Here is a 55,955-nt window from a genome sequence, read left to right on the forward strand (position 1 = left end):
GTGAGGTTCTCACGATTACCGCCGAGAACCTGCGGGAAGTGCTTGCTGTGGTCGAGGCCGCAGCGCCTTCACGGCCCAGCCTTAGGGGGAGAATCCCATGCAGAGTGTCAAGCGCCCCGTTCGCGTTGCCGCCAAGCGGCAGCAGCTCGTCGTCGAGCCCGAGCCGGAGGGTGTCGAACCGGACTCCGGCGACGCCTACGGCCCCGACTCCGACTACGACACCTTCGAGATGTACCGGGTGATCTGCCCGGACTGCGCGCAGCCCATCGCGCTCCTGGCGGACGAGGAGTTCCTGCCGGAGCACGCGCTGTGCGCCTCGCCGTGGAACCCGTTCGGCCTGACGGCCTGTGCCGGTACCGGCCGCGCGGCGGCGGACGCCCGCCCCGCCGACGAGTCCTTCACGCCGCAGGAGCAGGACACCGCCCTGCTGCTGACGCTCCCCCAGGGCCTGGACTGGCGGACCCAGCCGTTCTCGCACGTGGGCGGTCCGGGCTCGCGCCCCATGCAGGTGCCGTTCACGCGCGGCAGGGCCGCCGCCTGAGCGGTGTGGACGACGCTGAACTGACGCTCGATTCCGCCCGCCGGTGACCTGCCCGGCCACGCTCGCGTTGGCCAGGCATGACTCCCACCCAGACGGCCACCGGGCGTCAGCGCCGCGTCTACGTGCCCCGGCCGGCGGACTCGCCTCCGCCCCCGGACCCGCCCATCTACACCGAGCTGATGCGGGTCTGGGCCGACCGGGGCCGCACGCTGCCGGGGCGCCACGACCCGGAATGGGCCGAGCTGGCGGCCCCGACGGTGCGCCGGGGACAGTTCAGCGACTCTCCGGCCCCGCCAGATGGCGAGCGATGACCATCCGCTGGATCTGGTTCGTGCCCTCGACGATCTGGAGCACCTTGGCCTCGCGCATGTAGCGCTCGGCCGGGAAGTCGGCGGTGTAGCCGTACCCGCCGAGGACCTGCACGGCGTCGACGGTGACCCGCATCGCGGTGTCGGTGCAGTGCAGCTTGGCCATGGCCGCCTGCTTGGCGAACGGCCTGCCCGCGTCCTTCAGCCGGGCCGCCGCCAGGTACAGCGCCCGGCCCGCCTCGATCTGGGTGGCCATGTCGGCCAGCAGGAAGCGCAGTCCCTGGAAGTCCGCGATGGGGTGCCCGAACTGCCGGCGCTCGGTCGCGTACGCCACCGCCTGGTCCAGGGCCGCCTGGGCGACGCCGATGGCGCAGGCCGCTATGCCGAGCCGGCCCGAGTCGAGCGCCGACAGGGCGATGCCGAAGCCCTGCCCTTCCTCACCGATGCGCCGCTCGTCCGGGACGCGTACACCGTCCAGGTGGACCTGGGCGGTGGGGCTGCCCTTGAGGCCCATCTTCTTCTCCGGCACGGCCGCGCTCAGGCCCTCGGCGTCGCCGGGCACCAGGAACGCGGTGATGCCGCGCGGGCCGTCGGCGCCGGTGCGGGCCATCACGGTGTAGAAGTCCGCGATACCGCCGTGGGTGATCCATGCCTTGGTGCCGCTGAGCACCCAGTCGTCGCCGTCCCGGACGGCCCTGGTGCGCAGGGAGGCCGCGTCGGAGCCCGAGGAGGGCTCGGAGAGGCAGTAGGCGCCGAGCAGGCCGCCGCCGAGCATGGCGGGCAGGTGCTCGACCTGCTGCTGCTTGGTGCCGTGGGTGGCAAGCGCGTACGAGGCGAGCGTGTGGACGCTGACGCCGAGGCCGACGGTGAGCCGGGCCGCGGCCAGCTCCTCCAGCACCTGGAGGTAGACCTCGTAGGGCTGCTCGCCGCCGCCGTGCTCGGGGTCGTAGGGCAGGCCCAGCAGGCCGGCTTCCGACAGGAGGGTGAAGACCTCGCGGGGGAAGCGTCCGGCGTCCTCCTCCTCGGCCGCCTTCGGCGCGATCTCGCGCTGTGCGATGTCCCGGACCAGGGCGAGCAGATCTCTCGCCTCGTCCGTGGGCAGTTGACGCTCCACCGGCTGCGTTTCGCGGTCGGACATGGCGTCGGACTCCTCCCTGTGCGGGCACATCGGCGGATGTGCGCCTTGGGTGGGGCGGCTCCGCGCGATCGCTCCGGTTGCGCCGAGGGCCCGCCTCCGGGTCTCGGAAGCGGCTGACCAGCGGCTTGTGCCGTGAGTATGCCCGATCGGGAACCTCCCGTCACCAGTTAACGACCGCTTACTTCAAGAATCCAGCCAGAGTCCCCCGCACCCCCTCCAGCCGGGATGCGGGCGGGGCCGTACGGGGGATTCTCAGCCGTCGCGGCGGGCCGGCGGCGGGGCCGGGCAGGAGGGGTCCAGCTCCTCGATGGCGCGCAGGGTGCCGCCCAGCGTCTTGACCAGCAGCTCGCCCAGGGCGGCGCGGGTCAGCTCCGGGCGGCCGATCCACTCGAGCGTGGTGCCCTCGACGCTGCACACCCAGGAGAACAGGCCGGTACGGGCCAGTGGGCCGATGTCGGTCCTGCCGTACGCGCCGTCGGCGATGGTGGCGACGATCGCCTCGCGCACTCCGTCCCGGATGGCGTGCACCTCGGCGTCGAAGCCGACGCCGCCGCTGACGATGGTGCGGTACGCGGCCTGGTGGTGCTCGGCGAAGCGGAGGTAGCCGTCGATGGTGCGCTGGAGGCGGTCCACGGCGGGGCGTTCGGCGCCGCCGGCGGCGAAGGCGACCAGCTCGGCGACGGAGTCCTGGACGATCGCCAGGTAGTAGCCGCGCTTGGAGCGGAAGTAGTAGTAGATCAGGCCCTTGGCGACATGGGCCTGGCGGGCGATGTCGTCCATGGACAGCGCGTCGTAGGGGGTGTCCGCGAACAACGCCCGCCCGATGGCGAGGAGTTCGGCGCGGCGGGCCGCGGAGCGGTCGGTGCCGCGCGCCCGGACGGGGACGGCCGCTGGTTGCTGACGCACACGCACAGTCTGCCCTGGTCTCGGCGTTCGGCGGGACCCGCGCAGTATGGCAGAGGGGGCGGCCTGACCGGCGCCCGGCCGCCCCCGTACCAGGTCAGCGCACGCCCACCGCCGCGAGCGCGCGGAGCTGGCGCCCGGTCGGGCGGGCCGGGAAGTACAGGTAGCAGACGCCGCCCGTACCGCTCCTGACCTTCCCGTTCGCGTCGTACCGCTTGGTGCGCAGCCAGATGTTCTCCCACTCGCGCCTGGCGTAGACCCGGCGCACCTCGGGATCGCTGGGCGAGGCGGGGTCGTTGGCGATGACGTCGCCGTCGGCGGTGAAGCCGATGACCGTCATCAGGTGGCCGGAGGTGCCGTAACCGGCGCCGGTCAGCTCGGTCTTGAGGAAGGACTGGGAGGTGATGGCCGGGATGCCCGCAGCGATCAGGGTCTCCAGGTCGGTGAGCGAGGTCAGCCGGGTCACCACGCCCTGGATGCCGGGGAAGGTGGCCGCGTAGGCCGCGTTGAACGGCCAGTTGCCGCAGCCGGTGTACTGGTGGTCGTAGGTGTACCGGGCCGCGTGGTCGACCTGGGGGTCGGCGTAGGACGGGTCGACCCAGGCGAGCTGCTCCGGGGTGAGCCTGCCGCCCCAGTACTCGATGATCATCTGCGAGGAGGTCGGGCTGCACCACGCCTCGCCGCCGTTGTCGTACTGCGGGTACTGGCCCTTGTGGATCTCCTGCGAGTAGCGCGGTACGACCAGTTCGCGGGCGAGTCCGGGCGTCGAGGCCGGGACGGTGAAGCGGTCGGGGACGTCGGAGCCCATCGCGCCGACGCGCCACACGGTCGGGGTCAGACGGGTGCCGGGCGTCCGGTACAGGGTGAGGCGCAGCCGGTACGCGACCGCGCGCAGGCCGGTGCTCGCGTCGTCGATGGCGAAGGTGTCGGTCCACACCGAGCTCTTGCCGTCGCTCTGGTCGTCCACCGAGGTCCGCTTGATGTCCTCGTCACCCGCGGCCCAGCGGCCCATCACGTACCAGGGGGCGGTGGTGCCGTCGGAGTAGCCGGCCTGGAGCTCGATCTGGAGCCAGGTGCCGGCCGGGGTGTCGGCGTTCCAGGAGGCGATCAGCTCGGTGGCGGGCACCCTGAGCCGGTGCAGCGGGGAGGTCCAGGTGGCGTACTCCCAGGCGGCGGTGGTGCCGGTGTGCGGGTCGGTGTAGTCGGTGCGGCCCTCGGGCACGGCGATGGCGATGCCGGGTCGGCGGCCGGGGACGGTCCGCACCCCGCGTCCGGTGCCGCCGCGCCAGTCGAGGTACGTGGTCCAGGCGCGGTTGTCGACGGGACGGGCGGGCGCGCGGCCCGGGTCGCCGGCGTCGGCGGCCGCGGTTGCGGCGGCCGCGGGGACCGTCCCGGCGGCCGCCGCGACGGCGACGGCCGCGGCGAGAACGGTGCGGCGGGACGGCTGCTGGGCTCTGCTCATGGGCGCGACTACCCCCAGGTGTCCGGGTCGGGACGGTTCAGGTGCACGGGCGTGCGCCAACTCGGGTGCACGGTTGTGCGCCAACTATGGAGCAGCCGACATGCCCCTGCCAGCACTTCGGCGCATGCCGCGCCCATGAATATTGGTCTTGGCCAATGGCGGGAGTCGGCGCACCGGCACGGCTCGGCCCCGGTGCGGGGCGGGACGCCGCACACCGGGGCCGTGCCATGGCAGGCTCATGTCACTCAGGAGCCCACTCCGGTTCAGACCAGGTCCATCGCCGCGACCTCGTCGGGGCGGCCGTAGCTGACCGGGCCCTGGAAGCGGCGGCGGGCGGTGGTGAACCACCACACCGTGGCGATGAGCAGCACGGCCGCGAGCGCGATCGGCGCGTAGTTGAAGGAGTCCACGGTGATCGGGGACGCCTGCGGCAGCATGAACAGGACGCTGCTGAGCAGAATCCAGATCACCGCGACCCAGCCGATCGGCCGGCCCCAGCGGCCCAGGTGCCAGGGACCGGCCTGGAACTCGTCGCCGAGCCGCAGCCGCAGGAAGATCGGCACCGCGTAGGCGAGGAACAGTCCGACCACGTTGACGCTGACGATGGCGGTGAACGCCGTGTGGGACCACCAGCCGGGCACCACCAGGGCGAGCGAGCAGCCCACCGCGAGCCAGACCGCCTTGACGGGCGTCCGGGTGCGCGGCGAGACGGAGTGCCACCAGCGGGAGCCGGGCATGGCGCCGTCGCGCGAGAAGGCGAAGATCTGCCGGGTGTTGCTGGTGAGGTTGGCCAGACCACAGAAGAGCATGGCGCCGATGACGATCAGCAGCATGACCTTGGCGGTGCCGACGCCGAGCCCGTCGATGAGAATCTGCACGGGCGGGGCGTCCGAACCGGCCACCTTGGCGTAGTCACTAATGCTGTAGACCAGCGCGAGCATCAGGATGAGGCCCGTGATCGCCGAATAGCCGATGGCGCGGGTGATGCCCTTGGGCGCGTTGACCGTCGCCTGGACCGTTTCCTCCGACATGTGGAAGCTGCCGTCGAAGCCGGTGAAGGTCCAGCTCGTGACCAGCAGGCCCAGCATGCCGCCGTAAAGGCCGTTGGTGAAGCCGGTGTTGTTCTCGAAATGCGTGACGAAGGACGCCGACTGGTGATGATCGGGAATCACGATGAGTGCGCCCACGATCACCACGAGTCCGATCAGCAGCCACCACACGGAAATCCGGTTCAGCACCGCGACGAGCTGGACGGTGTAGGTGTTGGCGAGACCCTGGAGCACGATGATCACCGCGGTGATCAGGACCGTCTGGTGGGCGGTGGGCTCGTAGGAGGACCACTGCAGGGCGACGAACGCCTGGATGAAGGTGGCGGCGGCGTATCCGGTGGCGGCCGTGCCGCCGATCTGCCCGACGAAGTTGAGCCAGCCGGTGAACCAGGACCAGGCGCCCTTGTGCCGCTTGGCGAGTTTACCGGCGGAGAAATACAGCGCCCCGCTCGTCGGATAGGCGGAGGCGACCTCGGCCATGGCGGCGCCGATGAAGAGCACCATCACGGAGACGCCGATCCAGCCGAACACGAGAATACGGGGGCCACCCGCACCGAGACCGAATCCGAAGGACGAGAAAATACCCGAGAGGATATTGATGATGGTGAAGGAGATCGCGAAATTGTCGAACGCTTTGAAACGGCGCGTGAGTTTGCGCGGATAACCCATCGCGTGCAGGGTCGCGTCGTCGTCGAGCACGACCGGTTCCTCGGCCGCAGGAGCCTCGGCCCCTGGCGGCGATATCCGTTCCGACACTGATCTGCCTTTCTGTTGGGGGGTGTACGCGTGAGGTGCGGTCTCAGGCGGGTCCGGGGACGGACAGCCCGCAGGCGCGCCGGGCCCGGGAGAGCTGTTCGGCGGGGTCACCGAAGGCGCTCCAGGGCATGCGCGAGGCGTACGGGCCCATCGCCGCGAACACCGCCCGTGCCTCGAACTCGCTCTGGCCCATGACCAGCGCGTGTGCGAGGTAGGCCAGGTCGAGCACCGGCGTGAACCGGGAACGGGCCACCGTGGGCAGCCAGTTGCGGTAGGCGGCCAGCGCGGTGGAGCGCCACTGCGGCTGTTCCCAGACCCGGTCGGCGAGCAACTGGGTCGGGTTGTAGCTCTCCACCAGCGCGACCAGCGGCAGCAGCCGGAGCGCGGAGTCGGCGGGGGCGCGCTGGCTGAGGAAGGCGGCCACGTCCCAGGCGGCGTTGACCGTGCCGCCGTGCCGGGTGAAGAAGAAGGAGAGGAAGCGGTGGTGGGCCTCGCGGTGCCAGGGGTCCAGGGACAGGATGTGGGCGAACAGCCGCCAGGGGCCGGGCGGCGCGGTGAGCAGGCCCTGCGGCGCGGGTTCGCGCAGCCGGTGCAGCCGGGTCATGGTCAGCTTGGCGACCCAGGGCGTGGGGTCGTCCGGGGCGAGGGCGGAGGCGCGTTCGCAGGCGGCCAGCGCTATCCGCTCCAGCGCCTCGGCGCGTTCGTCGCGCGCGTCGGCGGCCCGCATCGCGCGCTGCACGGCCACCCGGGCCCACATCAGCGCGGCCTCGGGCGACGGTTCCTCGGCGAGCCAGCGCTCCACCAGGTCGGTGCCGGCCGCCTCCGAGGCCAGCACCAGCGAGCGGTGGGCGCGCAGGCCGAAGTCGGACCGGGTCTCGGCCAGGGCCTCACAGGCGTAGCGGTGACGCCCTGCCCGTACGTCGACGCATACGCTCGCCAGGACGCGGTCGTCGGCCGCCGGGTGCCAGACGTACTGCCCCTCGAATAACTCCGCGGCCATGCTCCCCTGTCCGTCCCGATACGACGCGTCGCAGTTGTGCAGGACGCACCTTACTCATCGGGCGACACACCTGGAACGCCGAATTTCACATATCGGTCGGCGGATTCCGGGGGAAAATCTCCACCGATTGACCTTGAGTCAGCGGACACCTCGGGAAGTCGCGCTTTTCGGTCCGCCGGACAGCTCGCCTCCACCCCCTACTAGACTGTTTCCGGCAGAACTCCCCCACACCGCATCACACCTCAGGAATCGCCATTCACGACCTCGCCCGCCGGCTGCGCGCCCTCCCCCCGTCCCTGGGGCCGGTCCGGCTGATCGGTGTCGACGGGCACGCGGGCTCCGGGAAGTCCACCTTCGCCGGACGCCTGGCCGCCGCGCTCGGCGGGGCGCCGGTGCTGCACCTGGACGACATCGCCACCCACGACGAACTGTTCTCCTGGACCGGCCGTCTGACCGCCCAGGTGATCGAACCGCTGGGCCGGGGCGACAGCGCGCGGTACTCCCCCTACGACTGGACCCTGCGCGCCTTCGGCCCGCCCCGCCTCCTGCCGCCCGCCCCCGTGCTCCTCGTCGAGGGCGTGGGCGCCGGCCGCCGGGAGCTGCGCCCGCACCTGGCGGCCCTGCTGTGGATGGAGCTGGACGCGCGGGAGTCCTGGGCGCGCGGCCGCCGCCGGGACGGCGAGGCCCAGCGGGAGTTCTGGGACGGCTGGACCGGGGCGGAGCGCGCGCACTTCGCCGGCGATCCCGCACGCCCCCATGCGGACCTGCTGGTGCGCGCGACACCCGAGGGGTACGAGGTGCTCCCCGGGCCCGCGAGCCCCCTCCGGCCGGGCTTCTCCGGCCCGGATTCTCACTGACGGTGACGACCCGTCCGCTGTGTGCTGAACTTGTGAAGGCGCCTGTCCCGGAAGTCCGTTCAGGGCCCCAACTCAGCTTGACCCGGCGCCCGTACAGGTCTTACGTTCTCTACACACGGCCTTTCGCGGGCCGTCCGAAGGACACGAAGCCCCCGATCGTTCCCCCGTGACCGGGGGCTTCGTTCTGTCCCGAGCCGGATTCCGGGCGCCGAACGCACCGATTCGATCACCCTCGGTGACCGCGCCCCGTGCGCCCCGCATGCTCCCACCTCGTCAAACGCCCTCTGCGGCACCCTTCGGCAGCCGGTGCCCCCACGGGTACGATGCCCTCGGTGCGACCTTCGAGCAGCAGCCTCGCGCACCGGCAACTCCGGTCCGCGGTACAGCGGTTCGACCGCGGCGACCGCCGAGCGCCTGCCCGGTGGGCAACCAACGGGGGGCACGGTTCGTGGGGGACGTGATGGACTTCGGCATGCAGGGCCCCGAGGCCCCGGCCGACCTCGCCTGGGTGCGAGGCGTGGACGCCTACACGATGGGCGCCTACCCGCAGGCCGAGGAGGAGTTCCGCGCCGCGGCGCGGATGGACCCGGGGATGGCCGACGCCTGGCTCGGGCTGCACGCGCTCAGGGTCGACACGACCACCGCGCTGCTGCGGATGTTCCGGCACCGCGACCGCTTCGGCGAGCAGCGCGCCCGGCACCACCGCTCCCTCAACTCCTGGTACTGGCTGGGCTGGTGGGTGCAGCCGGTACTGGAGAGTCCCCGCGACCTGCTGCTGGCGCACGCCTCGCACTGGCTGGACGGCCGCCATGTGCCGGAGCTGGACCGGGCGCTGGCCGGGCTGCCACCCGTGGACACCGACCCCCAGGTGCGGTTCCTGCACGCCTGCCGCGCCTATCTGGTCAAGGACTGGGACCAGTTGGTCCGGCACACCGACCCGCTCCTCGCCGACCCGCTGCTCGGCATAGAGGCGGGCCTGTTCGGCGGCATGGCCCGCGTCCGGCTGGAGACGTACGGGCAGGCCGAGCCGCTGCTCTCGGCCGCCCTGATGCGCTGCCGCAGCGAGCAGCCGCAGCGCAAGGAGCTGCGGTACTGGCTGGCCCGCGCCCACGAGGGCACCGGCCGCAGCGCCGCCGCGCTCCCGCTGTACCGGGCCGTGCACCGGGTCGACCCGGCCTTCATGGACACCTCCGCCCGGCTCGCCGCCATCGCCGAGGGCGACGGCTACGACGACCCCGCCGACTTCGCCTCGGTCACCCTGTCCGGCGCCGGGCAGGACACCATCGACGGTCCCGACACCCTCGACCCGCTGTTCGGCAGCGAGGGCCGCGACCTCCGGTTCGCCGAGCCCGACCTGCCGGCCGGCCCGCTGCCCTCGGCGGACCGCGCGGTCCGTCTGAGGACCGGTGTCACCTCGCCGAACCTGCCGGCCGGCCCGACCGATCCGGGGTTGCTGGAGGAGGCCCTGGCGGAGCTGGAGCGCATGGTGGGCCTGGAGCCCGTCAAGCGCCAGGTGAAGGCGCTCTCGGCGCAGCTCAACATGGCCCGGCTGCGCGCCGGGCAGGGGCTGCCGGTCCAGCCGCCGAAACGGCACTTCGTCTTCTCCGGCCCCTCCGGCACCGGCAAGACCACGGTGGCCCGCATCCTCGGCCGGGTCTTCTACGCCCTCGGCCTGCTCGGCGGCGACCACCTGGTGGAGGCCCAGCGGGCCGACCTGGTCGGCGAGTACCTGGGCCAGACCGCGGTGAAGGCCAACGAACTGATCGACTCGGCCATCGGCGGCGTGCTCTTCGTGGACGAGGCGTACGCGCTCTCCAACTCGGGATACGGCAAGGGTGACGCGTACGGGGACGAGGCGCTCCAGGTGCTGCTGAAGCGGGCCGAGGACAACCGGGACCACCTGGTGGTGATCCTCGCCGGGTACCCCGAGGGCATGGACCGGCTGCTGGCCGCCAACCCAGGTCTGTCGTCCCGCTTCACCACCCGCGTGGACTTCCCCTCCTACCGCCCGCCGGAACTGACCGAGATCGGACGGGTGCTGGCGGCGGAGAACGGGGACGCGTGGGACGAGGAGGCGGTGGAGGAGCTGCGCTCCATCGCCGGGCACGTGGTCGACCAGGGCTGGATCGACGAGCTGGGCAACGGCCGGTTCCTGCGCACCCTGTACGAGAAGAGCTGCGCGTACCGGGATCTGCGGCTGTCCACCTGTCCGGGCGTCCTCTCCCGCGAGGACCTGGCCACTCTCCGGCTGCCGGACCTGATGCAGGCGTACGGCGAGGTGCTGTCGGGGCGAGCGCCACAGGACCCGTCGGCGATGTGACGGGCCCCGCGGCGCCGGCATGATCCAAACGACAGGCCCTAGGTGGCCAGTGCCTGCTCCGGGTCCCCGCTCGTGCGCTGCCGGGCCGGGGCCGGGCGCACGGGCACCGGTTCCGTCTTCGGCGCGGGCGCGGGAGTGTCCGGGTGGGCCGGGTCGTGGACCTCGCCCACCAGCAGCTCCAGCGCGTCCTCCAGCGCGACCAGACCCAGCACCCGGCCGGAGGCGTCCGCCACCTGGGCCAGATGCGTGGCCGCCCGGCGCATGACGGTCAGCGCGTCGTCCAGCGGGAGTTCCGCCCGCATCGTGGCCATCGGGCGCCACACGTGCTGCGGCACGGCGCGGTCGGAGTCCTCCAGGTCGAGGACGTCCTTCACATGCACGTACCCCATGAAGGCGCCGGCTCCGGCGGCCACCGGGAAGCGGGAGTAGCCGGTGCGCGCGGTCAGCTCCACGATCTCGCCCGGTGTCACCGACGGCGGCACCGTGACGAGGGTCTCGCGCTTGAGGAGGACGTCGGTGACCGGGCGGGAGCCCAGTTCCAGGGCGTCCTCAAGACGCTCCTGCGCCTCCGGGTCGAGCAGCCCGGCCTGGCCGGAGTCCTCCAGCAGGCGGTTGAGCTGCTCGCTGGTGACGACGGCCTCGACCTCGTCCTTGGGCTCGACGCGGAACAGCCGCAGGATGCCCTGCGCGCAGGCGCCGAGCGCCACGGTGACCGGCTTGCAGATCCGGGCGAAGTACACCAGGCCCGGACCGAGCCAGAGCGCGGCCTTCTCCGGGGCGGCCATGGCCAGGTTCTTCGGCACCATCTCACCGATGACCAGGTGGAAGAAGACCACCGCGGCCAGCGCGATCACATAGCCCAGCGGGTGGATCGCACCCTCGGGGACATGGGCGGCCTCGAACACCGGCTCCAGCAGATGGGCCACGGTCGGCTCGGCCACCGCGCCCAGGGTCAGCGAGCAGACGGTGATGCCGAACTGGGCGGCCGCCATCATCTGCGGCAGCCGCTCCAGACCGTGCAGCACCTGGCGGGCACGCGCGGTGCCGACCGGCTCGATCTGGCTGCGCCGGACGGAGACGAGCGCGAACTCGGCGCCGACGAAGAATCCGTTGGCGAGCACGAGCAGCGCGGCGAAGAGGAGTTGGACGACGCTCATCGGACGGCCTCCGGCTGCTGGGCGACGGGCGCCGTCCGGACCAGGCGGACCCGCTCGGCGCGGTAGTGGCGGACCTGGCGCACGGACAGCCGCCAGCCGGGCAGTTCGGCCCGGTCGCCGGGGGCGGGGATGCGGCCGAGCAGGTCGGCCACGAGCCCGGCGACTGTCTCGTACGGGCCCTCGGGGGCTTCCAGGCCGATGCGGGTGAGGACGTCGACGCGGCAGCCGCCGTCCACGTCCCAGGCGGGGCGGCCGTCCTCCGGCGGGGCGGGGGCGACCTCGGGCACGACCTGGCGGTCGTGCTCGTCGCGGACCTCGCCGACCAGTTCCTCGACGATGTCCTCCAGCGTGACCACGCCCGCGGTGCCGCCGTACTCGTCGACGACGACCGCGATGGGCTGCTCGCTGCGCAGCCGGGTCAGCAGGGGGCGCACCGGCAGGGTCTCGGGGACCAGCAGCGCCTTGCCGGCGATCCGGGCGACCGGGGTGCGCAGGCGCTCGGCCGCCGGAACCGCGAGGGCGTCCTTGAGGTGGACCATGCCGACGATCTCGTCGATCTTCTCCCGGTAGACGGGGAAGCGGGACAGACCGGTGGCACGGGTGAGGTTGACGACGTCCTCGGCGGTGGCCGAGTCCTGGAGCGCGCTGACCTTCACCCGCGGGGTCATGACGTGCTGGGCGGTCAGGTCGCCGAGGGACAGGGTGCGCACGAACAGGTCGGCCGTGTCCTGCTCCAGGGCGCCGGCCCGGGCGGAGTGCCGGGCCAGGGAGACCAGTTCGCCGGGGGTGCGGGCGGAGGCCAGCTCGTCGGCGGGCTCGACGCCGAGGGCGCGGACCAGCCGGTTGGCGACCGTGTTCAGCACGGAGATCACCGGCCGGAACAGCCGCGCGAACACGTGCTGCGGGCCCGCGACGAACCGCGCTACCTGGAGCGGCTTGGAGACCGCCCAGTTCTTGGGGACCAGCTCACCCACGACCATCTGGACCGCGGAGGCCAGCAGCATGCCGACCACCACCGCGACCCCGGAGGCGGCACCCTCGGGGACGCCGAGCGCGCCGAGGGGGCCGCCGAGCAGGTCCGCGAGGGCCGGTTCGGCGAGCATGCCGACGACGAGCGAGGTGATGGTGATGCCGAGCTGGGTGCCGGAGAGCTGGAAGGAGAGTTCCTTCAGCGACTCCACGACCGTACGGGCGCGCTTGTCGCCCTCGGCCGCGGCCCGCTCGGCGTCCTGGCGCTCGACGGTGACGAGGCCGAACTCGGCGGCCACGAAGAAGCCGTTGGCCAGGATCAGCAGGAAGGCCGCTCCTAGGAGCAGCAGGGAGATGCTCATGATGCCGCCGCCTCCGCGTGCACGCGGGCCGGGTGGTCCGCGGTATGTCGGCAGGGGGCGGCGCAGGTACTACAGGACGAACCGTCCATCGCCGGAGAGGGTCACTCCTCGGATAGCAGGGAAAACCTCCGCGCGCCGGGCGTGGCACGACGGAGGCGGAGGCGCCTCGAAAAACGCCTCCGCCAACAGATTAGTCAAGACCGGGGCAGGTGCGGCAAGGGTGACCGCCCCTGATCGGCCCCTGATCCGGGACCCCGAGGGGCCCCTGAGGCCGCGCTCGGCTTGCCGGAGCCTCAGCTCCGGGGGAACTCGGGATCGCGCGGCGCCTGCTGCTCCACCAGAGTGCGCAGGCTCCGCGCGTCGGCGATGGCGCGCTCCTTGGCGACGCCGGGCTGGATGCCGAGCGCGGCCAGGCTGGTGCCGTCGCTGAGGTCGAGGAACACCCAGGGGTCACCCGGACGCAGGTTGACCCCGACGATCTCGGCCCAGGCCAGCTTGCGGCTGCCGGCGATGTTGACGACCGTGACGCCGGACTGCTCGGCGACGACCTTCACCCGCGCCAGCCGGGCCAGCACCCAGGCCATCAGGGCGCCGGTGACGATGAAGCTGAGGCGCTCCCCCGGTCCCATCTCCAGCAGCAGGGCGACGGCGGCGACGACCAGGAAGATCGCGACCCCGGCGGTGAGCAGGATCACCCGGGTGTGTCCCGGCCGGAAGGTGACCGGGAGGACGGGCTGGGCGGCGGGGGGCTGGGACGGCTCGGACATCTGACTCGCGGTTCCTCAGAGACGGCAGGCGTGGATGGCCGTGGTCAGGATGGCCCGGGCCCCGATGGCGTACAGATCGTCCATGATCCGCTGGGCCTCCTTGGCCGGGACCATGGCGCGCACGGCGACCCAGCCCTCGTTGTGCAGCGGGGAGACGGTGGGGGACTCCAGGCCCGGCGTGAGCGCGACGGCCTTCTCGAGCTGCTCCACGCGGCAGTCGTAGTCCATCATCACGTAGGTCCGCGCGACCAGGACGCCCTGGAGGCGGCGGAGGAACTGCTGGACCTTGGGCTCGTCGGTGTCGGCGCCGGTGCGGCGGATGACGACGGCCTCGGACTTCATGATGGGCTCGCCGAAGACCTCGAGCCCGGCGTTGCGCAGCGAGGTGCCGGTCTCCACCACGTCCGCGATGATCTCCGCCACGCCCAGCTCGATCGCGGTCTCCACCGCGCCGTCGAGGTGGACCACGGAGGCGTCGATGGCGTTGTCCGCGAGGTGGCGGCCGACGATGCCCTCGTAGGAGGTGGCGACCGTGCGGCCCTTGAGGTCGGCGGTGCCGGCGAAGGTGCCGGGGCGGGCGGCGAAGTGGAAGGTGGAGCGGGCGAAGCCGAGCGGGAGGATCTCCTCGGCGCCGGCGCCGGAGTCGATCAGCAGGTCGCGGCCGGTGATGCCGATGTCGAGCTGCCCGGAGGAGACGTAGATCGCGATGTCCCGGGGGCGGAGGTAGAAGAACTCGACCTCGTTCACCGGGTCCACGGTGCGCAGTTCCTTGGACTCCCGCCGCTGCCGGTAGCCGGCCTCATGCAGCATGTCCCCCGCAGGTCCGGACAGGGAACCCTTGTTGGGGACGGCGATGCGCAGCATGAGGTCGGCTTCCTTCGTGTGACGGCGTGGTGCGGTGGGTTCGGCGTACGGGGCGACGGATCACAGGTGGGCGTAGACGTCGTCCAGCGAGATACCGCGGGCGACCATCATCACCTGGACGTGGTAGAGCAACTGCGAGATCTCCTCGGCGGCCGCTTCCTTGCCCTCGTACTCGGCGGCCATCCAGACCTCGGCGGCCTCCTCGACGACCTTCTTGCCGATGGCATGGACGCCCTTGCCCACCAGTTCGGCGGTGCGGGAGGTGGCGGGGTCGCCGGTGGCTGCCTTGTGCTGGAGCTCGGTGAAGAGCTCCTCGAACGTCTTATTGGACATGGTGGTCCTCAGCCTACGCGGTCCGGACGGGGTCTCAGTGCCAGGGTTCGGACACCGAACGGAGCGTGGCAGCCGTGGCCACGGCAGCGGTGACCGCCTCGTGGCCCTTGTCCTCGCTGGAGCCCTCGATGCCGGCGCGGTCCAGGGCCTGCTCCTCCGTGTCGCAGGTGAGGACGCCGAAGCCGACGGGGACGCCGGTCTGCACCGAGACCTGGGTGAGGCCCTGGGTGACGCCCTGGCACACGTAGTCGAAGTGGGGGGTGCCGCCGCGGATGACGACACCGAGGGCGACGACGGCCTGGTAGCCGCGGTCGGCCAGGACCTTGGCGGCGACGGGGAGTTCGAAGCTGCCGGGGACCCTGATCAAGGTCGGCTCGTCGATCCCCAGGTCGTGCAGGGCGCGCAGGGCGCCGTTCACCAGACCGTCCATCACCTTGTCGTGCCACTGCGCCGCGATGACGGCGACCCTGAGGTCGCTGACGTTGCTGCGTACGGAGATCTCCGGTGCACCCTTGCCGCTCACGTTGCTCCTTCGCGCTGTTCGCTCGGTATCGCTTACTGGTTGATCGCTTACTGGTTGCCGCAGGTGGACACGGCGGGGGTGTCCAGCCAGGGCAGGTCGTGGCCCATCCGGTCGCGCTTGGTGCGCAGGTACCGGACGTTGTGCTCGTCGGCGTGGACCGGCATCGGCTCGCGGCCGGTGACCTGGATGCCGTGCCGGGTGAGCGCGTCGGTCTTGTCGGGGTTGTTGGTCATCAGGCGGACGTCGCGCACGCCGAGGTCGGCCAGGATCTGGGCGCCGGCCGCGTAGTCGCGGGCGTCGGCGGGCAGGCCGAGTTCCAGGTTGGCGTCGAGGGTGTCCCGGCCGCGCTCCTGGAGTTCGTAGGCGCGCAGCTTGGACAGCAGGCCGATGCCGCGTCCCTCGTGGCCGCGCAGGTAGACGACGACGCCCCTCCCCTCGGCGTGGATGCGGGCGAGGGCGGCGTCGAGCTGGGGGCCGCAGTCGCAGCGCCGGGAGGCGAAGACGTCGCCGGTGAGGCACTCGGAGTGGACGCGGGCGAGCACGCCGGTGCCGTCCCCGATGTCGCCGTGGACGAGGGCGACGTGTTCGACGCCGTCGGGGGCGCGGTAGCCGTAGGCGGTGAAGGTGCCGTGCCGGGTGGGCAGGCTGGTCTCGGCCTCGCGGCGGACGGTGGGCGCGACCGCGAGAGGCGCTGTCACGGCCTCCTCGGCCTCGGCCGCGGGGGCGCGGAGGTGGGTGACGAGGTCCGCGATGGAGATGATCGTCAGGCCGTGCTTGCGGGCGAAGGGGATCAGCTCGGGCAGCCGCAGCATGCGGCCGTCCTCGCCGGCGATCTCCACGATGGCTCCGGCGGGGCGCAGTCCGGCGAGCCGGGCGAGGTCGACGGCGGCCTCGGTGTGGCCGTCGCGGACCAGGACGCCGCCCTCGCGGGCGCGCAGCGGGAAGATGTGGCCGGGGCGGACCAGGTCGGTGGGCCGCGCGGTGCCGCTCGCCAGCAGCTTCAGGGTGGTGGCGCGGTCGGTGGCGGAGATGCCGGTGGTCACGCCGTGCGCGGGCGAGGCGTCCACGGAGACGGTGAAGGCGGTCTTCATCGACTCGGTGTTGTCCTCGACCATCTGCGGCAGCTTCAGCCGGTCGAGTTCGGCGCCCTCCATGGGGGCGCAGATCAGGCCCCGGCACTCGCTCATCATGAAGGCGACGATCTCGGGGGTGACCTTCTCGGCGGCGATGACGAGGTCGCCCTCGTTCTCGCGGTCCTCGTCGTCGACGACCACGACGGGGCGGCCCGCGGCGATGTCGGCGACGGCCTGCTCCACGGGGTCGAGGCGGAGGTCTTCGATGCTGTCACCGGGGTGCAGCGGGGGTGCCGAGGTCATGCGGGCGTTCCTTCCAGGACGGGCCGCGCGTTCTCGCGGGAGCGCAGCCACCAGTCGCGCATGCCCCACAGGACGAGCGCGCCGTAGATCACGTAGACGAAGCCGGAGAAGGCGTAGCCGTTGGCGAAGTTGAGCGGGACGCCGACGACGTCGACGAGCAGCCAGGCGATCCAGAACTCGACCATGCCCTTGGCCTGGGCGTACATGGCGACGATGGTGCCGACGAAGATGTAGGCGTCCGGCCAGGGGTCCCAGGACAGCGACGGGTACGCGGTGAAGAGCAGCGCGACGGCGACGGTGCCGGCGGCGGCCGCGGCGATCATGACCGCGCGTTCGCGCCAGGTGGCGAAGCGGGGGGCGATGTGGCCGTCGGCGGCCTTGCCGCGGCTGCGGCTCCACTGCCAGAAGCCGTAGACGGCGACGGCCATGACGACGACCTGCTTGCCCGCGCTGCCGGCGAGGTGACCGTAGAACGCGGCGAACAGGATGAGGCCGGAGAGGAGCTGGACCGGCCAGGTCACCAGGGAGCGGCGCCAGCCGAGTGCGAGGGCGGCCAGGCCGAAGAGGTTGCCGATCATGTCCGACCACAGGATGTGCTGGCCGAACAGGGTGAACGCCTCGGTGTTGAGCGAGTTCACGCGCCTGCCTCCCGTCCGGCCGCGAGCAGCCGCTCGACGTACTTGGCGATGACGTCGACCTCGAGGTTGACCGGGTCGCCGGGCTGCTTGTGGCCGAGCGTGGTCAGGGCGAGCGTGGTGGGGATGAGGCTGACGGTGAAGAAGTCGGGGCCCGCCTCGACCACGGTGAGGCTGATGCCGTCGACCGTGATGGAGCCCTTCTCCACGACGTAGCGGGAGAGGTGGGCGGGGAGCGAGATCTTCACGATCTCCCAGTGCTCGGACGGGGTACGGGCGAGCACCTCGCCGGAGCCGTCGACATGGCCCTGCACGATGTGGCCGCCGAGGCGGGCGCCGACGGCGGTGGGGCGTTCGAGGTTGACGCGGGAGCCGACGGCGAGCGCGCCGAGGCTGGAGCGCTTGAGGGTCTCGGCCATCACGTCGGCGGTGAACTCGTCACCCTCGTGCTCGACCACGGTGAGACAGACGCCGTTGACGGCGATGGAGTCCCCGTGCCGCGCGCCTTCGGTGACGACGGGGCCACGGAGCCGGAAACGGGAGGCGTCGCCGAGGTTCTCGACGGCGGTGACCTCGCCCAGCTCTTCCACGATTCCGGTGAACACGTCCCCGGTCCTCCTGCCTCTTCGGGCACGGACTCCGGGGGCCGGTCGATGACGACGGCATGGACGAGGGGAATGCACCGGGTACGACGCCGAGAGGGACCCGTCCCACAAGGGACGAGACCTGATACGGCGGCGCGCATGGTGATGCCCGCCCGCCGCGCACTGCCTCCCATCCGGACTTTAACCGTCGGTCCAGGAGTTTCACCTGGTCAACCGGCCGCTGGAAGCGGCCGGGTCGCGGACTGTAACCGCCGGTTCGGACTTTCACCGACCCCGGAGTGCGCTGCTTCTGGTACACCGCAAGTCTGCCACGCCCGCCGGTCGGCCATACAGGGGACCGGTGTGGGCTGCCTCACAGACACACCATGCGGGTGAACACCCGACACAACATCCCCACATCACAAGGGAATTGAGCTTGGTCCGGACCTGTTGACCGAAGTGGTCTAGTCCTTTTATGGTGCGACCGGACCCGGCGGCGGTGACGAAGGCCCTTGCCCGCCGCCGGGTCACCCCAGCCGCATGTCACATTCCCGGCCGTGGCGCCGTCACAGGTCATGGGCGTGCCGGACGGGCCGCCCCGGACCCTCAGGGAAGGCGAGCGGCATGACCACGATCCTGGTGACGGGCGGCACCGGCACACTCGGCCGGCTGGTGACGGAGAGACTCCGGACGGACGGCCACGAGGTACGGGTACTCAGCCGGCACAGCGAGCCGTACGCGGCCGACCTGCGCAAGGGCGGCCCCGCGCTCGACACGGCGCTGGCCGGCGTGGAGACGGTGGTGCACTGCGCCAGCTCGCCCAACGGCGGCGACGAGCGGGCCGCCGGCCACCTGATCGCGGCCGCGCGGCGGGCCGGCGTGGCCCATCTGGTGTACATCTCCATCGTCGGCGTGGACCGGGTGCCGCTGCCCTACTACCGCGCCAAGCTCGCGGTGGAGCGCCGGATCGAGGACTCGGGCCTGGGCTGGACCGTGCTCCGCGCCACCCAGTTCCACGACCTGATGGTCACCTTCCTCGGCAAACTCACCGCACCCCCACTGGCCCTGCTCCCGGCCGGTCTCTCCGACCAGCCGATCGAGGTGGCCGAAGTGGCCGACCGCCTGGCGGAGCTGGCCCTCACGACCCCCTCGGGCCGCGTCCCCGACATGGGCGGCCCCGAGATCCGCTCCGTCCCCTCCCTGGCCCGTGCCTACCTGAACGCCACGGGCAGGCACCGACGCCCGCTGGAGGTCCCCCTGTTCGGCCGGACGTACGGCGCGTTCCGCGCGGGCGGCCACCTGGCCCCGGAACAGGCGGTGGGCAAGGGGACGTTCGAGGAGCACCTGGCCCGCCGGTTCGGCTGAGCGGAGGGCGGGGTTGCCGGGCACCGGAAGCGTGGGAGGGGTCAGGGTTGCCGGTGGCGCAGCTTCGCCACCCCGGCTACGTTGCCAGGTGCGGGCCTGCCCGGCCCGCCGGCGGAGGGGGTGGTCCGGATGCTGCTCGCCCTGGTGGGTACGGCGCTGATCCTGGTCTGGTCGGTCATCAAGCTGGTCCGGCGCGACCGGCGCCGGGCACCCGGCGGTCCCGAGGCCCTGCGGATCGAGGCGCGGGCCACACGGGGTCTCCGCGATGCCCGCCGCCAGGCACACGCCTACCACCACTCCAACGACGTCAACGGCGTGAGCGCCCTGCGGGACCGGGACTGAGCCCTACGGCGCGAACAGTTCGTCCTGGGCGCGGTCGCGGGCTGTCAGGAGGGCCCCGCGCAGGACCGCCGTGCCGCCGAGGGCGCCGGGGCGGACCTCGGTGGCCAGGGGGGACATGCGGGCGAGGCGGGCGCCGACCCGGCGAGCGAGGGCCTCTCCGCCGGCCTGGCCGATCTCGCCGCCGAGGACCACGCAGCCGGGGTCGAGGATGGCGGTGACGGCGGCGGTGCCTATGGCGAGGCGGTCGGCGAGGGTGTCCAGGAAGCGGGCGGCGGGGCCGTCCCCCGCGGCGACCGCCCGCGCGACCAGCCGTGCGGCGCCCGGTCCGTCCAGCGGGCCTTCGGCCGGCAGGCCGTGCTCGCGGGCGAGGGCGCCGATCGCGGCGGCGCCCGCCAGGGCGTGGAAGCCGCCGTCGCAGTCGGTGGCGGAGGGCAGCGAGCCGGTGCCGGGGACGGGCAGGAAGCCGATCTCACCGGTACCGCCGGAGGCACCCCGGCGCAGGTGACCGTCGAGGACGACGGCGGCGCCGACGCCGTGCCCGAGCCAGAGCAGGACGAAGGTGTCCCGGTCGCGGGCGGCACCCTCGCGCTGCTCGGCGAGGGCCGCGAGGTTGGTCTCGTTCTCGACCGTGACCCGCGCCTTGGGCAGCCGCCACTGGAGGGCCGCGACCAGGCTGCGGTGCCACGCGGGCAGCCCGCTGGAGTCGCGCAGGTCACCGGTGGCCGGGTCGACCAGACCGGGCGCGCCGATGCCCACGGTGTGCAGCCCCGCCCAGGCGTCCTGCCCCGCCTTCCGCGCCGCCTCCTCCACGGCCGCGACCGCCTGCTCGACGGCGGGCCCGGTGCCGCTCCCGGCGTCGATGGGCACGGCCACCTCCGCGAGCACCCTTCCGACCAGGTCGGAGACGAGCACCAGGACTCCCCCGGTACGGACGTCGAGGGCGGCCAGATGGGCGCGGTCGGCGGCGATGCCGTACAGCCGGGCGTTGGGCCCGCGGCGCTGCTCGCCCGACTCCCCCACGACCCGGATCAGACCGGAGACGGTGAGGCGCTCGACGAGGTCGCTCACGGTGGGCCGGGACAGTCCGGTGAGCTGCTTGAGCTGTCCCGCCGTCAGCGGGCCCTCCTGCTGCAACAGCCGCAGGGCGAGCCGGTCGTTGATGGCCCGTGCGGTGCTCGGTGATGCGGGCATGACGGGAATCCTCCCAGAGGCGGGCCGATGGACGCACCCTATCTATCAGGCAGGGTCCCTGATAGTTTGCGCGGGTGCCGAGGACGGTACAGCGGGCGAGCCCCTGGGGAGGGACGTGAAGATGGGTGACGTGAGCGGACCGGCCGGGAAGGTCAGGCGCGCCCGGTACGCCGTGGCCGCCGTGTTCGCCGTGCACGGCGCGGTGACGGGTTCCTTCGCCACCCGCGTGCCCTGGATTCAGGACCACGCCGGGCTGAGCGCGGGCCAGCTCGGGTTCGCCCTGGCCTTCACCGCGCTCGGCGCCTCCTGCGCGATGCCGCTGGCGGGCCGGATCAGCCACCGCTTCGGCAGCCGTACGGCCCTGCGCGGACTCCTCGCGCTGTGGACGCTCTCCCTGGTGCTGCCCTCGCTGGCGCCCAACCTGCTCACGCTGTGCCTGGGCATGTTCGTCTACGGTGCCGCATCCGGCATGGCGGACGTGGTGATGAACGCGCTCGGCGTGGAGGTCGAGCGGCTGCTCGGCAAGTCGATCATGTCGGGGCTGCACGGCATGTGGAGCACGGGCGCGCTGATCGGCTCGGCGGCGGGCACGCTGGCCGCGCATCTCGGCTCCGACGCCCGGCTGCACCATGTGCTGGCGGCCGTCGTACTCACCCTGCTGGGCCAACTGGCGTGCGCCTGGGTGCTGGACGTACAGCCCGCCGAGGACGAGGAGCCGCCGCCGAGGTTCGCGCTGCCGCCCCGCTCGGCCCTGCTGATCGGCGCGGTCGGCTTCTGCGCGGTGTTCGCGGAGGGGGCGAGCCTGGACTGGTCCGCGGTGTTCCTGCGGGACCGGCTGGACGGCTCGCCGGGCCTGGCGGCGGCGACCACCACCGGGTTCATGCTGACCATGGCCGTCGCCCGGATCGCCGGGGACGCGGTGGTGAACCGCTTCGGCGCGGTGCGCACCGTCCGGGCGGGCGGCCTGCTCGCCGGGGTGGGTGGCCTGCTGGTGGTCCTCGCGGACCGTCCCCCGCTGGCGATGACCGGCTTCGCGCTGATGGGGCTCGGCATCGCGGTGGTCGTCCCGCTGTGCTTCGCGGCGGCCGGGCACTCGGGGCCCAACCCGAGCCAGGCCATCGCGGGTGTGGCCACGATCACCTACACCTCGGGGCTGATCGCGCCGAGCCTGATCGGCGGGGTGGCGCAGGCGACCAGCCTGACCGTGTCGTTCGTCGTGGTGACCGTGCTGGCCTGCGCGCTGGCCGGGTTCGCGGGCGTGCTGCGCACCGCCGAGCGCGGGGGCGACAAGGTCAGCCGGCAGGCCGCAGCAGTTCCCGGGCCGCCTGCCTGAACCCCTCGCTCCAGGGCGCGGGCCGCAGCGTTTCCGCGTCCAGCCGGACCAGGACGCGGGTGCCGCGCGCGTAGGTCGTGGCGCCGTCGGCCGAGCAGAGCCGGAACCCGTAGGTGAGGCCGGTGGTGCCGAGCCGCTCCAGCCAGAGGTGGACGGCGTAGGTGCCGGGGCGGGTGACGGGCGCCTCATAGCCGATGACGAGTTCGCGGACCGCGGTGCAGGCGTCGCCGGCCGCCGCCCAGTCGCCGTCGAAGCGGACCCCGCGGGCGTTCCACAGCTCGGTCCAGGCGCGCTCGACCAGCAGCGGACAGCGGGCGTTGTGCAGCAGCCCGAGCGCGTCCAGGTCGTCGAAGTGCACGGCGACGGGGACGAGTTGACCGTACGGGACGGTGGGGGCGGTCGGGGCTTCGGCGGTCACGGGCGGGGCTCCTGAGCGGGTCGGTCGGGGCGGCGCACACCCCCGGACCCCGCCATACTAAGCGACCGCTCAGGCGCTCTCGCGGGCAACTCCCCTGGTCAGACCGGGGTCCCCGGACACCCGTTCCCGGCGCGCGAGGGACACCGCGGGGCCGAAGCGCACCTCCTTACCCCTGACAATGGTGCGGACCGTCTTCAGTACAGAGAAAGCGAAACCCCACCATGGACCTCGGCGTGCGTTGGCGAATGCACGGTGATGGAAAGTCACCCGCACCCGGAGCGGTGGTACGCCCCGACGAACGGCTGACCTGGCCGCGCACGGTGGGCCTGGGCGCCCAGCACGTCGTGGCGATGTTCGGCGCCTCCTTCGTCGCCCCCGTGCTCATGGGCCTGGACCCCAACCTGGCGATCATGATGTCGGGTGTGGCGACGGTGATCTTCCTGCTCGCCACCCGCGGCCGGGTCCCCAGCTACCTGGGCTGCTCGCTGTCCTTCGTGGGTGTCGCCGCGGTGATCCGCGCGGACGGCGGCAGCAGCGCGACCGTGACCGGCGCGATCCTCGTGGTCGGCGTGGTGCTGTTCCTGGTGGGTCTCGCGGTGCAGAAGTTCGGCGCGCGGATCATCCACGCCGCGATGCCGCCGGTCGTCACCGGCGCCGTGGTCATGCTGATCGGCTTCAACCTGGCCCCGGTCACCGCGACGACGTACTGGCCGCAGGACCAGTGGACGGCGCTGCTCGTGATGCTGTTCACCGGCCTGGCCGTGGTCTGCCTGCGCGGTTTCTGGTCGCGCATCGCCATCTTCCTGGGCCTGGTCTTCGGCTACCTGATCTCCTGGATCTTCGACCTGACCCTCGGCAAGATCCACTCGGCGGACGCGAGCGGCAAGGTCACCGACCACTGGCGGCTCGACCTCTCCGGCGTCTCCAAGGCGGACTGGATCGGGCTGCCCGCCTTCCACGGGCCCGCCTTCCAGTGGTCGGCGATCCTGGTCGCGCTGCCCGTGGTGATCGCCCTGGTCGCGGAGAACGCGGGCCACGTCAAGGCGGTCGGCGAGATGACCGGCGACTCACTGGACGACAAGCTCGGCACCGCGATCTCGGCGGACGGCGTCGCCTCGGTCCTCTCCACCGCCGTGGGCGGCCCGCCGAACACCACCTACTCCGAGAACATCGGTGTGATGGCCGCGACCCGCGTCTACTCCACGGCCGCCTACTGGGCCGCCGCCTGCTTCGCCCTGCTCTTCGGCGTCTGCCCCAAGTTCGGCGCGGTGGTGGCCGCGATCCCCGGCGGTGTCCTCGGCGGCATCACCGTCATCCTGTACGGCATGATCGGCCTGCTCGGCGCGCAGATCTGGCTGCACGGCAAGGTGGACCTGCGCAATCCGCTGAACCTGGTCCCGGCGGCCGCGGGCATCATCATCGGCGTCGGCAACGTCACCATGAAGTTCACCGACACCTTCTCGCTGAGCGGCATCGCCCTGGGCACCCTGGTCGTCATCACCGGCTACCACGCCCTGCGCGCCTTCGCCCCGGCCCACCTGAAGACGCAGCAGCCGCTGCTGGACGAGGGCACCTCGTCGTACGACAAGCAGGCCGAGGGCACCGCCGACGGGTCCGGCAAGCCGTAGCGGGAGCCGCACCGGCCCGGCGTTCGCTCGTTCCGGCGAAGCACCGGGCCGGTCGGCCCGCCGGCCGGTGCGCGGCTGCCACCCTGCCCCCATGGTGCTGCCGCGATACTCCACCACCCCCGTCGACGCCGTCCTGACCCGGATGCGCGCGCTCGACGCGGCGCTGCCCGCGCGGGACGGGGTCGCCGTGTTCAACCGGGTCTACCTCACCGTCACCGAGGAGGTGGACCGGCGGCTGGACGCCGGGGAGTTCCCGGACGCGTGCGCGGCGGCCGCGCTGGACGTCCGGTTCGCCGAGCGGTACCTCGCGGCCGTGGACGCGGTCGAGGACGACCGCCGTCCGCCCGCCTGCTGGCGTCCGCTGTTCCAGCTCCGCCGCCATCCCGGCGTACGGCCGCTCCAGTTCGCCCTGGCGGGCATCAACGCCCACATCGGGCACGACCTGGCGCTCGCCGTGGTCGACACCTGCGCGGCCCTGGGATGTGCGCCGGCCGAGCTGGAGGACGAGTTCGACCGGGTGGGCGAGCTGCTGGCCGAGCTGGAGGAGCGCATCCGCGAGGATCTGATGCCGGGTCCCGACCTGCTCCAGATCGCGGACCCGATCACGCATCTGCTGGGCGCGTGGAGCCTGGAGCGGGCGCGGGACGCCACCTGGTCGGCGGCCAGGGTGCTGTGGGCGCTGCGGCGCTGTGGCGGCGACATGGCCGAGGAGTTCACCGCCCGGCTGGACGCGGCCGTCGGCTTCGCGGGACGGATGCTGCTGACGCCGCTCGGGGAGTGCGGGGACTGAGGTGGCCTGAAGTCACCCCATCGGGTGACTTACGGAACAGCCGGGCGGGGGCCGCGCGTTGAAGGGACATCCCGACGCGAAGGAGCACCGGTATGACGACCAGGCTCGGCCTCGGCCTTCCCCAGATGCGCCAGTACGACATCGGCAGGGACGTGCCCGACGTGGCACGCGCCGCCGAGGAGATCGGTTACGACAGCCTGTGGGTCTTCGAGCGGGCCCTGGTCCCGGAGCCCGCCGCCCAGGGGCTGTACGGCATACCGGGTCTGCCCTGGCCGGAGTACTACCGGGGCGTGGCCGACCCGCTGGTCACGCTCACCCTCGCCGCCACCGCGACCTCGCGCGCCGAGCTGGGCTCCAGCGTGCTGGTGGCCCCGCTGCACCTGCCGTTCCAGCTCGCCAAGTCCCTGGCCACGCTGGACGTGGTGAGCGGCGGGCGGGTGATCGCGGGCTTCGGCACGGGCTGGTCCCTGGACGAGTACGCGGCCGCGGGGGTGCTCCCCTTCGAGGAGCGCGGCACCGCGCTGGACGAGGTGATCGCGGTGTGCCGGGCCGTGTGGGGTCCCGATCCGGTCGTCCATCACGGCAAGACCACCGACATCGCCTCCGCGATCGTCGGCCCGAAGCCGGTGCGGCCCGTCCCGGTCCTGCTGGCCGCGACCAACCGGCGGGCGATGCGGCGGCTGGTGGAGCGGGGCGACGGCTGGCTGCCGGGCGCCTACGGCCCCGAGCAGCTCGCCGCCCAGTGGCGCGACCTGCGGGAGCTGGCCGAGGAGGCCGGGCGTACCGAGCCGGTCCGTACAGTCATCAGGGTCAACGCGCGCGTGGCCGCCAGGCCGGTCACCGGCGCGGACCGCCCGCTGTTCGAGGGCGACACCGACCAGATCGTGGCCGACATCGCGGCGCACACCGGCATCGTTCCGGACGCGGAGATACTCCTCGACGTCCAGAGCGAGGCACGGGACGCGGCCGAGCTGAAGGACACCGCCGCCGGGCTGTACGAGAAGGCGCGGGCGGCCGGGGTCTGAGCCCCGGCCGGCTCCGCGCCGGCTCACCTGCTCCGGCTCAGTCCTCGGGCAGCTCGACGGGCGCGATCTCGTCGTACACGTCGCCGGGGCCCGGGTTGGTCGGGTCGGTCTCGCCGCCGAAGTGCCGCATGACGCCCCAGACCGCGTTCAGCGCGGTCTGGACCGCGCCCTCGGCCCAGCCGGCCGTCCAGGAGATGTCGTCACCGGCGAGGAAGACACCCCGCTTGTCCTCGGGCAGCCGGTCCTGCATGAAGTGGGTGAACAGGCGGCGCTGGTAGCGGTAGTGGCCCGGCAGGTTGGCCTTGAACGCGCCCATGAAGTAGGGCTCGTTCTCCCAGGAGACGGTGACCGGGTTGCCGATGATGTGCTTCCGGATGTCGACCTTCGGATAGATCTCGCCGAGCGACTTCAGCATCACCTCCATCCGCTCGTTCGCGGACAGCGGCAGCCACTTCAGGCTGTCGTCGCACCAGGTGTAGGAGAGGCAGATGACGGCGGGCTTGTCCGGGCCGTCGTCCAGCAGGTACGTACCGCGCGTCATCCGGTCGGTGAGCGTCATCGACATGACGTCCCGGCCGCTCTCCTCGTCCTTGTCCAGCCAGAAGGGCCGGTCCACCGGCACGAAGAGCTTGGAGGACTCCATGTAGTGCGTGCGCTCGATCGCCGTCCAGTGGTCGATCGGGAAGAGCGAGTCGTCGCAGGCGATCTTGGAGAGCAGCATCCAGGACTGGGCGGTGAAGATCGCCGCCTGGTAGGTCCGGATGTCACCGTTCGCGTCGGTGACCGTGATCCGGTTGCCCGAGGTGCGGTTCAGCCGGGTCACCGCCGGGCGGGGCTCGCCGTTGACGTGCAACGAGGCCAGCGAGGTGCCGTAGGGCCAGTGCACGATCTTCTCCGGCTCGCGCTCCCACAGGCGCAGCGGCAACTGCTGGGAGCCGCCGACGATGCCCCGGTGGTGGTCGTCCGCCTCGGTGTAGACGACGCGCAGGATCTCCAGGATGGAGTTGGGGAAGTCGGTGTCCCAGCCGCCGGTGCCGAAGCCGACCTGGCCGAAGATCTCGCGGTGCCGGAAGGACTTGAACGACTCGGAGTCACAGAGGAAGCCGTAGAAGGTCTGGTTGTCGAGCTTCTCGACCAGCTTCGACCAGATCTCGCGGATGCGCGGCACGTCACGCTCGCGCATGGCGCGGTTCATGTCGGAGAAGTCGGCGCCCTCCTCCAGGCACTTGCCCCACGCGGCGGCGACGTCCCGGTAGACCTGCGGGAGGTCCTCGACGGTCTCCGCGTAGTGCGACTCGCCCTTGAGGTCCACCACGGTGGACGGCGTGCCCTCGGCCAGCGGGTTCGGGAAGGGCCGGGTGTGCAGGCCGACAAGGTCGATGTAGTGCTGGAGGGCCGTGGAGGACGGCGGGACGCGCATGGCGCCCATCTCGGCGGTCAGCGACTCGTCGCAGCCCTCGAACCCGACGGTCCGCAGCCGGCCGCCGAGCTGGTCGGCCTCGTAGACGACGGGCTTGAGGCCCATCTTCATCAGCTCGTACGCGGCCACGATGCCGGACAGACCGCCGCCGATGACGGCGACCTCGGTGCCGTGCTCGGTCGCCGGTATCTGGCCGAGCCCCGCCGGGTGGGCCAGGAAGTCGTCGTAGGCGTAGGGGAAGTCCGGGCCGAACATGGTGATCGGCGGCTGCTGCTCGTCGGCGTGCTCGACGGCGTTGGGCACCGTGGACGTCATGGGGTACGGACTCCTTGCGCGGAAGTACTGCGACGAACTGTGGGGAAGGTTCAGGCGGTGAGCGAGCCGTACAGACCGGGTCGGCGGTCGTTCAGGTACAGGTTGGCCTCGCGGGAGGCGGCCAGGAAGGCGGGATCGGCGTCGGCGAACACCAGCTCGGCCGAGGAACGCCCGGCGCGGACGCGGGCCACCCCGTCGGGCCCGGCCAGCGTGGTGAGCCCGACGAACTCGAACTCCCCTTCCTGGCCGACCCGGTTGACGTAGGCCACGTACATCTGGTTCTCGAAGGCCCGCACCGGGATCACCGACTCCGGCACGAACTGGTACGGGTGCATCTGCGCGGTCGGCACGATCAGCAGGTCGGTGCCTGCCAGCGCGTGGGCGCGGACGTTCTCCGGGAACTCGACGTCGTAGCAGATCAGCAGGCCCACGGTGAGGCCGTTCAGCTCGGTCTGGACGACCTGGCGCCCGCCCGGCGTGAAGTGGTCGCGCTCGAAGCAGCCGAAGAGGTGGGTCTTGCGGTAGTTGGCCAGCCGGGCGCCCTCGGCGGAGATGATCTGCGCGGAGTTGTACACCGTGTCGCCGTCGCGCTCGGGGTAGCCGTAGGCGATGGCCACGCCGTGCCGGGTGGCGATGTCGGCGACGGCGTCGGCCGAGTCGCCGTCGGCGGGCTCCGCGAGGTGCGGGATCTCGCCGCCGATCGCGTACCCGGTCAGGAACATCTCCGGTGCGGCCAGCAGCCCGGCGCCCGCCTCGGCGGCGCGGCCCGCGGCCTCGTCGAGCACCTTGAGGTTCTCGGCGACGGAACCGGGGCGGCCGGAGCTCTGGAGCAGGGCGGTGCGCATGGGTGTTCCTCACCGGGAAAAGGGGGATTCGGGGGGGCATCGGAGAGCCAGTAAGACGGTACGGTCGGCGCGCTCACCCGGACAAGAAGCACCCGTTGCGCGCCGGTGCGCGGTTTGTTGCGTCGCGAGGCCCGCACGCGGCGATTCGTTGCGCGTGCCGGGGACGCACGCGCGTAGAAACGGCTACAGCTCGCGCAGCCGGCGCACGATCTCCCGCAGCAGCTCGGGGTCGGCGGCCGTGCCGTGTACCGGGAGGCGGCGGGGCGCGTCGATGCGGATCAGCCCCTGTTCGGCCAGGTCACCGAGGAGTACCCGGACGACGGTGAGCGGCAGGTCGGCGTCGGCGGCCAGCTCGATGACCGGGCGCGGCCCGCGCCGGACATGGCCGAGCAGCGCCGCGCGGGCGTGGTCGACGCCGGGACCGTCCGGGCCGGGTTCCAGGGCGGTGACCCGCGACATCAGGTCGATGGCGTGCCGAGCCGACGGCCGGGTGCGGCCTCGGGTGACGGTGTAGGGGCGGACCATCGCCCCGGTGTCCTCCTCGTACCAGTACTCCTCGTCCACCGCCGGTCACGGCGCCGAGCGGGCCGCGGCGTCCAGATGGCGGCCGAGGCGGCGGACGAGAAGGGCCATCTCGTGGGCGAGCTGCCCCACATCCGTGCGGGCCTCGCACAGCACGGCGAGCCGGCTGCCGTGTCCGGCGGGGGTGATGAAGAGGTAGGCGTCCTCCAGCATGACCATGGTCTGCCGGACCTCCCCGGTGGCGAACCGCTCCCCCGCCGAGTCGGCGAGCCCCTGCAGGCCCGAGCAGACGGCGGACAGGTGCTCGATGTCGCGGCGGCGCATGCCGTCGGAGCTGCTGAGCGGCAGTCCGTCGGCGGTCAGGAGCACGGCCTGGCGCACGTGTTCGGTGCGCGCGACGAGGTCGTCGAGCAGCCAGCCCAGGTCGGTACCGGGCGCGCCCTCGGGCACGGCGGGGTTCTCGGGGTTCAGATCGTCACCGTACATCGTCGGTGTCCGTCCCTTCGTCGGCGTTGACGTCGGCGGGAATGCCTTTGCGGCCCTCGCTCAGGCCCCGCTGGAAGGCGGCGAACAGGGCCCGCATCTCCTCGGGGTCGGCCGCGCCGAGCGGGGTGTCGTCGGCGGACGGCGGGTCGGCGCGGAGTTCCGGGGCGAGGGACGCCTGCCGGGTGCGGGTGGGCAGCGCGGTGGTGCCGGGAGAGGCCGGTACCGGCGTGCGCACCGGTCTGCGGGGGCTGGGCGGTGCGGGGGCCGGGCGCCGCTGAGCGGGTTCGACGGTCGCCAGCACCCCGGCCGGGATCAGCACCGTGGCGGTCGTGCCCCCGTAGGGGGATTCCCCGAGGCCGACCTCGATGCCGTGCCGGGCGGCGAGTCGGCCGACCACGTACAGGCCGAGCCGGTCGTGCCGGGTGGGGTCGAAGGCGTCGGGGTCGCGCAGGGTGCGGGTCGCCTCCTCGCGCTGCCCGGCGTCGAGGCCGAGGCCCCGGTCGTCGACGCGCAGGACCAGGCGGCCGTCCTCGTGCCCGGTGCGCAGGGTGACCTCGGTGTGCGGGGGCGAGAACAGGGTGGCGTTCTCCAGCAGTTCGGCCAGCAGGTGCACCACGTCGACGACGGCGTCCGCCGCGATCCCGTCGCCCGGCATCGGCGGGACGACCACGCGGGTGTACGCCTCGATCTCGCCCACCGCCGAGGCCACCACGTCCGCGATCGGCACGGGTCCGCGCCAGCGGCGGCCGGGTGCGGCGCCGGAGAGGATGATCAGGCTCTCCGCGTGGCGCCGCATCCGGGTGGTGAGGTGGTCGATCCGGAACAGCTCGCGCAGCACGTCCGGGTCGTCCGTGCGCCGCTCCAGGGTGTCCACGAGTTTCAACTGCCGGTGTACGAGGGCCTGGTTGCGGCGCGCGATGTTGAGCAGGACCGCCGACAGGCCCCGGCGCAGGGTGGCTTGATGGACGGCGGCCTCCACGGCGGCCAGCCGGGCGGTGTTGAAGGACCGGCCGACCTGGCCGATCTCGTCGTCGCGTACCTCGTCGGCGGTGAGCGGCGGGGCCTCGGCCACCGCGTCGACCGGCTCCCCCGCGCTCAACCGGCGCATCACATCCGGGAGTTGGCGGGTACTGAGCAGGTCGGCCGCGTCACGCAGGTTCTCCAGTCGCCGGGAGACGCGCCGGGCACCGCGTACCGCGAGCCACAGGGAGAGTCCCGCGGCGGCCAGCCCGGCCGCGCCGACGACGGCGGCCTTGGTCAACTCCCGGTAGGCGAAGGCCCGTCCGCGTGCGGCGGCGTGCTCGGCGGCGCTGGAGCACAGCCGCATGTAGCTGTGCACGGCCCGGTCCGCGACCGAGCGCCAGGTGCCGGCGGCGACCGCCCGGTCCGCGCCGTCGGCCCCGGCGACGAGCAGCGCGTCCTCGGCGCGCTCCAGCGCCCGGTGCAGATCGCCGTCGCGGAACCTCTCGTACAGGGCGTAGGAGTCGGCGGGCAGGTCGGGTGCGTAGGTCCGCTCGAAGACGCGGCGGTCCTCGATGGTGGCGGTCAGCAGGGCGTACTGGGCCGGGGTGAGGGTGTCCGCGGCCCGCGCCCCGGCGACCAGGGCGTCCTCCCGGGAGACGAACTCCCGTACCCGCACCAGCTCGACGAGGGTCTGCGCCTCGCGGGCGAGTTGTCCGGCCTGGAGGGCGGTGAGGGCGGACTCGACGGCGAAGCCGGGCTCGACGAGGGCGCTGTACTCGGTGACGGCCCGGTCCCAGCCGATCCGCCGGGCCAGCACGTCCCGGCGCACCGCCTCCAGTTTCCCGGTGGCGGTGACCATGGTGTCCAGGGACCGTCGCTGACGGACGGTGAGCCGGTCCCGGTCGCCGCTCGCCATGGCCCGCCGCATCGCGGTGACCGCGCGGTCGGTGCGACGCTGCTGGGCAAGGAGGGCGGCGGCCGGTGCGGTCGCGCGGGGGCCGCCCAGGTAGGCGGCGGACAGGCGGCGCTCGATCTGGATCTGCCCGACCGCGGTGTCCACGGGGGTGCCGTAGTCCTCGTAGACGCCCTGGAGCCGGATCAGGGCCCGCAACTCGCCGGTGACGGAGACCATGGCGAAGCTCCACAGCGCGGTGAGCGCGAGGGCCGGAGCCAGGGCGAGGGCGATGATGCGGGCGCGGACGGTACGGGGACGGCAGACGGGCCAACGCATGGATCACCTGCCGGTTACCAGTGGGTAGAAAGTGCCGGACAACCTACGGGATCGCTCCGGGGAGCGCAATGGTTACCGTAGGTAGCCCGGACTCACGGTCAGCCCGGCGCGCCCGAGGAGAACCGGCGCAGCAGCGGCGAGAGCACCAGCACCGACTTGGTCCGCTCCACGAAGGGCTCCCCGGCGATCCGCTCCAGGACCCGTTCGAAGTGCCGCATGTCGGAGGCGAAGACCTGGGCGATGGCGTCCGCGTCCCCGGTGACGGTGGACGCGGCCACCACCTCCTGGTAGCGCTCCAGGCCGCGCAGGATGGTCTCCGGCGAGGTGTTGCTGCGGCAGTAGATCTCGATGTATCCCTCGGTCTCCCAGCCGAGGGCCGCCGGGTCCACCCGGACGGTGAACCCGGTGATGGCTCCGGTGGCCCGCAGCCGGTCCACCCGCCGCTTCACGGCGGGGGCGGACAGGCCGACCAGTTGCCCGATGTCCGCGTAGGAGCGGCGGGCGTCCTCGGCGAGGGCGTGCACGATGCGTTCGTCGAGATCGTTCAGCACAGGGGGTGGTTCACTTCGTCGGTACGGTCACTTCTCCTACGAAGTAGAACACGAACCACCCCCACCCCCGCACCCGGGAAGCTCCCAGGTCGGAGGCGTGCGGAGGGGTCAGCTCCAGCTCGCGTGCAGGGGCATGCCCTCGGCGTACCCGGCCGCGCTCTGGATGCCGACGACGGCCTTCTCGGCGAACTCCTCCAGCGAACCGGCGCCCGCGTAGGTGCAGGAGGAGCGGACGCCCGCGATGATCGAGTCGACCAGGTCCTCCACGCCCGGCCGGGCCGGGTCGAGGAACATCCGGGAGGTGGAGATGCCCTCCTCGAAGAGCCCCTTGCGGGCGCGGTCGTACGACGACTCCTCGGAGGTGCGGTTGCGCACCGCGCGGGCGGACGCCATGCCGAACGACTCCTTGTACAGACGGCCGTCGGCGTCCTGCTGGAGGTCGCCGGGCGACTCGTAGGTGCCGGCGAACCAGGAGCCGACCATGACGTTGGAGGCACCGGCCGCCAGCGCCATGGCCACGTCGCGCGGGTGGCGGACACCGCCGTCGGCCCACACGTGCTTGCCGTGCTTCTTCGCCTCGGCGGCGCACTCCAGCACGGCGGAGAACTGCGGGCGGCCCACGCCGGTCATCATCCGGGTGGTGCACATGGCGCCCGGTCCGACGCCGACCTTGATGATGTCGGCGCCGGCCTCGATCAGGTCGCGGACGCCCTCGGCGGAGACGATGTTGCCCGCGACGATCGGCACCCGCGGGTCGAGGGCGCGCACGGTGCGGACCGCGCTGATCATCGACTCCTGGTGGCCGTGCGCGGTGTCGATGACCAGGGTGTCCACCCCCGCGTCGAGAAGCTGCTTGGCCTTGCCCGCCACGTCGCCGTTGATGCCCACGGCGGCAGCGATGCGCAGCTTGCCGTCGGCGTCCACGGCCGGGGTGTACAGGGTGGCGCGCAGGGCGCCCTTGCGGGTGAGGATGCCGGCCAGGCGGCCCTCGGCGTCGACGGCCGGGGCGTAGCGGCGGTTGGCCGCGTCCAGGATGTTGAACGCCTCGCGCGGGTCGATGCCGGCGTCGAGCAGCAGCAGGTCGCGGGACATGACCACTTCGAGCTGGGTGAAGCGGTCCACACCGCTGAGGTCCTGGTCGGTGACGACACCGACGGGACGGTAGTCGGCGTCCACGACGACACCGGCGTTGTGCGCCCGCTTGGGCAGCAGGGCCAGCGCGTCGGCCACCGTCTGGTGCGGGGACAGCACGATCGGGGTGTCCAGCACGAGGTGGCGGCTCTTGACCCAGGAGACGACCTCGGTGACGACGTCGATCGGGATGTCCTGCGGGATGACCACCAGGCCGCCGCGCCGGGCCATCGTCTCCGCCATCCGGCGTCCCGCGATGGCGGTCATGTTGGCGACGACCAGCGGGATGGTGGTGCCGGTGCCGTCCGGAGAGCCGAGGTCCACCGCCTGCCGGGAGCCGACCGCCGATCGGCTCGGCACCATGAAGACGTCGTCGTACGTCAGGTCGTAGGCAGGCTGGATGTCATTGAGGAAACGCACGTGCCGCACATCCCAGTCGATCAGAGGTGACCCCCTGACGGGTGCGCCAGGGGGAAAGAGCACGTACTTCATTCTCCCATGCCAGGGCCCTGGTCATGCCCTCACGGAACCTCCAGGGACCCGCGGTCACAGCTCGGAGGTTCCTCCAAGGGCGAGCATCACGTCGAGGAACGAGGTGCGGTCGACCGCCTCGGAGAACACGTCCCGCGCGATGCGCCACTCCTGCCCGTTCAGCTCGGCGAACGGCTCCCAGTTCCGTACGACGATCAGCAGCCCGCGCTCGATGGCGGCCGGGGGCCAGACGGTGGTGTCGGAGAGGGAGTCCAGCAGGGCGTCCCAGTTGCGGCCGAACCAGTCGGGCAGGTTCAGCGCGGTCACCACCTGGTCCATCAGCCCGGCCTTGTCGCGGACCCCCTTGAGGTCGAGGGTGACCGCGACCCGGTCGACAAGGTCTTCGCTCATCTCAGCACCGCCCGGAAGGAGTTGTAATGATCATCGGTGTAGTAGAACTCCCCGCCGTCGCCCGTGACCATGCGCCGGGCACCCCGGCCGCCCGACGCCGGGGTCGGCACGGTGTACTCGTGGTAGTAACCGCGCCGGTGCCGGGGGAGATGGCCCTCGAAGTTCCCGAAGACGATGCCGTCCCGCGCGTACGGGTACGGGCCGCCCTTGTCGATGAGGGCGAGGGTCCGCCGGGCCTCGGCGGGCAGCCGGGACTCGGGGACGGTGGCCATGCCCCGGGCCCAGGCCGGGACCGAGGCGCTCTTCTGCGAGGCGGCCGGGGGCTCGGTGGCGGTGTCCGTACCGGCGCAGCCGGCCAGCAGGACACCGAGCACGGCGAGAAGACCGGCGAACAGGCGCACCCGGCCGTTGTCTCTCCTGAGGATCTGGGGGACGAACCGCGACAGCATGCCGCAGATGCTGCCACGGCGCGCCCGCCGTGGCAGCGTTCCGCCGGATTCCGTGCTCAGACCCCGTCCGGGTCGGCGCGGCTGAGCGCGGGCTTCGGCGCGGCGCCCGCGGTGAGCAGGTAGTCCGCGGCCGAGGTGTCCGTCACCAGGCTGGTGACCAGCCCGGAGCGCAGCACCGCGTCGATCGCCGGGGCCTTGCGCTGCCCGCCCGCGATGGCCACGACCTCGGGGATACGGCGCAACTGGTCGGTCTTGACCGTGATGCACCGCTCCCCCAGGTCGCGTCCGATCCGTCGACCGTCGGCGTCGAAGAGGTGCGCGGACATCTCGGCGGCGACACCGAGCGAGGCGTAGTGCGCGCGCTCCTCGTCGCTGAGCATGTCGTGCACCGTGGAGATGCCCGGCTCCCAGGAGCCGATGGAGACGCAGGCGACCGTGACCTTGTCGAAGTACTCGAAGGCGCGGGCGATCCCGGTCTGGTTGCGCAGGGCGGCGGCGGTGGCCTCGTCCGGCAGCAGCATCGGCGCGTAGATGGGGTGCGCGTCCCCGCCGGACACCTGGGCGGCGCGGCGGACGGCCTCCACGGAGCCGCGCTCCGCGGTCCCGGCGTCGTACACGCCCGTCAACTGCACCACCGTGCACGGCGGCAGCCGGTCGAGCGCGGCCGCCATGTGGATGGTGGAGCGGCCCCAGGCGAGGCCGAGGACGTCGCCCTCGTCGACGAGTTCACCGAGCAGGTCGGCGGCGACCTCACCCAGGTTCTCCGGGTCGGGGGTCTCCTCGGCGTCGGCCGGGGACTCGACCACGACGGCGTGTCTGAGGCCGTACCGGGCGCGGAGCGCGTCCGAGCGCTCGGCGTCCAGCTCGGCCGGGACGCGGATCTCGATGCGGACGAGATCCCGTTCGAGAGCGGTCTCCAGGACCCGGGCCACCTTGAAGCGGCTGACGCCGAACTCCTCGGCGATCTGGATCTTGGACTTGCCCTCCAGGTAGAAGCGGCGGGCCATGGCCGCCGCCTGCACCAGCTCAGCGGGTCCCATCCGCATGGCTGACCGGCCCGCCGACATACCCGACACGGCGCTCTCCTCACTGCTGTTCACACTCTGGATTCGCCGTTCATCCTCGCAGATCCGGCGCCGTGAATCCGCCCTGATGGGCGGCCTTCCCTCAACCGTTCACCTACGTGTGGCTCAGTGGCCGCACGCCCAGGGCGAATCGGCGATCGCCCGGTCCGCCTGCGCGCGCAGTGCGCGGACCGCCTCGGCCGGGTCCTCGGCCCCGTACACGGCCGATCCGGCGACGAACACGTCCGCCCCCGCCTCGGCGCAGCGCTCGATCGTCTCGGCCGAGACACCGCCGTCGACCTGGAGCCACATCTGGAGGCCGTGCCGGGCGATCAGCTCGCGGGTGCGGCGGATCTTGGGCAGCGTGATGTCGAGGAACGCCTGGCCGCCGAAGCCCGGCTCGACCGTCATGATCAGCAGCATGTCCAGCTCGGGGAGCATGTCCTCGTACGACTCGATCGGCGTCGCGGGCTTGAGGGCCATGGCGGCGCGGGCACCCTTGGCGCGGATCTCGCGGGCGAGCCGGATGGGGGCGTGCGCCGCCTCCACGTGGAAGGTCACCGAGGAGGCGCCCGCCTCGACGTACTGCGGGGCCCAGCGGTCCGGGTCCTCGATCATCAGGTGGCAGTCCAGCGGGATGTCCGTGGCGCGGGCCAGGGACTCCACGACGGGGGTGCCGAGCGTGAGGTTCGGGACGAAGTGGTTGTCCATGACGTCGACGTGGAGGTAGTCGGCGCCCTCGACCGCCTTCGCCTCGTCGGCGAGGCGGGCGAAGTCTGCGGACAGGATGCTGGGGTTGATCTGCGCGGCCATGGGGCAAGCCTGCCATGCCCCTCCGGGGGGTGCGGGGTCAGGTCCTGGGTGGTGGGGGTCGGGTGTTCGGGTGCCGGCCCGGTGGGGGTCGTTCGCGCAGTTCCCCGCGCCCCTGGGTTGGCCGGCCTCGGCGTGTTCCAACGGCACCCGGGATCAGGGGGGAGCCATCAAAAAACCTGGTTCACGCTGTGCGGCGGATCAGGGCCAGGTACATCGCGTCTGTGCCGTGCTTGTGGGGCCAGAGTTGGATGTCGGGGCCTTCGCCGAGGTCGGGGACGCCGGGGAGCAGGGGGCGGGCGTCGATGAGTTCGGCGTCGGGGTGCTGCTTCAGGAGGTCGGCCACCACGGCCCGGGTCTCCGCCAGGTGGGGGGAGCAGGTGGCGTAGCCGACCACTCCGCCCACGCGGACGGAGTCCAGGGCGGTGCGCAGGAGGGCTCGCTGGACCGGGGCGAAGTTCTCGAGGTCCTCGGGGCGGCGGCGCCAGCGGGCCTCGGGGCGGCGGCGCAGGGCGCCGAGGCCGGTGCAGGGGACGTCCATCAGGACGCGGTCGAAGGTGCCGGAGCGCCACGGCGGACGGGTGCCGTCGGCGGTGATCACCTGGTACGGGCCGGGATTGCCGGCCAGCGCCTTGGCCACCAGGCCCGCACGGTGCGGCTGCTTCTCGGAGGCGACCAGCGTGGCACCGCGCTCGGCGGCCAGCGCGGCCAGCAGCGCGGCCTTGCCGCCGGGACCCGCGCAGCCGTCGAGCCACATCTCGTCGGGGCCTTCGACGGGCGCGTTGGCGAGGGCGAGGGCGACGAGCTGGCTGCCCTCGTCCTGCACACCGGCCCGGCCCTCGCGCACGGCCTCCACCGCGCCCGGCTCGCCGCCCTCGGTGAGCCGTACCGCGTACGGGGACCAGTCACCTGCCACGGCCGCGTCCTCGGTCAGCAGTTCCTCGGTGGTGGACCGGCCGGGACGCGCGACGAGGGTGACCTCGGGGCGCTCGTTGTCCGCCGCGAGGAGTTCCTCGATGCCGGCGCGGTCGCCGCCGAGGGAGTCCCACAGCGCGGAGACGACCCAGCGCGGGTGGGAGTGGACGACGGCGAGGTGGTCCTCGGGGTCCTCGTCGTAGGGCGGCGCGACCCGCTCCAGCCAGCCGTCCAGGTCGTGCTGGGCGATCTTGCGGAGCACGGCGTTGACGAACTTGGCCCGCCCGTCGCCGAGCACCACCCGCGCCAGCTCGACCGAGGCCGAGACGGCGGCATGGGTGGGAATGCGCGTGCCGAGCAACTGGTGCGCGCCGAGGCTCAGTACGTCGAGCACCGGCGGGTCCACCTCGCGCAGCGGACGGTCGACGCACCTGGCGATGATCGCGTCGTAGGTGCCCTGGCGGCGCAGCGTGCCGTAGACCAGTTCGGTGGCGAGGGCGGCGTCCCGCGCGTCGAAGTCGCCGTTCTCCCGCGCCTTGCGCAGCAGCGGGGGCAGCACGAGGTTGGCGTAGGCGTCCCGCTCGTCCACCGCGCGCAGCGCGTCGAAGGCGAGGACGCGGACGGGGTCCTTCTGGGGGCGCCGGTAGGGCTTGGCGGGCCGGTGCGGCCGACGGGACTGCTCGCTCACGGGAAAGGTGCTCCGGATGTGCTCAAGGGGGGTGCGGTCACCAGCGTACGTCGGCGGACCGTCACCCCCCACTCGCGGGGTGTCAGCGGCCGAGCGACTCGCCCTCGGCGATCCGCGCCCCGCGCGCCCAGTCGGCGGCCCGCATCGGCTTCTTGCCCTGGGCCTGCACCCAGAGCAGCTCGACGGCGTACGAGCCCGTGCCCACGTGCACGCTGTTCTTGCCGACACCGAGCTGTCCGGGCGCGAGGTCGGTCCGCTCCGGCGCCGGCGCGACCTGCACGAGCTTGAGCCGCTCGCCCCGGAACACGGTCCACGCGCCGGGGGCGGGCGTGCAGCCGCGCACCACCCGGTCGACGCGCAGCGCGGGCGCCGCCCAGTCGACCTTGGCGTCCTCGACCGTGATCTTCGGCGCGAGGGTGATGCCCTCGGCGGGCTGCGGTACGGCCTTCAGGGTGCCGTCCGCGATGCCGTCCATGGTGGCCGCGAGCAGCCCGGAACCGGCGAAGGCGAGGCGGGTGAGCAGGTCGCCGCTGGTGTCGGTGGGGCGGATCTCCTCGGTGACGGTGCCGTAGACCGGGCCGGAGTCCAGGCCCTCCTCGATGAGGAAGGTGGAGGCGCCGGTGATCTCGTCGCCCGACATGATCGAGTGCTGTACGGGCGCGGCTCCGCGCCAGGCCGGCAGCAGCGAGAAGTGCAGGTTGACCCAGCCGTGGGCGGGGATGTCGAGGGCGACGCGGGGCAGCAGGGCGCCGTAGGCGACGACCGGGCAGCAGTCCGGGCCGATCTCCTTCAGCCGCTCCAGGAACGCGGGGTCGCGCGGACTGACCGGCTTCAGCACCTCGATCCCGGCCTCCTCCGCCCGCTCGGCCACGGGCGAGGCGACCAGCCTGCGCCCCCGCCCGGCGGGCGCGTCGGGCCGCGTGACTACAGCGGCCACCTCATGCCGCCCGGAGGCGATCAGAGCGTCCAGAGCGGGAACGGCGACCTCGGGGGTACCGGCGAAGACGAGCTTCATGGGCGGGATCGAGCCTCTCGAACGACGGCGGACGGGCAGCGGACCAGTCTATGACTGTCCGCGGATGTCCGGTCGCCGCAGGCGCCGTTCCTTTCCGCCCACCCGCCCGAGGCCGCTTGGCCAACAGCAAACGGGTGGTGCGCGGGTGGGAGACCCCGGCGTACAAACACACTCCGCACGCCCCCACCCCGTGACCAGCGGAGCGTCCACGCGTTGGTCAAGAGAGAGTTGACCACTTCCGGCCGCTTCGGCCGCCCACTTCCTTTCAACGCCGGTTCGAGAGGCTTGTTCATGGCCGACCACGCAACCCACGACGCCCAGGCCCGTGCCAGCCTGCACTTGCTGGTGCGGGACATCGAGCGGGTCCGCCGGCAGGTGGACGCACTGCGCACCCTCACCGCCCAGCTCGGCAACGTCTACCGTCCCCGCCGCTCCGGCCCGTCCACGGGTTTCGTCGTCTACGGACGCGCCCCCGCCCCGACGGTCCGCCTCGCCCAGGAACTCCGGGACAGCGTCGAGACCCTGGTGACGGCGGCCGTGGACTTCGACCGCTCGCTCGGCTTCTCGTGGGACGCGGTGGGCTCCGCGCTCGGCGTCACCAAGCAGGCCGTGCACCGCCGTTACGGCGCCCGCCGGGCCGCCGCCCAGGCCGCGGCCGAGGCCGAGCGGGCCGGGGAGCCGTCGGGCACCCGCACCATCAACACCGGTATGCCGACCGTCCCGGCGGCCCGCTCCATGCCGACCCAGCCGACCTCGGGCAGCCCCACCCTCCGCGACGACCCCAGGCCCCCCGCCCTCCCCGGCCCCCGCAGCGGCTGACCCGATGCAACCCGCGCCCTCCCGGCACCGGCCGGGAGGGCGTTGTCACGTCCGCGCCCCGAGCGACACAGCCGAAGGTGAACCCTCCCGCCCCGCCCGCGAGGCTCAGCCGATGTCCGGCGGATCGATCCGCACCCGCACCGGCTCCCCGCTCCCCCGCGCCATCCGCGCCGCCTGAGCGGTCTTCAGGGCGGCGGCCAGAGCGGCCCCGCTGCCGGGCGGAACCCGGATCAGCGCACGTTCCCACTGCTCCCCCGGCGGCGGCGCCCCGGGCCTGCGCGGCCGGCCCGGCAGAGTCGGCGGCAGGGGCACCGGTCCCAGCACCTCCGCGTCCGGGGGCGACTCCACGGCCGCGAGGAACTCCGCGACCGCCTCGGCCGTCCCGGACACCGCCGCCATCCGTGACACCGGCGGAAAGCCCAGCTCGGCCCGCTCGGCCAGCTCACGGACCGCGAACCCGACGGGGTCCCACCGCACCAGCGCCTGCACGGGCCGCAGGGTCGGCTCGGCCACGACCACCACGGTCCCGCCCTCCCCCTGCGGCCGGACCAGCGCCGCCGCGCCGATCCACCGGCGCAGCGCGTCCTCGCCGGAGCGCAGGTCCGGCCGGCCCAGCATCGCCCAGCCGTCGAGCAGCAGCGCCGCCGCGTAGCCACCCTCGGCGACCGGCTCGGCGCCGGGGGTGCTGACGATCAGCGCGGGCGCGTCCGGCACGGTGTCGAGCACGTGCTCACGCCCGGAGGTGCGGACCGGCACGGCGGGGAAGGCGCGCCCCAGCTCCTCGGCGGTACGGCGCGCGCCCACCACCTGGGCGCGCAGCCGGAAGCCGCCGCACTCGGGGCAGTGCCAGGAGTGCTCCTCGCGTCCGCACCACTCGCAGCGCAGCGCCCCCGCGTCCTGCGCCTGGAGCGGCCCGGCACAGTGCGCACACCGCGCGGGCGCCCGGCACTGGGCGCAGGCCAGGCGGGGCACGTATCCGCGCCGGGGTACCTGCACCAGCACCGGGCCGGTCCTGAGACCCTCCCGGACGGCCTGCCAGGCGAGGCTGGGCAGCCGGGCGGCGCGGGCGGCCTCGTCACGGGCGAGGTCGGTGTCCCCGACGGTGCGTACCAGCGGCGCGGTCCGGCGGACCTGGTCGCGGCCGGCGGTCAGGGGCCGTGCCCAGCCGCTCTCGACGAGCTGGGCCGCCTCCACCGTGCAGCTCCAACTACCCACCAGAAAGGCGCACTTGTCGAGCGAGGCCCGCAGCAGCAGGACATCGCGGGCATGCGGCTGGGGCGCGTGCTGTTCGCTGTGGCTGTCGTCGCCGTCGTCCCAGATCGCCACCAGCCCGAGGTCCCGTACGGGGGCGAACATGGCCGCGCGGGTGCCGACGACCGCCCGTACGGAGCCGCGCCGGACCGCGAGCCACTGCGCGTACCGCTTCTCGGGTCCGGCGTCGGCGGTGAGCAGCGCGTGGTGGCCCTTGCCGAGCAGTCCGGTCAGCGCGGCGTCGACCCGCGCGGCGGTCCGCCCGTCGGGGACGACGACCAGCGCGCCGCGTCCCGAGGCGAGGGTGGCGGCGACGGCGCGGGCGATCTCCTCGCTCCACTCGGGGCCGGGCAGCGCGTTCCACACCGCGCGGGGTGAACCACCGGAGGCCAGGGCGTCGAGGAAGGCGGGACCGTGCTCGTAACGGGCCCAGGTGCCCGCGTCCGGGGCGGGGGGCGCGGGGAGGGGCTCCGGGGAGGCGCGCTTCTCCGCGCGGGCGCTGCGCGGCGGCACGGCCAGTTGCAGCACGTCGGCGAGGCTGCCCGCGTACCGGTCGGCGACGGCGCGGGCGAGCCCGAGCAGTTCCTCGCCGAGCACCGGCTCCGGGGAGACGACCTGGGCGAGGGCGGCGAGCGGCCCCGCGTAGTCGGACTCGTCACGCCGCTCGATCAGGTAGCCGTCGATCAGGCCGCCGCCCTCGCGCCGCCCGTCCCGCACCCGGTGCCGTCCGGCGCCGAACCGCACCCGCACCCGCACGCCGGGCTGGGCGTCGGCGTCGAGTTCCTCGGGCACGGCGTAGTCGAAGTAGCGGTCGAGGTGGAGGACGCCCTTGTCGACGAGCACGCGGGCGACCGGCCGGTCCTTGGCGAGCGCGGCCCCCCGCCAGGTGCGCGGCTTGGCGCGCGGTACGTCGGCGCCGCGCACGCTCTCCCGGATGAGCGCGAGCTGCTCCGGCGGCGGCCCCTCGGCCCCGCCGTCCCCCGGCCCGTTGTCGCTGCTCACGCTTGCATTCTTACCAAAGACCACTGACAGCACCGCCCCTCGATGCGCCCGGAGCACGCCGGGGCCCGGCGTCCCCGAAGGGAGGCCGGGCCCCGGTTCACACGGTGCGGATCAGACGCCGGCGGCCTTGCGCAGGGCGTCGACGCGGTCGGTGCGCTCCCAGGTGAAGTCGGGGATCTCGCGGCCGAAGTGGCCGTAGGCCGCCGTCTGGGCGTAGATCGGGCGCAGCAGGTCGAGATCGCGGATGATCGCGGCCGGACGGAGGTCGAAGACCTCGTCGATGGCCTTCTCGATCTTCTCCGGGTCGATCTTGGCGGTGCCGAAGGTCTCCACGAAGAGACCGACCGGCTCGGCCTTGCCGATCGCGTAGGCGACCTGGACCTCGCAGCGCGAGGCGAGGCCCGCGGCCACCACGTTCTTGGCGACCCAGCGCATCGCGTACGCGGCCGAGCGGTCCACCTTGGACGGGTCCTTGCCCGAGAAGGCGCCGCCACCGTGGCGGGCGAAGCCGCCGTAGGTGTCGATGATGATCTTGCGGCCGGTGAGGCCGGCGTCGCCCATCGGGCCGCCGATCTCGAAGCGGCCGGTCGGGTTGACCAGCAGGCGGTAGCCCTCGGTGTCGATCTTGATGCCCTCGTCCAGCAGGGCCCTCAGCTCGGGCTCGACCACGAACTCGCGGATGTCGGGCGCGAGCAGCGACTCGAGGTCGATGTCGGAGGCGTGCTGGGAGGAGACCACGACGGTGTCGAGACGGACGGCCTTGTCGCCGTCGTACTCGATGGTGACCTGGGTCTTGCCGTCGGGGCGCAGGTAGGGGATGGTGCCGTTCTTGCGGACCTCGGAGAGGCGCTTGGACAGGCGGTGCGCCAGGAAGATCGGCAGCGGCATCAGCGTCGGCGTCTCGTCCGAGGCATAGCCGAACATCAGGCCCTGGTCGCCCGCGCCCTGCTTGTCCAGCTCATCACCCTCGTCTCCGCGGGAGGCACCCTCGACCCGGGACTCGTACGCCGTGTCGACGCCCTGCGCGATGTCCGGGGACTGCGCGCCGATGGACACCGAGACGCCGCAGGAGGCGCCGTCGAAGCCCTTCTTGGAGGAGTCGTAGCCGATCTCGAGGATCTTCTCGCGCACCAACTGGGCGATGGGCGCGTAAGCCTTGGTCGTGACCTCGCCGGCCACGTGCACCAGGCCGGTGGTGATCAGCGTCTCGACGGCGACGCGGGACGAGGGGTCCTCGCGGAGCAGCGCGTCGAGAATGGTGTCGCTGATCTGGTCAGCGATCTTGTCGGGGTGACCTTCGGTCACGGACTCCGAGGTGAACAGGCGACGGGACACAACGCTCCCTGGGGTTGCAGCGGCTGCTGGCTGATCATTGAAGGACCACGTCGGGAGCTGCGCCCAACGTCGTCCGTGAACAGTTTATCGGTCGCACCTGGCCGCAGGGCCACCCGTTCTCGCCCAGCGAGAACGCTGTGACCTGCGGCACAGGCATTCTGCACGCTGGAACGCGGCCTTGAACAGATCCGCCACGCGCCATCGCGGTATGAAAAAAAGACTCCGGGTGGCCGAAAACGAACCGTCTCGAACGGCCCAGCCGCTCAGCCCAGCCGGGCCGCCACCAGATCCCAGACGGTGTCCGCGAGGGCCTCCTTCGGCCCGTGCGGTACGGCCGTCTCGGTGCCGTCGGCGGCGAGGACGACCGCCTCGTTCTCCTCCGAGCCGAAGGTGCGGCGCTCCCCCACCTCGTTCACCACCAGCAGGTCGCAGCCCTTGCGGGCCAGCTTGGCGCGGCCGTTGGCAAGCACGTCGTCGGTCTCGGCGGCGAAGCCGACGACGACCTGGCCGGGGCGGGCGCGCTCGGCGGCGACCTCGGCGAGCACGTCGGGGTTGCGCACCAGGGCGACCGGCTCGGGCTCCTGGCCGTCCTTCTTCTTGATCTTCCCGCTCGCGTAGACGGCGGGGCGGAAGTCGGCGACGGCGGCGGCCATGACCACGGCGTCGGCGTCGGCCGCGGCCTTGAGCACGGCTTCGCGGAGCTGGACGGCGGTGCCGACGTGCACGACGTCCACCCCGGCCGGGTCGGGCAGGGAGGCGTTGGCCGAGACCAACGTCACCCGGGCCCCGCGCGCGGCGGCGGTCCGGGCCAGGGCGTACCCCTGCTTGCCCGAGGAGCGGTTGCCGAGGAAGCGCACCGGGTCGAGCGGCTCACGGGTGCCGCCCGCCGAGACCACCACATGGCGGCCCGCGAGGTCGGGCTCGCTCACGCCGCGCGCCAGCACCCGGCGGCACACCTCGAAGATCTCGGCGGGGTCGGGGAGCCGGCCCTTGCCGGTGTCGACGCCGGTGAGGCGTCCCACGGCGGGCTCGATGACGACCGCGCCCCGGCGACGCAGGGTGGCCACGTTCTCCTGGGTGGCCGGGTGCTCCCACATCTCGGTGTGCATGGCCGGGGCGAAGACCACCGGGCAGCGCGCGGTGAGCAGGGTGTTGGTGAGCAGGTCGTCCGCGAGGCCGTGCGCGGCCTTGGCGAGCATGTCGGCGGTGGCGGGCGCGACGACCACGAGGTCGGCGTGCTGCCCGATGCGGACGTGCGGGACCTCGTGGACGGAGTCCCAGACCTCGGTGGAGACCGGGTTGCCGGAGAGCGCGGACCACGTGGCGGCGCCGACGAAGTGCAGCGCGGAGGCGGTCGGCACCACCCGCACGTCGTGCCCCGACTCCGTGAGCCGTCTGAGCAGCTCACAGGACTTGTACGCGGCGATGCCGCCGCTGACGCCCAGCACGACCTTCGGCTTGTCCACCGTCTCCACCGTCTCCCACCGTCCCCACGGACTTCTCGGAACCTTTGACACCCATGACACACCACAGGCCCGGCAGCGTGACTGCCGGGCCTGTGGATAAGTCGACCGCGATCTGAAAGTACGACCGCGAACGACGTGCGTTACTGGAACGACGGGAACTACTGGACCGGGCCCTCGATGGCCTCGGAGGTCAGCAGACCGGCGTTGATCTCGCGCAGCGCGATCGAGAGCGGCTTCTCGTGGACGTGGGTGTCGACGAGCGGACCGACGTACTCGAGGAGGCCCTCACCGAGCTGCGAGTAGTACGCGTTGATCTGACGGGCGCGCTTGGCCGCGTAGATCACCAGGCTGTACTTCGAGTCGGTGGCCTCGAGGAGCTCGTCGATCGGAGGGTTGATGATGCCCTCGGGCGCGGTGATGGAAGAGGACACGCTCTGCCTTCCGATGGGTGGGAAAGAATCAGTCGGTGTGGATCATCGTGACCGGTTGAGTCCTGTTGACGGACGGCGGTCACGATCACACAACGTCCATCAAGGCTAGCAGCTCCCCGGCCACGTCCTCGACGGAGGTGTTGACCAGGGTCACGTCGAACTCGGGCTCGGCGGCCAGTTCGGTGCGGGCCGCCTCCAGCCGGCGCTCGATGACCTCCGGCGGCTCGGTGCCGCGGCCGGTGAGCCTGCGGACCAGCTCCTCCCAGGAGGGCGGGGCGAGGAAGACCAGTTGGGCGTCGGACATCGACTCGCGGACCTGCCGGGCGCCCTGGAGGTCGATCTCCAGCAGCACCGGCTCGCCCTTCTCCAGCCGCTCCAGCACGGCGGCGCGGGGCGTGCCGTAGCGGTTGCCGGCGAACTCGGCCCACTCCAGCAGCTCGCCGTTGGCGATCAGCTTGTCCATCTCCTCGTCGGTGACGAAGAAGTAGTGGACGCCGTGCTGCTCACCGGGGCGCGGCTTGCGGGTGGTCGCGGACACCGACAGCCAGACGTCGGGGTGTTCTTTGCGCATATGGGCGACGACCGTGCTCTTGCCGACCCCGGAGGGGCCGGAGAGCACGGTCAGCCGCGGACGTGCGTCCGGGGATACGGGGGACGTCCCCCGGAATGTTCCAGCCATGCAGCGATTATTCCAGCAATCCCGGAGTGCCCGGGACTCCGGTCCGGGCAGCGCCCGGACTCAGGAGCCGGTGCTGCCGAACTCACGCTCCAGGGAGGCGATCTGGTTGGAACCGAGGCCGCGGACACGACGGCTCTCGGAGATGCCCAGACGCTCCATGATCTGCTTGGCGCGGACCTTGCCCACGCCCGGCAGGGACTCCAGAAGGGCCGAGACCTTCATCTTGCCGATGACCTCGTTCTCCTGGCCCTGCTTGATGACCTCGTGCAGCGAGGCGCCGGAGTGCTTGAGTCGATTCTTGACCTCGGCCCGCTCCCGGCGAGCCGCGGCGGCCTTTTCGAGCGCGGCTGCGCGCTGTTCAGGGGTAAGGGGCGGAAGAGCCACGCCTACGTCACCTCGGATGTCGAACTGTCGGATACGGACCGGTGAGGAACCTAGTCGCCCCACACCTGGGGAGCGACGAGCAACACGCTCGCCCGCTCTCACTGCTCGGAGACTAGCGGGCATGTTCGCCAGAGTCAGCGAGAACAGCGGAAAAGTCCTGGTCAGCCTCCGTGAGGACGGACTTTTCGGGCATACTGCCCATGATTCGGGGATGTATTCGCCTCCCGGACCCCCCATCGAGCCCGTCCGCCGTGCTCAGGAGCCCGCTACGGCGGCCCGGATCTCGCCCGCGAAGGCCGCCGTGGCCGCCCGCAGCGCCGCGATGTCGGGACCGTGCCGCAGCACGCCCCGGCTGACGTTCGGCACCACGTTGCCCACCGCGCTCCCGAACACCGCCGGGAGGTCCGCCGGAGTGGCGCCCTGGGCGCCGACGCCGGGGGCGAGCAGCGGGCCGTTGATGGCGAGGTCGTAGGACGACAGGTCCCCCACCGTGGCGCCCACGACCGCGCCGAAGGAGCCCAGCGGCTCGGCGCCCGCGTTCTCGGCGGCGAGGTGGGCCAGCACGGTCGCGGCGACGCTGCGCCCGTCCGCGCGGACCGCGTGCTGCACCTCGGGACCCTCCGGGTTGGAGGTCAGCGCGAGCACGAAGAGCCCGGCGCCGTTCTCCCGCGCCAGCTCGACCGCCGGGGCGAGCGAGCCGTAGCCGAGGTACGGCGAGACGGTGAGCGCGTCCGAGAACAGCGGGGCGTCCTTGTGCAGGAACGCCTCCGCGTACCCGGCCATGGTGGAGCCGATGTCGCCGCGCTTGGCGTCCATCACCACCAGGGCGCCCGCCGCGCGGGTCTCCTCCACCGTGCGCTCCAGGACGGCGACACCGCGCGAGCCGAACCGCTCGAAGAACGCGCTCTGCGGCTTCACGACGGCGACCCGGTCGGCGATGGCCTCCACGACCGTGCGGCTGAACCGCTCCAGGCCGCTCACGTCGTCGTTCAGGCCCCAGTCGGCGAGCAGCGAGGCGTGCGGGTCGATACCGACGCACAGCGGGCCGCGCTCGTCCATGGCGCGGCGCAGACGGGTGCCGAAGGGCTCGGTCATGCGGGGTTCCTGACGTCGGCGCCGACCGCGTCGGCGAGGGTGGCGTACGGGCTGGCCTTCAGCCGGGCGGCGAGGCCCTTGTGGACGGCGCGGGTCCAGAAGGGGCCCTCGTAGACGAAGGCGCTGTAGCCCTGGACCAGCGTGGCGCCGGCCAGGATGCGCTGCCAGGCGTCCTCGGCGGTCTCCACGCCGCCGACGCCGACCAGGGTGATGCGGTCGCCCACGCGCGCGTACAGGCGGCGCAGCACCTGAAGGGAGCGGGCCTTGAGCGGGGCGCCGGACAGGCCGCCGGTCTCCTTGACCACCGAGGGCGCCGAGCGCAGACCGAGGCCCTCGCGGGCGATGGTGGTGTTGGTGGCGATGATGCCGTCCAGGCCGAGTTCCACGGCGAGGTCGGCCACGGCGTCCACGTCCTCGTCCGCGAGGTCGGGGGCGATCTTCACCAGGAGCGGCACACGGCGGTCGCCGGTGGCGCGGTCGGCGGCCTCGCGCACGGCGCCGAGCAGCGGGCGCAGCGCCTCGGTGGCCTGGAGGTCGCGCAGGCCGGGGGTGTTCGGGGAGGAGACGTTCACCACGAGGTAGTCGGCGTGCGGGGCGAGCCGCTCGGCGGACTTCACGTAGTCCGCGACGGCGTCCGCCTCGGGGACGGCCTTGGTCTTGCCGATGTTGACGCCGACGACCGTACGGAACACCGGGCGCCGGGAGGCGAGCCGGGCGGCGACGGCGAGGGAGCCCTCGTTGTTGAAGCCCATGCGGTTGATCAGGGCGCGGTCGGCGACCAGCCGGAACAGCCGCTTCTTCGGGTTGCCGGGCTGGGCCTCGCCGGTGACGGTGCCGATCTCGACGTGGTCGAAGCCGAGCATGGAGAGCCCGTCGATGCCGACGGCGTTCTTGTCGAAGCCGGCGGCGAGCCCGAAGGGGCCGTGCATGCGCAGGCCGAGGGCCTCGGTGCGCAGTTCCTCGTGCCGGGGAGCGAGCGCGGCGGCGGCGAAGGTGCGCAGCACCGGGACGCGGGCGAGCAGGCGAATCCAGCGGAAGGCCAGGTGGTGGGCCTGTTCCGGGTCCATCCGCTGGAAGATCAGCCGGAAGAACAGCTTGTACATGTGGGGAGTCCTCGAAGGCGGGGGCGGGGCTCAGGAAGAGGGGCTCAGGAAGCGGAGGCTCATGAAGAGGGGGACACCGTTTCCGGTGTCCCCCTCGGCGCGGCTAGTCGCGGGCCGCGTTCAGATGTTCCGCGTGCTCCTGGAGGGAGCGGACGCCCACGTCCCCGCGGCCGAGGGCGTCGATGCCCTGGACGGCGGCGGCGAGCGCCTGGACGGTGGTCAGGCAGGGCACCGAGCGGGCCACGGCCGCCGTACGGATGTCGTAGCCGTCGAGGCGGCCGCCGGTGCCGTAGGGCGTGTTGACGATGAGGTCGACCTCGCCGTCGTGGATGAGCTGGACGATGGTCCGCTCGCCGTTCGGGCCGGTGCCCTCGGACTGCTTGCGCACGACGGTGGCGTTGATGCCGTTGCGCTTGAGGACCTCGGCGGTGCCGGAGGTGGCCAGCAGCTCGAAGCCGTGGGCGACCAGTTCGCGGGCCGGGAAGATCATCGAGCGCTTGTCGCGGTTGGCGACCGAGATGAACGCGCGGCCCTTGGTGGGGAGCGGGCCGTACGCGCCCGCCTGCGACTTGGCGTACGCCGTGCCGAAGACGGAGTCGATGCCCATGACCTCGCCGGTGGAGCGCATCTCGGGGCCGAGCACGGTGTCCACGCCGCGGCCCTGGATGTCCCGGAAGCGGGACCAGGGCATCACGGCCTCCTTGACGGAGATCGGCGCGTCCAGCGGCAGTTCGCCGCCGTCACCGTTGGCGGGCAGCAGGCCCTCGGCGCGCAGCTCGGCGATGGTCGTGCCCAGCGAGATGCGGGCGGCGGCCTTGGCGAGCGGGACGGCGGTCGCCTTGGACGTGAAGGGGACCGTACGGGAGGCGCGCGGGTTGGCCTCCAGGACGTAGAGGATGTCGCCGGACATGGCGAACTGGATGTTGATCAGTCCGCGGACGCCGACGCCCTTGGCGATGGCCTCGGTGGAGGCGCGCAGCCGCTTGATGTCGAAGCCGCCCAGCGTGATCGGGGGCAGGGCGCACGCCGAGTCGCCGGAGTGGATGCCGGCCTCCTCGATGTGCTCCATGACGCCGCCGAGGTACAGCTCCTCGCCGTCGTAGAGGGCGTCGACGTCGATCTCGATGGCGTCGTCCAGGAAGCGGTCCACGAGGACCGGCCGGGAGGGGCTGATCTCGGTGGACTCCTCGATGTACGCGGAGAGGCGCTCCTCCTCGTACACGATCTCCATGCCGCGTCCGCCGAGGACGTAGGAGGGGCGGACCAGGACCGGGTAGCCGATCTCGTCCGCGATGGCCTTGGCCTCGGCGAAGGTGGTAGCGGTGCCGTGCTTGGGCGCGGGCAGGCCGGCCTCGGCGAGCACGCGGCCGAAGGCGCCCCGGTCCTCGGCGGCGTGGATGGCCTCGGGCGGGGTGCCGACGACCGGCACGCCGTTGTCCTTCAGCGCCTGCGCGAGCCCCAGCGGGGTCTGCCCGCCGAGCTGCACGACCACACCGGCGATCGGGCCGGCGAGGGACTCCGCGTGCACGATCTCCAGCACGTCCTCCAGGGTGAGCGGCTCGAAGTAGAGCCGGTCGGAGGTGTCGTAGTCGGTGGAGACGGTCTCCGGGTTGCAGTTGACCATCACGGTCTCGTACCCGGCGTCGGACAGCGCGAAGGAGGCGTGGACGCAGGAGTAGTCGAACTCGATGCCCTGGCCGATGCGGTTGGGCCCGGAGCCCAGGATGATCACGGCGGGCTTCTCGCGCGGCGCGACCTCGCTCTCCTCGTCGTAGGAGGAGTAGAAGTACGGCGTCTTCGCGGCGAACTCGGCGGCGCAGGTGTCGACCGTCTTGTAGACCGGGCGGATGCCCAGCACGTGCCGGACCTCGCGGACGACGTCCTCGCGCAGGCCCCGGATCTCACCGATCTGGAGGTCGGAGAAGCCGTGCCGCTTGGCCTCGGCGAGCAGTTCGGCGGTCAGCTCGGGCGCCTCGGCCAGCTCGTCCGCGGTCTCCTTGATCAGGAAGAGCTGGTCCACGAACCAGGGGTCGATCTTCGTGTACTCGAAGATCTCCTCGGGCGTGGCACCCGCGCGGATCGCCTGCATGACGGTGTTGATCCGGCCGTCGGTGGGGCGTACCGCCTCTTCGAGGAGGGCCTTCTTGTCGCCGGGGTCACCGATGAAGGTGAACTGGCTGCCCTTCTTCTCCAGCGAGCGCAGCGCCTTCTGGAACGCCTCGGTGAAGTTGCGGCCGATGGCCATGGCCTCGCCGACCGACTTCATGGTAGTGGTCAGCGTGGAGTCGGCCTGCGGGAACTTCTCGAAGGCGAACCGGGGCGCCTTGACGACGACGTAGTCGAGCGTGGGCTCGAAGGAGGCGGGGGTCTCCCGCGTGATGTCGTTCGGGATCTCGTCCAGGGTGTAGCCGACGGCCAGCTTGGCGGCGATCTTGGCGATCGGGAAGCCGGTGGCCTTGGAGGCGAGCGCGGAGGACCGCGAGACGCGCGGGTTCATCTCGATGACGATGACCCGGCCGTCCTCGGGGTTCACCGCGAACTGGATGTTGCAGCCGCCGGTGTCGACGCCGACCTCGCGGATGATGGCGATGCCGACGTCGCGCAGGAGCTGGTACTCGCGGTCGGTCAGCGTCATCGCGGGGGCGACGGTGATCGAGTCGCCGGTGTGCACGCCCATCGGGTCGAAGTTCTCGATGGAGCAGACGACCACGACGTTGTCGTTCTTGTCGCGCATCAGCTCCAGCTCGTACTCCTTCCAGCCGAGGATGGACTCCTCCAGGAGCACCTCGGTGGTCGGGGAGAGCGTGAGGCCCTGGCCCGCGATGCGGCGCAGCTCGTCCTCGTCGTGGGCGAAACCGGAGCCGGCGCCGCCCATGGTGAAGGACGGGCGGACGACGACGGGGTAGCCGCCGAGCGTCTCGACGCCCTTGAGGACGTCGTCCATGGTGTGGCAGATGACCGAGCGGGCGGACTCGCCGTGGCCGGTCTTCTTGCGGACCTCTTCCACGACGCCCTTGAAGAGGTCGCGGTCCTCGCCCTTGTGGATGGCCTCGGGGCGGGCGCCGATCAGTTCGACGCCGTACTTCTCCAGCACCCCGCTGTCGTGCAGGGAGATGGCGGTGTTGAGGGCGGTCTGGCCGCCCAGGGTGGGCAGGAGGGCGTCGGGGCGCTCCTTGGCGATGATCTTCTCGACGAACTCGGGGGTGATCGGCTCGACGTAGGTGGCGTCGGCGATCTCCGGGTCGGTCATGATCGTGGCCGGGTTGGAGTTGACCAGGATCACGCGCAGGCCCTCGGCCTTGAGCACGCGGCACGCCTGGGTGCCGGAGTAGTCGAACTCGGCGGCCTGACCGATGACGATCGGGCCCGAGCCGATGACCAGGACGGACTGGATGTCGGAGCGCTTAGGCACGCTGGCCCTCCCGGACGGTGCTCATCAAAGACGTGAAGCGGTCGAACAGGTAGGCGGCGTCGTGCGGACCGGCCGCCGCCTCGGGGTGGTACTGGACGGAGAAGGCCGGCTGGTCGAGGAGCTGGAGGCCCTCCACCACGTCGTCGTTGAGGCAGACGTGGGAGACCTCGGCGCGGCCGAACTTCGTCTCGCTGACCTTGTCCAGCGGCGCGTCGACGGCGAAGCCGTGGTTGTGCGCGGTGACCTCCACCTTGCCGGTGGTGCGGTCCTGGACCGGCTGGTTGATGCCGCGGTGGCCGTACTTCAGCTTGTAGGTGCCGAAGCCGAGGGCGCGGCCGAGGATCTGGTTGCCGAAGCAGATGCCGAACAGCGGGGTCTTCCGCTCCAGCACGGCGGTCATCAGGGCCACCGGGCCGTCGGCCGTGGCCGGGTCGCCGGGGCCGTTGGAGAAGAACACGCCGTCGGGCTCCACGGCGTAGACGTCCTCGGCCGTGGCGGTGGCCGGGAGGACGTGGACCTCGATGCCGCGCTCGGCCATCCGCTGCGGGGTCATGCCCTTGATGCCGAGGTCGATCGCGGCGACGGTGAACTTCTTCTCGCCGACCGCGGGGACGACGTACGCCTCCTTGGTGGCGACCTCCTCGTAGAGGCTCGCGCCCTTCATGTGCGGCTGGGCCTGGACCCGCAGCAGTAGTTCGGCGTCGGGGGCCAGCGCCTCGCCGGAGAAGATCCCGGCGCGCATGGAGCCGCGCTCGCGCAGGTGGCGGGTGAGGGCGCGGGTGTCGATGCCGCTGATGCCGACGACGCCCTGGGCGGTCAGCTCGTCGTCCAGGGAGCGCCGGGAGCGCCAGTTGGACGGCACGCGCGCGGGGTCGCGGACCACGTAGCCGGAGACCCAGATGCGGCCGGACTCGTCGTCCTCGTCGTTCCAGCCGGTGTTGCCGATCTGGGGGGCGGTGGCGACGACGATCTGGCGGTCGTAGGAGGGGTCGGTCAGGGTCTCCTGGTAGCCGGTCATGCCGGTGGAGAACACGGCCTCGCCGAAGGTCTCCCCCACGGCCCCGTAGGCGCGGCCGCGGAAGGTACGGCCGTCCTCCAGGACGAGTACGGCGGGAGTCCTGGCGGCTCCCCTGGTGGAGGTCGTCATCGTGCGCCTTCCGTGTGGTTGGTCATCTGGTTCAGGGTCTCGACCCAGGTGGTGTGTTCGGCGGCCTGGTCGGAGCGGAAGCCGGAGTCGATCAGCTTCTCGCCGTGCGCCCAGGTCACCACGAGCAGTCCGCCCTCGGTGAGGACCTTGCCCGCGATGCCCTTGTCGAGCCGGGCGCCGCGCAGCGCCCCGGCCGGGACGAAGAAGTCGGTGGCGCCCGGGCGCTCGACGGCCAGCCCTTCGTCGGTGAGGGTCAGCCCGGCCCGGCTGCGGGAGCCCAGGCCGTGGGCCACGATCCGGTCCAGCCACTGCCCGGCGGTGGTGGAGCCGTGGTAGCGGCCGCTCATGGTCAGGATGGCCGGGCCGGGGTCCTCCGGCACCTCGGGGAGTGCGGGCAGGTCGCTCTGGAGGGTGCCGCGCCACTTCCAGCCCTCGCGCATCAGCCAGTAGACGAGCGCGACGAAGAGGGCCAGGCCGACGAGCCAGCCCAGGCGGGCGGCCCAGTCGGTCACCGCGGCCGACTTCTTCTCGTCCGCCAGGGTCGTGGCGAGCGTTGCGGCGAGCTGAGTTGCAGGTGTCACGTGAGCTTCCCGTCCATGAGCGTGGCCTTGCCCCGCAGCCAGGTGTGCGTGACACGGCCCGGCAGCTCGCGGCCCTCGTAGGGGGTGTTGCGGCTGCGCGAGGCGAAGCGCGCGGGGTCCACCTGTCCACGGTAGGCCGTGTCCACGAGGGTGAGGTTGGCGGGCTCGCCCGCGGCGACGGGGCGGCCGTGGCCGGTGGCGCCGCCGATCCGGGCCGGGGTGAAGGACATCCGGTCGGCGACCGCGGCCCAGTCCAGCAGGCCGGTCTCCACCATGGTCTCCTGCACCACGGACAGCGCGGTCTCCAGGCCGACCATGCCCATGGCGGCCGCGGCCCACTCGCAGTCCTTGTCCTCGTGCGGGTGCGGGGCGTGGTCGGTGGCGACGATGTCGATCGTGCCGTCGGCCAGCGCCTCGCGCAGGGCGCGCACATCGCGCTCGGTGCGCAGCGGCGGGTTCACCTTGTAGGCGGGGTTGTAGGTGCGCACCATCTCCTCGGTCAGGAGCAGGTGGTGCGGGCACACCTCGGCGGTGACGTCGATGCCGCGGGACTTGGCCCAGCGGATGATCTCCACCGAGCCGGCCGTGGAGAGGTGGCAGATGTGCAGGCGGGAGCCGACGTGCTCGGCGAGCAGCACGTCCCGCGCGATGATCGACTCCTCGGCGACGGCCGGCCAGCCGCCCAGGCCCAGCTCGGCGGAGACGACACCCTCGTTCATCTGGGCGCCCTCGGTGAGCCGGGGCTCCTGGGCGTGCTGGGCGACGACCCCGCCGAACGCCTTCACGTACTCCAGGGCGCGGCGCATGATGACCGCGTCGTCCACGCACTTGCCGTCGTCGGAGAAGACGCTGACCTCGGCGGCCGAGTCGTGCATGGCGCCCAGCTCGGCGAGCTTCTTGCCCTCCAGGCCCACGGTGACGGCGCCGATGGGGCGTACGTCGCAGTAGCCGGACTCCTTGCCGAGCCGCCAGACCTGCTCGACCACGCCGGCGGTGTCGGCGACGGGGAACGTGTTGGCCATGGCGAAGACGGCGGTGAAGCCGCCGGAGGCGGCGGCGCGGGTGCCGGTGAGAACGGTCTCGGAGTCCTCGCGGCCCGGCTCGCGCAGATGGGTGTGCAGGTCGACCAGGCCCGGCAGCAGCACCTTGCCGTCGGCCTCGACAACGGTCACGTCCTGCGCGCCTCCGGCACGACCGGCGCCCTCGGCGCTCAGCCCGGTGCCGACCGCCGCGATCAGCTCGCCGTCGATCAGGACGTCCTGCGGCTCGCCCCCGAGCACCTTCGCACCACGGATCAGGATCTTGCTCATGGGTCTTACTTCTCCTCGGTACGAAGGTGGGCGGTGCCGGCGGGCTCGTTGCCGCCGAGCAGCAGGTAGAGGACGGCCATGCGGATGGAGACGCCGTTGGCGACCTGCTCCACGACCGTGCAGCGGTCGGAGTCGGCGACCTCGGCGGTGATCTCCATGCCCCGGACCATCGGGCCGGGGTGCATCACGATGGCGTGCTCCGGCAGCCGGGCCATGCGGTCGCCGTCGAGGCCGTAGCGGCGGGAGTACTCGCGCTCGGTGGGGAAGAACGCGGCGTTCATCCGCTCGCGCTGGACGCGGAGCATCATCACGGCGTCGGACTTGGGGAGCGTGGAGTCGAGGTCGTAGGAGACCTCGCAGGGCCAGGTGTCCACGCCGACCGGCAGCAGGGTGGGCGGCGCGACCAGGGTGACCTCGGCGCCGAGGGTGTGCAGCAGGTCCACGTTGGAGCGGGCGACCCGGCTGTGCAGGACGTCGCCGACGAGGGTGACGCGCTTGCCGTCGAGGTCCCGGCCGAGCCCGGCGTCGGCGCCGATCAGCCGGCGGCGCATGGTGAAGGCGTCCAGCAGGGCCTGGGTGGGGTGCTGGTGGGTGCCGTCGCCCGCGTTGATGACCGGGGCGTCGATCCAGCCGGAGTTGGCGAGGCGGTAGGGGGCG

General features: G+C 72.4%; 53 protein-coding genes and 1 riboswitch (1 of these 54 cut by a window edge). Of the genes, 11 read left to right on the forward strand and 42 right to left on the reverse strand.

The features are described 5' to 3' along the window. The first annotated feature begins 97 nt into the window (after positions 1-97). Positions 98-541 (forward strand): hypothetical protein, encoded by a 444-nt coding sequence (locus ACZ3HQ_RS25200; RefSeq protein WP_467514267.1) that lies wholly within the window; start codon positions 98-100, stop codon positions 539-541. 77 nt (positions 542-618) lie between these two features. Continuing rightward, on the forward strand, positions 619-852 hold the full coding sequence (locus ACZ3HQ_RS25205) for a hypothetical protein (protein ID WP_467514269.1): 234 nt from the start codon (positions 619-621) through the stop codon (positions 850-852). On the opposite strand, the gene ACZ3HQ_RS25210 is transcribed toward ACZ3HQ_RS25205, so the two are convergent. The 5 genes from ACZ3HQ_RS25210 to ACZ3HQ_RS25230 form a co-directional block, all read right to left on the reverse strand. Then, complete coding sequence (locus ACZ3HQ_RS25210; RefSeq protein WP_356432245.1) at positions 815-1,987, reverse strand: acyl-CoA dehydrogenase; 1,173 nt, start codon at positions 1,985-1,987, stop codon at positions 815-817. The two genes, ACZ3HQ_RS25205 and ACZ3HQ_RS25210, sit on opposite strands and share 38 nt — an antisense overlap. Positions 1,988-2,239: 252 nt before the next feature. After that, positions 2,240-2,899: a TetR/AcrR family transcriptional regulator gene (locus ACZ3HQ_RS25215; protein ID WP_467514270.1), complete on the reverse strand. Its 660-nt coding sequence runs from the start codon at positions 2,897-2,899 to the stop codon at positions 2,240-2,242. Between the two features lie 88 nt (positions 2,900-2,987). Further along, positions 2,988-4,352, reverse strand: a complete 1,365-nt coding sequence (locus tag ACZ3HQ_RS25220; RefSeq protein ID WP_467514272.1) for a peptidase C39 family protein — start codon at positions 4,350-4,352, stop codon at positions 2,988-2,990. 263 nt (positions 4,353-4,615) lie between these two features. After that, positions 4,616-6,157, reverse strand: coding sequence for an amino acid permease (locus ACZ3HQ_RS25225; RefSeq protein WP_467514274.1), 1,542 nt, complete (start codon positions 6,155-6,157; stop codon positions 4,616-4,618). A 43-nt stretch (positions 6,158-6,200) separates the two neighbouring features. Beyond that, positions 6,201-7,157, reverse strand: coding sequence for a hypothetical protein (locus ACZ3HQ_RS25230; protein ID WP_467514276.1), 957 nt, complete (start codon positions 7,155-7,157; stop codon positions 6,201-6,203). Between the two features lie 392 nt (positions 7,158-7,549). Between ACZ3HQ_RS25230 and ACZ3HQ_RS25235 the strand changes: the two genes are divergently transcribed. After that, positions 7,550-8,014, forward strand: coding sequence for a hypothetical protein (locus tag ACZ3HQ_RS25235; RefSeq protein WP_467514278.1), 465 nt, complete (start codon positions 7,550-7,552; stop codon positions 8,012-8,014). Positions 8,015-8,474: 460 nt separating this feature from the next. After that, a complete protein-coding gene (locus ACZ3HQ_RS25240) occupies positions 8,475-10,334 on the forward strand; it encodes an AAA family ATPase (RefSeq protein ID WP_467514761.1) in 1,860 nt (619 codons plus the stop codon). Positions 10,335-10,372: 38 nt separating this feature from the next. On the opposite strand, the gene ACZ3HQ_RS25245 is transcribed toward ACZ3HQ_RS25240, so the two are convergent. The 9 genes from ACZ3HQ_RS25245 to ACZ3HQ_RS25285 form a co-directional block, all read right to left on the reverse strand. Beyond that, a complete protein-coding gene (locus ACZ3HQ_RS25245) occupies positions 10,373-11,491 on the reverse strand; it encodes a hemolysin family protein (protein ID WP_467514280.1) in 1,119 nt (372 codons plus the stop codon). Next, positions 11,488-12,822 carry a hemolysin family protein gene (locus ACZ3HQ_RS25250; protein ID WP_467514282.1) on the reverse strand — a complete coding sequence of 445 codons (1,335 nt, stop codon included), beginning with the start codon at positions 12,820-12,822 and terminating at the stop codon, positions 11,488-11,490. Before ACZ3HQ_RS25250 ends, ACZ3HQ_RS25245 begins: the two co-directional genes overlap by 4 nt. A 293-nt stretch (positions 12,823-13,115) precedes the next feature. Continuing rightward, complete coding sequence (locus ACZ3HQ_RS25255) at positions 13,116-13,589, reverse strand: PH domain-containing protein (RefSeq protein ID WP_467514284.1); 474 nt, start codon at positions 13,587-13,589, stop codon at positions 13,116-13,118. A 15-nt stretch (positions 13,590-13,604) separates the two neighbouring features. Further along, positions 13,605-14,453, reverse strand: coding sequence for an ATP phosphoribosyltransferase (gene hisG / locus ACZ3HQ_RS25260; protein ID WP_217460958.1), 849 nt, complete (start codon positions 14,451-14,453; stop codon positions 13,605-13,607). 60 nt (positions 14,454-14,513) lie between these two features. Next, on the reverse strand, positions 14,514-14,786 hold the full coding sequence (locus ACZ3HQ_RS25265; RefSeq protein ID WP_006378313.1) for a phosphoribosyl-ATP diphosphatase: 273 nt from the start codon (positions 14,784-14,786) through the stop codon (positions 14,514-14,516). A 34-nt stretch (positions 14,787-14,820) separates the two neighbouring features. Continuing rightward, positions 14,821-15,309, reverse strand: coding sequence for a 6,7-dimethyl-8-ribityllumazine synthase (gene ribH / locus ACZ3HQ_RS25270; RefSeq protein WP_467514286.1), 489 nt, complete (start codon positions 15,307-15,309; stop codon positions 14,821-14,823). Between the two features lie 47 nt (positions 15,310-15,356). Next, entirely contained in the window at positions 15,357-16,685 is a 1,329-nt protein-coding gene (locus tag ACZ3HQ_RS25275) for a bifunctional 3,4-dihydroxy-2-butanone-4-phosphate synthase/GTP cyclohydrolase II (RefSeq protein ID WP_467514288.1), read from the reverse strand. Then, positions 16,682-17,323, reverse strand: a complete 642-nt coding sequence (locus ACZ3HQ_RS25280) for a nicotinamide mononucleotide transporter family protein (protein WP_467514289.1) — start codon at positions 17,321-17,323, stop codon at positions 16,682-16,684. The genes ACZ3HQ_RS25275 and ACZ3HQ_RS25280 overlap by 4 nt, the downstream gene beginning before the upstream one ends. Next, on the reverse strand, positions 17,320-17,925 hold the full coding sequence (locus tag ACZ3HQ_RS25285; protein WP_467514290.1) for a riboflavin synthase: 606 nt from the start codon (positions 17,923-17,925) through the stop codon (positions 17,320-17,322). Before ACZ3HQ_RS25285 ends, ACZ3HQ_RS25280 begins: the two co-directional genes overlap by 4 nt. Before the next feature lie 155 nt (positions 17,926-18,080). Further along, a riboswitch (FMN riboswitch) is annotated at positions 18,081-18,211 on the reverse strand. 317 nt (positions 18,212-18,528) lie between these two features. Here ACZ3HQ_RS25285 and ACZ3HQ_RS25290 point away from each other — a divergent pair. Together ACZ3HQ_RS25290 and ACZ3HQ_RS25295 are read left to right on the forward strand one after the other, a co-directional pair. After that, complete coding sequence (locus tag ACZ3HQ_RS25290) at positions 18,529-19,269, forward strand: SDR family oxidoreductase (protein ID WP_467514292.1); 741 nt, start codon at positions 18,529-18,531, stop codon at positions 19,267-19,269. A 129-nt stretch (positions 19,270-19,398) separates the two neighbouring features. Further along, positions 19,399-19,611, forward strand: a complete 213-nt coding sequence (locus ACZ3HQ_RS25295; RefSeq protein WP_467514293.1) for a hypothetical protein — start codon at positions 19,399-19,401, stop codon at positions 19,609-19,611. Between the two features lie 3 nt (positions 19,612-19,614). On the opposite strand, the gene ACZ3HQ_RS25300 is transcribed toward ACZ3HQ_RS25295, so the two are convergent. Then, positions 19,615-20,802, reverse strand: a complete 1,188-nt coding sequence (locus ACZ3HQ_RS25300; RefSeq protein ID WP_467514295.1) for an ROK family transcriptional regulator — start codon at positions 20,800-20,802, stop codon at positions 19,615-19,617. Positions 20,803-20,923: 121 nt separating this feature from the next. Here ACZ3HQ_RS25300 and ACZ3HQ_RS25305 point away from each other — a divergent pair, with 121 nt between their 5' ends. Further along, on the forward strand, positions 20,924-22,135 hold the full coding sequence (locus ACZ3HQ_RS25305; RefSeq protein ID WP_467514296.1) for an MFS transporter: 1,212 nt from the start codon (positions 20,924-20,926) through the stop codon (positions 22,133-22,135). Here the strand turns inward: ACZ3HQ_RS25305 and ACZ3HQ_RS25310 are convergent. After that, positions 22,095-22,553, reverse strand: a complete 459-nt coding sequence (locus ACZ3HQ_RS25310; RefSeq protein WP_467514297.1) for an acyl-CoA thioesterase — start codon at positions 22,551-22,553, stop codon at positions 22,095-22,097. The two genes, ACZ3HQ_RS25305 and ACZ3HQ_RS25310, sit on opposite strands and share 41 nt — an antisense overlap. Positions 22,554-22,774: 221 nt before the next feature. On the opposite strand from ACZ3HQ_RS25310, the gene ACZ3HQ_RS25315 reads away from it, so the two are divergent. The 3 genes from ACZ3HQ_RS25315 to ACZ3HQ_RS25325 all read left to right on the forward strand — a co-directional run bounded on the left by ACZ3HQ_RS25315 (position 22,775) and on the right by ACZ3HQ_RS25325 (position 25,996). Then, a complete protein-coding gene (locus ACZ3HQ_RS25315) occupies positions 22,775-24,181 on the forward strand; it encodes a uracil-xanthine permease family protein (RefSeq protein ID WP_467514299.1) in 1,407 nt (468 codons plus the stop codon). 91 nt (positions 24,182-24,272) lie between these two features. Continuing rightward, positions 24,273-24,971: a DUF5995 family protein gene (locus tag ACZ3HQ_RS25320; protein ID WP_467514301.1), complete on the forward strand. Its 699-nt coding sequence runs from the start codon at positions 24,273-24,275 to the stop codon at positions 24,969-24,971. Positions 24,972-25,063: 92 nt separating this feature from the next. Further along, the gene (locus tag ACZ3HQ_RS25325) at positions 25,064-25,996 is read left to right on the forward strand and encodes an LLM class F420-dependent oxidoreductase (RefSeq protein WP_467514302.1); all 933 of its coding nucleotides are present in this window, start codon (positions 25,064-25,066) and stop codon (positions 25,994-25,996) included. A gap of 37 nt (positions 25,997-26,033) precedes the next feature. On the opposite strand, the gene ACZ3HQ_RS25330 is transcribed toward ACZ3HQ_RS25325, so the two are convergent. The 13 genes from ACZ3HQ_RS25330 to fmt form a co-directional block, all read right to left on the reverse strand. After that, positions 26,034-27,731 carry a flavin monoamine oxidase family protein gene (locus ACZ3HQ_RS25330; RefSeq protein ID WP_467514304.1) on the reverse strand — a complete coding sequence of 566 codons (1,698 nt, stop codon included), beginning with the start codon at positions 27,729-27,731 and terminating at the stop codon, positions 26,034-26,036. Between the two features lie 50 nt (positions 27,732-27,781). Further along, positions 27,782-28,576, reverse strand: coding sequence for a carbon-nitrogen hydrolase family protein (locus ACZ3HQ_RS25335; RefSeq protein WP_467514305.1), 795 nt, complete (start codon positions 28,574-28,576; stop codon positions 27,782-27,784). A gap of 183 nt (positions 28,577-28,759) precedes the next feature. Then, the gene (locus ACZ3HQ_RS25340) at positions 28,760-29,140 is read right to left on the reverse strand and encodes a DUF742 domain-containing protein (RefSeq protein WP_467514306.1); all 381 of its coding nucleotides are present in this window, start codon (positions 29,138-29,140) and stop codon (positions 28,760-28,762) included. Positions 29,141-29,146: 6 nt separating this feature from the next. Further along, positions 29,147-29,584, reverse strand: coding sequence for a roadblock/LC7 domain-containing protein (locus ACZ3HQ_RS25345; protein WP_467514307.1), 438 nt, complete (start codon positions 29,582-29,584; stop codon positions 29,147-29,149). Further along, on the reverse strand, positions 29,574-31,778 hold the full coding sequence (locus ACZ3HQ_RS25350) for a sensor histidine kinase (RefSeq protein ID WP_467514309.1): 2,205 nt from the start codon (positions 31,776-31,778) through the stop codon (positions 29,574-29,576). Before ACZ3HQ_RS25350 ends, ACZ3HQ_RS25345 begins: the two co-directional genes overlap by 11 nt. 98 nt (positions 31,779-31,876) lie before the next feature. After that, positions 31,877-32,329 carry an Lrp/AsnC family transcriptional regulator gene (locus tag ACZ3HQ_RS25355; protein ID WP_030810550.1) on the reverse strand — a complete coding sequence of 151 codons (453 nt, stop codon included), beginning with the start codon at positions 32,327-32,329 and terminating at the stop codon, positions 31,877-31,879. Positions 32,330-32,437: 108 nt separating this feature from the next. Beyond that, entirely contained in the window at positions 32,438-33,880 is a 1,443-nt protein-coding gene (locus ACZ3HQ_RS25360; protein WP_467514310.1) for a GuaB1 family IMP dehydrogenase-related protein, read from the reverse strand. Positions 33,881-34,006: 126 nt separating this feature from the next. Next, a complete protein-coding gene (locus tag ACZ3HQ_RS25365; RefSeq protein ID WP_161191510.1) occupies positions 34,007-34,342 on the reverse strand; it encodes a barstar family protein in 336 nt (111 codons plus the stop codon). Continuing rightward, complete coding sequence (locus ACZ3HQ_RS25370) at positions 34,339-34,791, reverse strand: guanyl-specific ribonuclease (RefSeq protein ID WP_467514312.1); 453 nt, start codon at positions 34,789-34,791, stop codon at positions 34,339-34,341. Before ACZ3HQ_RS25370 ends, ACZ3HQ_RS25365 begins: the two co-directional genes overlap by 4 nt. Positions 34,792-34,847: 56 nt before the next feature. Next, positions 34,848-35,891, reverse strand: coding sequence for a sugar-binding transcriptional regulator (locus ACZ3HQ_RS25375; protein WP_030810559.1), 1,044 nt, complete (start codon positions 35,889-35,891; stop codon positions 34,848-34,850). Between the two features lie 90 nt (positions 35,892-35,981). Continuing rightward, positions 35,982-36,668: a ribulose-phosphate 3-epimerase gene (gene rpe / locus ACZ3HQ_RS25380; protein WP_467514314.1), complete on the reverse strand. Its 687-nt coding sequence runs from the start codon at positions 36,666-36,668 to the stop codon at positions 35,982-35,984. A gap of 181 nt (positions 36,669-36,849) precedes the next feature. Beyond that, complete coding sequence (locus tag ACZ3HQ_RS25385) at positions 36,850-38,268, reverse strand: RsmB/NOP family class I SAM-dependent RNA methyltransferase (RefSeq protein WP_467514316.1); 1,419 nt, start codon at positions 38,266-38,268, stop codon at positions 36,850-36,852. Positions 38,269-38,350: 82 nt separating this feature from the next. Next, the gene (fmt, locus tag ACZ3HQ_RS25390; protein WP_467514317.1) at positions 38,351-39,283 is read right to left on the reverse strand and encodes a methionyl-tRNA formyltransferase; all 933 of its coding nucleotides are present in this window, start codon (positions 39,281-39,283) and stop codon (positions 38,351-38,353) included. A gap of 291 nt (positions 39,284-39,574) precedes the next feature. Here fmt and ACZ3HQ_RS25395 point away from each other — a divergent pair, with 291 nt between their 5' ends. Then, positions 39,575-40,102 (forward strand): hypothetical protein, encoded by a 528-nt coding sequence (locus tag ACZ3HQ_RS25395; protein WP_467514319.1) that lies wholly within the window; start codon positions 39,575-39,577, stop codon positions 40,100-40,102. 105 nt (positions 40,103-40,207) lie between these two features. On the opposite strand, the gene ACZ3HQ_RS25400 is transcribed toward ACZ3HQ_RS25395, so the two are convergent. From ACZ3HQ_RS25400 to ACZ3HQ_RS25460, 13 genes are all read right to left on the reverse strand, one after another. Further along, positions 40,208-42,355 (reverse strand): primosomal protein N', encoded by a 2,148-nt coding sequence (locus tag ACZ3HQ_RS25400; protein WP_467514320.1) that lies wholly within the window; start codon positions 42,353-42,355, stop codon positions 40,208-40,210. Between the two features lie 111 nt (positions 42,356-42,466). Then, entirely contained in the window at positions 42,467-43,690 is a 1,224-nt protein-coding gene (gene metK / locus ACZ3HQ_RS25405) for a methionine adenosyltransferase (protein ID WP_467514321.1), read from the reverse strand. Positions 43,691-43,953: 263 nt separating this feature from the next. Then, the gene (gene coaBC / locus ACZ3HQ_RS25410) at positions 43,954-45,156 is read right to left on the reverse strand and encodes a bifunctional phosphopantothenoylcysteine decarboxylase/phosphopantothenate--cysteine ligase CoaBC (RefSeq protein ID WP_467514323.1); all 1,203 of its coding nucleotides are present in this window, start codon (positions 45,154-45,156) and stop codon (positions 43,954-43,956) included. A gap of 158 nt (positions 45,157-45,314) precedes the next feature. Then, positions 45,315-45,587, reverse strand: a complete 273-nt coding sequence (gene rpoZ, locus ACZ3HQ_RS25415; RefSeq protein WP_030810584.1) for a DNA-directed RNA polymerase subunit omega — start codon at positions 45,585-45,587, stop codon at positions 45,315-45,317. An 85-nt stretch (positions 45,588-45,672) separates the two neighbouring features. After that, entirely contained in the window at positions 45,673-46,266 is a 594-nt protein-coding gene (gene gmk, locus ACZ3HQ_RS25420; protein WP_467514325.1) for a guanylate kinase, read from the reverse strand. Between the two features lie 60 nt (positions 46,267-46,326). Then, positions 46,327-46,650, reverse strand: coding sequence for an integration host factor (locus ACZ3HQ_RS25425; protein ID WP_030810589.1), 324 nt, complete (start codon positions 46,648-46,650; stop codon positions 46,327-46,329). Between the two features lie 255 nt (positions 46,651-46,905). Next, the gene (gene pyrF / locus ACZ3HQ_RS25430) at positions 46,906-47,745 is read right to left on the reverse strand and encodes an orotidine-5'-phosphate decarboxylase (protein WP_467514327.1); all 840 of its coding nucleotides are present in this window, start codon (positions 47,743-47,745) and stop codon (positions 46,906-46,908) included. Continuing rightward, positions 47,742-48,848, reverse strand: a complete 1,107-nt coding sequence (locus tag ACZ3HQ_RS25435) for a quinone-dependent dihydroorotate dehydrogenase (RefSeq protein ID WP_467514329.1) — start codon at positions 48,846-48,848, stop codon at positions 47,742-47,744. The genes pyrF and ACZ3HQ_RS25435 overlap by 4 nt, the downstream gene beginning before the upstream one ends. Positions 48,849-48,951: 103 nt before the next feature. After that, on the reverse strand, positions 48,952-52,260 hold the full coding sequence (gene carB, locus ACZ3HQ_RS25440; RefSeq protein WP_467514331.1) for a carbamoyl-phosphate synthase large subunit: 3,309 nt from the start codon (positions 52,258-52,260) through the stop codon (positions 48,952-48,954). Beyond that, on the reverse strand, positions 52,253-53,407 hold the full coding sequence (gene carA, locus ACZ3HQ_RS25445) for a glutamine-hydrolyzing carbamoyl-phosphate synthase small subunit (RefSeq protein WP_467514333.1): 1,155 nt from the start codon (positions 53,405-53,407) through the stop codon (positions 52,253-52,255). Before carA ends, carB begins: the two co-directional genes overlap by 8 nt. Continuing rightward, entirely contained in the window at positions 53,404-53,988 is a 585-nt protein-coding gene (locus ACZ3HQ_RS25450; protein ID WP_467514335.1) for a PH-like domain-containing protein, read from the reverse strand. Before ACZ3HQ_RS25450 ends, carA begins: the two co-directional genes overlap by 4 nt. Next, positions 53,985-55,298 (reverse strand): dihydroorotase, encoded by a 1,314-nt coding sequence (locus ACZ3HQ_RS25455; RefSeq protein WP_467514336.1) that lies wholly within the window; start codon positions 55,296-55,298, stop codon positions 53,985-53,987. The genes ACZ3HQ_RS25450 and ACZ3HQ_RS25455 overlap by 4 nt, the downstream gene beginning before the upstream one ends. A 5-nt stretch (positions 55,299-55,303) precedes the next feature. Next, positions 55,304-55,955 carry the 3' portion of an aspartate carbamoyltransferase catalytic subunit gene (locus ACZ3HQ_RS25460; RefSeq protein ID WP_467514338.1) on the reverse strand. Its footprint extends 329 nt past the window's final position, so only the last 652 of its 981 coding nucleotides appear in the window; its start codon lies off the right edge, out of view — the gene reads right to left on this strand; the stop codon is at positions 55,304-55,306.

The organism is Streptomyces sp. NPDC018263, from assembly GCF_055562575.1.

What these genes read in the sequence shown, in the direction of transcription:
- ACZ3HQ_RS25230 (WP_467514276.1), bottom strand. Translation starts at nt 7,157, where the DNA reads ATGGCCGCGGAGTTATTCGAGGGGCAGTACGTCTGGCACCCGGCGGCC.
- ACZ3HQ_RS25325 (WP_467514302.1), top strand. Translation starts at nt 25,064, where the DNA reads ATGACGACCAGGCTCGGCCTCGGCCTTCCCCAGATGCGCCAGTACGAC.
- ACZ3HQ_RS25290 (WP_467514292.1), top strand. Translation starts at nt 18,529, where the DNA reads ATGACCACGATCCTGGTGACGGGCGGCACCGGCACACTCGGCCGGCTG.
- ACZ3HQ_RS25305 (WP_467514296.1), top strand. Translation starts at nt 20,924, where the DNA reads ATGGGTGACGTGAGCGGACCGGCCGGGAAGGTCAGGCGCGCCCGGTAC.
- ACZ3HQ_RS25295 (WP_467514293.1), top strand. Translation starts at nt 19,399, where the DNA reads ATGCTGCTCGCCCTGGTGGGTACGGCGCTGATCCTGGTCTGGTCGGTC.
- ACZ3HQ_RS25265 (WP_006378313.1), bottom strand. Translation starts at nt 14,786, where the DNA reads ATGTCCAATAAGACGTTCGAGGAGCTCTTCACCGAGCTCCAGCACAAG.
- rpe (WP_467514314.1), bottom strand. Translation starts at nt 36,668, where the DNA reads ATGGCCGCGCAGATCAACCCCAGCATCCTGTCCGCAGACTTCGCCCGC.
- ACZ3HQ_RS25250 (WP_467514282.1), bottom strand. Translation starts at nt 12,822, where the DNA reads ATGAGCATCTCCCTGCTGCTCCTAGGAGCGGCCTTCCTGCTGATCCTG.
- ACZ3HQ_RS25245 (WP_467514280.1), bottom strand. Translation starts at nt 11,491, where the DNA reads ATGAGCGTCGTCCAACTCCTCTTCGCCGCGCTGCTCGTGCTCGCCAAC.
- ACZ3HQ_RS25455 (WP_467514336.1), bottom strand. Translation starts at nt 55,298, where the DNA reads ATGAGCAAGATCCTGATCCGTGGTGCGAAGGTGCTCGGGGGCGAGCCG.
- ACZ3HQ_RS25345 (WP_467514307.1), bottom strand. Translation starts at nt 29,584, where the DNA reads ATGTACGGTGACGATCTGAACCCCGAGAACCCCGCCGTGCCCGAGGGC.
- ACZ3HQ_RS25300 (WP_467514295.1), bottom strand. Translation starts at nt 20,802, where the DNA reads ATGCCCGCATCACCGAGCACCGCACGGGCCATCAACGACCGGCTCGCC.
- fmt (WP_467514317.1), bottom strand. Translation starts at nt 39,283, where the DNA reads ATGAAGCTCGTCTTCGCCGGTACCCCCGAGGTCGCCGTTCCCGCTCTG.
- ACZ3HQ_RS25330 (WP_467514304.1), bottom strand. Translation starts at nt 27,731, where the DNA reads ATGACGTCCACGGTGCCCAACGCCGTCGAGCACGCCGACGAGCAGCAG.
- ACZ3HQ_RS25320 (WP_467514301.1), top strand. Translation starts at nt 24,273, where the DNA reads ATGGTGCTGCCGCGATACTCCACCACCCCCGTCGACGCCGTCCTGACC.
- ACZ3HQ_RS25240 (WP_467514761.1), top strand. Translation starts at nt 8,475, where the DNA reads ATGGACTTCGGCATGCAGGGCCCCGAGGCCCCGGCCGACCTCGCCTGG.
- ACZ3HQ_RS25395 (WP_467514319.1), top strand. Translation starts at nt 39,575, where the DNA reads ATGGCCGACCACGCAACCCACGACGCCCAGGCCCGTGCCAGCCTGCAC.
- ACZ3HQ_RS25370 (WP_467514312.1), bottom strand. Translation starts at nt 34,791, where the DNA reads ATGCTGTCGCGGTTCGTCCCCCAGATCCTCAGGAGAGACAACGGCCGG.
- ACZ3HQ_RS25210 (WP_356432245.1), bottom strand. Translation starts at nt 1,987, where the DNA reads ATGTCCGACCGCGAAACGCAGCCGGTGGAGCGTCAACTGCCCACGGAC.
- gmk (WP_467514325.1), bottom strand. Translation starts at nt 46,266, where the DNA reads ATGGCTGGAACATTCCGGGGGACGTCCCCCGTATCCCCGGACGCACGT.
- ACZ3HQ_RS25255 (WP_467514284.1), bottom strand. Translation starts at nt 13,589, where the DNA reads ATGTCCGAGCCGTCCCAGCCCCCCGCCGCCCAGCCCGTCCTCCCGGTC.
- hisG (WP_217460958.1), bottom strand. Translation starts at nt 14,453, where the DNA reads ATGCTGCGCATCGCCGTCCCCAACAAGGGTTCCCTGTCCGGACCTGCG.
- ACZ3HQ_RS25335 (WP_467514305.1), bottom strand. Translation starts at nt 28,576, where the DNA reads ATGCGCACCGCCCTGCTCCAGAGCTCCGGCCGCCCCGGTTCCGTCGCC.
- ACZ3HQ_RS25365 (WP_161191510.1), bottom strand. Translation starts at nt 34,342, where the DNA reads ATGAGCGAAGACCTTGTCGACCGGGTCGCGGTCACCCTCGACCTCAAG.
- carA (WP_467514333.1), bottom strand. Translation starts at nt 53,407, where the DNA reads ATGACGACCTCCACCAGGGGAGCCGCCAGGACTCCCGCCGTACTCGTC.
- ACZ3HQ_RS25350 (WP_467514309.1), bottom strand. Translation starts at nt 31,778, where the DNA reads ATGCGTTGGCCCGTCTGCCGTCCCCGTACCGTCCGCGCCCGCATCATC.
- ACZ3HQ_RS25435 (WP_467514329.1), bottom strand. Translation starts at nt 48,848, where the DNA reads ATGTACAAGCTGTTCTTCCGGCTGATCTTCCAGCGGATGGACCCGGAA.
- ACZ3HQ_RS25315 (WP_467514299.1), top strand. Translation starts at nt 22,775, where the DNA reads ATGGACCTCGGCGTGCGTTGGCGAATGCACGGTGATGGAAAGTCACCC.
- ACZ3HQ_RS25205 (WP_467514269.1), top strand. Translation starts at nt 619, where the DNA reads ATGACTCCCACCCAGACGGCCACCGGGCGTCAGCGCCGCGTCTACGTG.
- ACZ3HQ_RS25275 (WP_467514288.1), bottom strand. Translation starts at nt 16,685, where the DNA reads ATGACCTCGGCACCCCCGCTGCACCCCGGTGACAGCATCGAAGACCTC.
- ACZ3HQ_RS25200 (WP_467514267.1), top strand. Translation starts at nt 98, where the DNA reads ATGCAGAGTGTCAAGCGCCCCGTTCGCGTTGCCGCCAAGCGGCAGCAG.
- ACZ3HQ_RS25220 (WP_467514272.1), bottom strand. Translation starts at nt 4,352, where the DNA reads ATGAGCAGAGCCCAGCAGCCGTCCCGCCGCACCGTTCTCGCCGCGGCC.
- pyrF (WP_467514327.1), bottom strand. Translation starts at nt 47,745, where the DNA reads ATGACCGAGCCCTTCGGCACCCGTCTGCGCCGCGCCATGGACGAGCGC.